The 57,671-nt window shown below is 33.9% G+C and carries 45 protein-coding genes (1 of these 45 running past the window's edge); 39 read left to right on the top strand and 6 right to left on the bottom strand.

Annotation, left to right across the window (positions count from 1 at the left end; all coding sequences use genetic code 11):
• Window positions 1–489 carry the 5' portion of a copper homeostasis protein CutC gene (locus B5D12_RS07785; RefSeq protein ID WP_078756289.1) on the bottom strand. 249 nt of this gene lie to the left of the window's left edge, so 489 of the gene's 738 nt are visible here — the first part of the coding sequence; the start codon lies at window positions 487–489; its stop codon lies beyond the left edge, outside the window.
• 565 nt (window positions 490–1,054) lie between these two features.
• Here B5D12_RS07785 and B5D12_RS07780 point away from each other — a divergent pair.
• From B5D12_RS07780 to B5D12_RS07645, 28 genes are all read left to right on the top strand, one after another.
• Window positions 1,055–1,915 (top strand): MurR/RpiR family transcriptional regulator, encoded by an 861-nt coding sequence (locus tag B5D12_RS07780; RefSeq protein ID WP_159443897.1) that lies wholly within the window; start codon window positions 1,055–1,057, stop codon window positions 1,913–1,915.
• 4 nt (window positions 1,916–1,919) lie between these two features.
• Window positions 1,920–2,837, top strand: coding sequence for an N-acetylmuramic acid 6-phosphate etherase (gene murQ / locus B5D12_RS07775; RefSeq protein WP_234982944.1), 918 nt, complete (start codon window positions 1,920–1,922; stop codon window positions 2,835–2,837).
• Window positions 2,821–4,257, top strand: a complete 1,437-nt coding sequence (locus tag B5D12_RS07770; RefSeq protein ID WP_078756286.1) for a PTS transporter subunit EIIC — start codon at window positions 2,821–2,823, stop codon at window positions 4,255–4,257. Before murQ ends, B5D12_RS07770 begins: the two co-directional genes overlap by 17 nt.
• Window positions 4,250–5,311, top strand: coding sequence for a MupG family TIM beta-alpha barrel fold protein (locus tag B5D12_RS07765; RefSeq protein WP_078756285.1), 1,062 nt, complete (start codon window positions 4,250–4,252; stop codon window positions 5,309–5,311). The genes B5D12_RS07770 and B5D12_RS07765 overlap by 8 nt, the downstream gene beginning before the upstream one ends.
• Before the next feature lie 500 nt (window positions 5,312–5,811).
• Window positions 5,812–7,545, top strand: coding sequence for a cache domain-containing sensor histidine kinase (locus tag B5D12_RS07760; RefSeq protein ID WP_078756284.1), 1,734 nt, complete (start codon window positions 5,812–5,814; stop codon window positions 7,543–7,545).
• Entirely contained in the window at window positions 7,542–8,225 is a 684-nt protein-coding gene (locus B5D12_RS07755; RefSeq protein ID WP_078756283.1) for a DUF624 domain-containing protein, read from the top strand. Before B5D12_RS07760 ends, B5D12_RS07755 begins: the two co-directional genes overlap by 4 nt.
• A gap of 79 nt (window positions 8,226–8,304) precedes the next feature.
• Window positions 8,305–9,516 carry a hypothetical protein gene (locus B5D12_RS07750; RefSeq protein ID WP_143412068.1) on the top strand — a complete coding sequence of 404 codons (1,212 nt, stop codon included), beginning with the start codon at window positions 8,305–8,307 and terminating at the stop codon, window positions 9,514–9,516.
• 180 nt (window positions 9,517–9,696) lie between these two features.
• Entirely contained in the window at window positions 9,697–10,662 is a 966-nt protein-coding gene (locus tag B5D12_RS07745; protein WP_078756281.1) for an ABC transporter permease, read from the top strand.
• A gap of 11 nt (window positions 10,663–10,673) precedes the next feature.
• Window positions 10,674–11,588, top strand: coding sequence for a carbohydrate ABC transporter permease (locus B5D12_RS07740; RefSeq protein ID WP_078756280.1), 915 nt, complete (start codon window positions 10,674–10,676; stop codon window positions 11,586–11,588).
• A 14-nt stretch (window positions 11,589–11,602) separates the two neighbouring features.
• Window positions 11,603–13,255: an ABC transporter substrate-binding protein gene (locus tag B5D12_RS07735; RefSeq protein WP_078756279.1), complete on the top strand. Its 1,653-nt coding sequence runs from the start codon at window positions 11,603–11,605 to the stop codon at window positions 13,253–13,255.
• 91 nt (window positions 13,256–13,346) lie between these two features.
• The gene (gene yicI / locus B5D12_RS07730) at window positions 13,347–15,617 is read left to right on the top strand and encodes an alpha-xylosidase (RefSeq protein WP_078756278.1); all 2,271 of its coding nucleotides are present in this window, start codon (window positions 13,347–13,349) and stop codon (window positions 15,615–15,617) included.
• Between the two features lie 9 nt (window positions 15,618–15,626).
• Window positions 15,627–17,639 carry a beta-galactosidase gene (locus tag B5D12_RS07725; RefSeq protein ID WP_078756277.1) on the top strand — a complete coding sequence of 671 codons (2,013 nt, stop codon included), beginning with the start codon at window positions 15,627–15,629 and terminating at the stop codon, window positions 17,637–17,639.
• Window positions 17,640–17,657: 18 nt separating this feature from the next.
• A complete protein-coding gene (locus tag B5D12_RS07720) occupies window positions 17,658–20,321 on the top strand; it encodes a beta-glucosidase (RefSeq protein ID WP_078756276.1) in 2,664 nt (887 codons plus the stop codon).
• Window positions 20,322–21,764 (top strand): alpha-L-fucosidase, encoded by a 1,443-nt coding sequence (locus B5D12_RS07715; protein WP_078756275.1) that lies wholly within the window; start codon window positions 20,322–20,324, stop codon window positions 21,762–21,764.
• A 10-nt stretch (window positions 21,765–21,774) separates the two neighbouring features.
• Complete coding sequence (locus B5D12_RS07710) at window positions 21,775–22,581, top strand: alpha/beta hydrolase (RefSeq protein ID WP_078756274.1); 807 nt, start codon at window positions 21,775–21,777, stop codon at window positions 22,579–22,581.
• A gap of 23 nt (window positions 22,582–22,604) precedes the next feature.
• Window positions 22,605–24,026: a response regulator transcription factor gene (locus tag B5D12_RS07705; protein ID WP_159443896.1), complete on the top strand. Its 1,422-nt coding sequence runs from the start codon at window positions 22,605–22,607 to the stop codon at window positions 24,024–24,026.
• Window positions 24,023–26,404, top strand: a complete 2,382-nt coding sequence (locus tag B5D12_RS07700; protein ID WP_078756272.1) for a beta-glucosidase — start codon at window positions 24,023–24,025, stop codon at window positions 26,402–26,404. Before B5D12_RS07705 ends, B5D12_RS07700 begins: the two co-directional genes overlap by 4 nt.
• A gap of 542 nt (window positions 26,405–26,946) precedes the next feature.
• Window positions 26,947–27,879: a glycoside hydrolase family 113 gene (locus B5D12_RS07695; RefSeq protein ID WP_078756271.1), complete on the top strand. Its 933-nt coding sequence runs from the start codon at window positions 26,947–26,949 to the stop codon at window positions 27,877–27,879.
• Window positions 27,880–27,938: 59 nt separating this feature from the next.
• Complete coding sequence (locus B5D12_RS07690) at window positions 27,939–29,189, top strand: ABC transporter substrate-binding protein (protein WP_143412070.1); 1,251 nt, start codon at window positions 27,939–27,941, stop codon at window positions 29,187–29,189.
• Window positions 29,190–29,396: 207 nt separating this feature from the next.
• Window positions 29,397–30,269 carry a carbohydrate ABC transporter permease gene (locus B5D12_RS07685; protein ID WP_078756269.1) on the top strand — a complete coding sequence of 291 codons (873 nt, stop codon included), beginning with the start codon at window positions 29,397–29,399 and terminating at the stop codon, window positions 30,267–30,269.
• Between the two features lie 6 nt (window positions 30,270–30,275).
• Window positions 30,276–31,100, top strand: coding sequence for a carbohydrate ABC transporter permease (locus B5D12_RS07680; protein ID WP_078756268.1), 825 nt, complete (start codon window positions 30,276–30,278; stop codon window positions 31,098–31,100).
• A gap of 91 nt (window positions 31,101–31,191) precedes the next feature.
• Window positions 31,192–31,770, top strand: coding sequence for a hypothetical protein (locus tag B5D12_RS07675; protein ID WP_078756267.1), 579 nt, complete (start codon window positions 31,192–31,194; stop codon window positions 31,768–31,770).
• Entirely contained in the window at window positions 31,767–33,989 is a 2,223-nt protein-coding gene (locus B5D12_RS07670; RefSeq protein WP_078756266.1) for an alpha-galactosidase, read from the top strand. The genes B5D12_RS07675 and B5D12_RS07670 overlap by 4 nt, the downstream gene beginning before the upstream one ends.
• 15 nt (window positions 33,990–34,004) lie before the next feature.
• Window positions 34,005–34,718 (top strand): GntR family transcriptional regulator, encoded by a 714-nt coding sequence (locus B5D12_RS07665; protein WP_078756265.1) that lies wholly within the window; start codon window positions 34,005–34,007, stop codon window positions 34,716–34,718.
• A gap of 9 nt (window positions 34,719–34,727) precedes the next feature.
• Complete coding sequence (locus B5D12_RS07660; protein ID WP_078756264.1) at window positions 34,728–35,570, top strand: ROK family protein; 843 nt, start codon at window positions 34,728–34,730, stop codon at window positions 35,568–35,570.
• 11 nt (window positions 35,571–35,581) lie between these two features.
• Complete coding sequence (locus B5D12_RS07655; RefSeq protein ID WP_078756263.1) at window positions 35,582–36,544, top strand: acetylxylan esterase; 963 nt, start codon at window positions 35,582–35,584, stop codon at window positions 36,542–36,544.
• Between the two features lie 10 nt (window positions 36,545–36,554).
• Entirely contained in the window at window positions 36,555–37,943 is a 1,389-nt protein-coding gene (locus tag B5D12_RS07650) for a glycoside hydrolase family 1 protein (RefSeq protein WP_078756293.1), read from the top strand.
• A gap of 95 nt (window positions 37,944–38,038) precedes the next feature.
• Entirely contained in the window at window positions 38,039–41,200 is a 3,162-nt protein-coding gene (locus tag B5D12_RS07645) for a glycosyl hydrolase (RefSeq protein ID WP_078756262.1), read from the top strand.
• Window positions 41,201–41,353: 153 nt separating this feature from the next.
• Here the strand turns inward: B5D12_RS07645 and B5D12_RS07640 are convergent, their stop codons facing one another.
• Both B5D12_RS07640 and B5D12_RS07635 read right to left on the bottom strand, forming a co-directional pair.
• On the bottom strand, window positions 41,354–42,436 hold the full coding sequence (locus tag B5D12_RS07640) for a GDP-mannose 4,6-dehydratase (RefSeq protein WP_078756261.1): 1,083 nt from the start codon (window positions 42,434–42,436) through the stop codon (window positions 41,354–41,356).
• 12 nt (window positions 42,437–42,448) lie between these two features.
• Complete coding sequence (locus tag B5D12_RS07635; protein WP_078756260.1) at window positions 42,449–43,918, bottom strand: nucleotide sugar dehydrogenase; 1,470 nt, start codon at window positions 43,916–43,918, stop codon at window positions 42,449–42,451.
• Window positions 43,919–44,105: 187 nt separating this feature from the next.
• Here B5D12_RS07635 and galU point away from each other — a divergent pair, with 187 nt between their 5' ends.
• The 3 genes from galU (at window position 44,106) to B5D12_RS07620 (ending at window position 49,021) form a co-directional block, all read left to right on the top strand.
• Complete coding sequence (galU, locus tag B5D12_RS07630; protein ID WP_078756259.1) at window positions 44,106–44,978, top strand: UTP--glucose-1-phosphate uridylyltransferase GalU; 873 nt, start codon at window positions 44,106–44,108, stop codon at window positions 44,976–44,978.
• A gap of 288 nt (window positions 44,979–45,266) precedes the next feature.
• On the top strand, window positions 45,267–48,611 hold the full coding sequence (locus tag B5D12_RS07625; RefSeq protein WP_078756258.1) for a G5 domain-containing protein: 3,345 nt from the start codon (window positions 45,267–45,269) through the stop codon (window positions 48,609–48,611).
• A 212-nt stretch (window positions 48,612–48,823) separates the two neighbouring features.
• Entirely contained in the window at window positions 48,824–49,021 is a 198-nt protein-coding gene (locus B5D12_RS07620; RefSeq protein WP_327077593.1) for a DUF4411 family protein, read from the top strand.
• A 515-nt stretch (window positions 49,022–49,536) separates the two neighbouring features.
• Here the strand turns inward: B5D12_RS07620 and ald are convergent.
• A complete protein-coding gene (gene ald / locus B5D12_RS07615; protein WP_078756256.1) occupies window positions 49,537–50,643 on the bottom strand; it encodes an alanine dehydrogenase in 1,107 nt (368 codons plus the stop codon).
• A 653-nt stretch (window positions 50,644–51,296) separates the two neighbouring features.
• On the opposite strand from ald, the gene B5D12_RS07610 reads away from it, so the two are divergent.
• From B5D12_RS07610 to B5D12_RS10465, 7 genes are all read left to right on the top strand, one after another.
• The gene (locus B5D12_RS07610) at window positions 51,297–51,521 is read left to right on the top strand and encodes a helix-turn-helix domain-containing protein (RefSeq protein WP_078756255.1); all 225 of its coding nucleotides are present in this window, start codon (window positions 51,297–51,299) and stop codon (window positions 51,519–51,521) included.
• Window positions 51,522–51,534: 13 nt separating this feature from the next.
• Window positions 51,535–52,014, top strand: a complete 480-nt coding sequence (locus tag B5D12_RS07605) for a sigma-70 family RNA polymerase sigma factor (protein WP_078756254.1) — start codon at window positions 51,535–51,537, stop codon at window positions 52,012–52,014.
• Between the two features lie 536 nt (window positions 52,015–52,550).
• Window positions 52,551–52,751, top strand: coding sequence for a DUF1659 domain-containing protein (locus tag B5D12_RS07600; RefSeq protein ID WP_078756253.1), 201 nt, complete (start codon window positions 52,551–52,553; stop codon window positions 52,749–52,751).
• 13 nt (window positions 52,752–52,764) lie between these two features.
• Complete coding sequence (locus B5D12_RS07595) at window positions 52,765–53,016, top strand: DUF2922 domain-containing protein (protein WP_066124583.1); 252 nt, start codon at window positions 52,765–52,767, stop codon at window positions 53,014–53,016.
• A 65-nt stretch (window positions 53,017–53,081) separates the two neighbouring features.
• Window positions 53,082–53,324, top strand: a complete 243-nt coding sequence (locus B5D12_RS07590; protein WP_078756252.1) for a hypothetical protein — start codon at window positions 53,082–53,084, stop codon at window positions 53,322–53,324.
• Complete coding sequence (locus tag B5D12_RS07585; RefSeq protein WP_078756251.1) at window positions 53,314–53,550, top strand: phage holin; 237 nt, start codon at window positions 53,314–53,316, stop codon at window positions 53,548–53,550. Before B5D12_RS07590 ends, B5D12_RS07585 begins: the two co-directional genes overlap by 11 nt.
• Window positions 53,525–54,157: a CHAP domain-containing protein gene (locus tag B5D12_RS10465; RefSeq protein WP_078756250.1), complete on the top strand. Its 633-nt coding sequence runs from the start codon at window positions 53,525–53,527 to the stop codon at window positions 54,155–54,157. Before B5D12_RS07585 ends, B5D12_RS10465 begins: the two co-directional genes overlap by 26 nt.
• Window positions 54,158–54,360: 203 nt before the next feature.
• Here B5D12_RS10465 and rpsT read toward each other — a convergent pair whose 3' ends face one another.
• Window positions 54,361–54,612 carry a 30S ribosomal protein S20 gene (gene rpsT, locus B5D12_RS07575; protein WP_078756249.1) on the bottom strand — a complete coding sequence of 84 codons (252 nt, stop codon included), beginning with the start codon at window positions 54,610–54,612 and terminating at the stop codon, window positions 54,361–54,363.
• A 274-nt stretch (window positions 54,613–54,886) separates the two neighbouring features.
• Here rpsT and uvrB point away from each other — a divergent pair, with 274 nt between their 5' ends.
• Complete coding sequence (uvrB, locus tag B5D12_RS07570) at window positions 54,887–56,887, top strand: excinuclease ABC subunit UvrB (RefSeq protein WP_078756248.1); 2,001 nt, start codon at window positions 54,887–54,889, stop codon at window positions 56,885–56,887.
• A 451-nt stretch (window positions 56,888–57,338) separates the two neighbouring features.
• On the opposite strand, the gene tnpA is transcribed toward uvrB, so the two are convergent.
• A partial coding sequence (gene tnpA, locus B5D12_RS07565; protein ID WP_078756247.1) for an IS200/IS605 family transposase occupies window positions 57,339–57,671 on the bottom strand: 333 nt, incomplete at its 5' end.

The raw sequence follows: 57,671 nt of genomic DNA, 5'->3' as shown, positions 1-57,671 counted from the left end.
CGATGCGAGTCGTTCAACTGCTTGCGGCGCTTTTTCCTTTTGACCACTCGTTAAGATGCGGTCGATATTAAGCTTAATTAAGGTTTCTATACTGGTTTCATAATCATTGACCACATCAATCGCCCGATGAAAGACCGCTTCTTTTTTATACTGATGAATAAGATTAATCATCTTTTGAGCGCGAATTGTATCAATAGTCAGATCTGAATTTAGAAAGCCAAAGGCAATACCGTCAGCACCATTTTCAAGCAATAATTGACAATCAGCCATCATCACTTCAAATTCTTTCTCGCTGTAACAAAAGCCACCACCTCGAGGGCGCACCATACAAATCACTTTTAAATCAGTATGACGTTTGGTTAGAGTTAAGCTAGCTAAACTTGGGGTCAGACCACCGAGTGCCAGAGCAGCATTCAACTCAATTTGTTTGGCCCCACCATTATAGGCGGCTAAAGCATCTTCATAACTACCACAACAGATTTCGAGCATGATTATTCTCCTTTATTCTTTCTATAAGTATTCAACCAATGTTTACTGGCACCAATTGGATGATTGCCGAACTATCTTATTAACTTTCTATAGGTTTCATTTGAACATAAAACTTGTAAGTGATTTTTGAAATTATTAAGTAGACAAAACAATATGATTATTTCTTTCCATTCAACACCAGTGAAGCGATGTTTACTATACTTTCGTATACTGTTAATATCGCTTAATGACTGTAATTTTCAGGACTTAAAATTTTACTTATGTCTGTTGAACACGCGCCTAATTTTTCATAGGTAGCATTTATCATTATTAACAAATGTCATATCCTTCCTGATTATCTTCATTATATCAAAGGTTCATAATAGGGAAAATAATTCCTTTATGGCACATTTAAGATTTAAAGGAGAGTATCTAGTTATAAGACCGAATATATTGTGGTACTCAATTTAAATTAACTATTTTCATCCTTTTCATTTACCCAAATAATACAATTTATGGTACAATGTACCATGATTGAAGCGCTTAATTGTAATAAAATTCCACGAGTCTTATAATGGAGGTAAGAATGAGTAATACATTGACAAAATTGAGAGTTTATCGACCAACAGCCAGTCAAACAGAGCGGTCGATTATCGACTATGTTTTAAAGAATCCATTGAAAGTAGGAAACATGAGTATTCATCAATTAGCTGAAGCGACTTTTTCATCCCCGACTTCGATTATCCGATTATGCAAAAAAGTTGGATATGACGGGTATAAATCTTTTAATAAGGAATTGCTTTATGAACAAGCGGTGCGAGAAAATGTCTTTGAACTAGATAATCATGTCTTTAGTCTGAATGATAATTCAAGTGAATTGATTCAAAGTGTGATTTTGAATAACTTATCAATATTAAGAGAGCTAACTTTTTTAATTTCGGATTCTTTAATCGACCAATGTGTGAGTGAAATTGAAAAAGCGGATAAAATAGTTTTCTTTGGCATCGGCGCTTCGTTAATCGTCGCAAAAGACGCTCAGATGAAGTTTGCTAGAATTAATAAGATGGTTCACGTATCTGAAGATTGGCATACGCAACTATTAATGGCACGGAATATGAATGCTAATGATTTAGCTGTTGCGATCTCTTACTCAGGTGAAACAGATGAAGTCATTAAATGTGCACAAGAAGCTAAAAATTTTGGGGCTAAGATTATCACCATGACGAAAGAAGGCAACTCACGATTAAGTCAATTATCTACTTATCCTTTATTTGTTCCTAATAGTGAAATAGGAATGAGAAGTGCAGCCATGTCATCGAGAATTGCTCAAATGACTTTAATTGATGTGATCTTTTCTAGTTATTTACATAATATTTATGATGAGGGCATCTTGATGATTGAACGGACGAGAATTTTGAAAGGAGATGAAACACTTGATCACTCTTGAGGGAATGAGTACAGAAACTAGAAATCCTAATACGATGCATTTGGATGAAATGTCAATTCATGAAATATTAACCATAATGAATGAAGAAGACCAAAAAGTGCCTCTAGCTATTAGAAAAGTACTACCACAAATTGAACAAGCCGTTACCGTAATCGATCAAGCATTTAAGAAAGGAGGACGATTAATTTATATAGGTGCTGGAACCAGTGGGCGACTCGGTGTGTTAGATGCAGCAGAATGTGTGCCAACATTTGGGACATCGCCAGAAATGGTTCAAGGCTTAATTGCCGGTGGTCAAAAGGCGATGATGTTTGCGGTAGAAGGAGCAGAAGATAGTCAAGAAATGGCGCAAGCTGATTTGACGGCTATCGATTTAAGTGCAGACGATGTAGTAGTAGGGATTGCTGCTAGTGGCCGAACCCCTTATGTAATTGGCGGATTGAATTATGCTAATCAGGTAGGAGCACATACGGTGTCGATTGCTTGTAACGCGGATAGTGAAATAGGAAAAGTTGCTAAAATCGTGATCGAAGCGGTGCCAGGACCAGAAGTCTTGACCGGTTCAACCCGTTTAAAAGCAGGAACGGTTCAAAAATTAATTTTAAATATGTTATCCACTGTTTCAATGGTAAAACAAGGTAAAGTTTATCAAAACTTGATGGTTGATGTTCAAGCCACGAATGAAAAACTGGTTCGCCGTTCACAAAAAATTGTTTGTGAAGCAACAGGAGTTAGTCTTGAAGTTGCTAAACAAACATTAACCGAAAGCAAAGGCGATGTTAAGACAGCCATTCTAATGATTATATTAGAGGTTGACTTTGAAACAGCCACGACATTGTTGGAAAAATCAGAAGGACATATTAGAGAAGCAATTCGTTTAAACAATACGAATGGAGGAAATGAAAATGGCAAGAAATGCTGAATTAATTAGACAAATAATAGAAAAAATAGGTGGCGAATCCAATATTGCCTCCGTTACTAACTGTATGACTCGTTTAAGAATCACACCTAAAAATCGTGACTTAATCGATTTTGAAGGCTTAAAAAATATTGAAGACGTAATGGGCGTTGTCGATGCGGACACCGTACAAGTAGTAGTAGGACCAGGAAAAGCACGTAAAGTAGCCGATGAAATGATTGAAACCTACAAATTTAAAGCAAGTCCTGAATTAAATATTGATGAATCAAATGAAGATTGGAAATTAAACAAACAATCCGTTAAATCAAAACAACATAAAAGTAAATTAAAACAAGCATTAGAACTTATTGCTAATATCTTTATTCCATTAATTCCAGCCATTATTGCAGCTGGTATTTTCCAAGGCTTTGGTAGTTTACTTGGACAATTGATTACTCAAGGAACTTTAAGTGGCGATTTCTGGGAAGGTACTAGAATTATCTTCTCATTAATCGGGACCAGCTTCCTAGGATACTTTGCTATCTATACTGGTATTAATTCAGCGAAACAATTCGGAGCAACTGAAGCGCTAGGTGGAATGGTTGGGGCAATGTCGATTGCGGCTCCAATCGTAGAATTCTCAACGTTGCTTGGTTTATATGATGCGGAAACACCATTAAACTCAATCTTAACGACCGGTAAAGGGGGAATTATTGGGGTAATCTTAGGTGTTTATATCTTATCACGTATTGAAAAAGCAATGCGTAAAGTGGTTCCAGATGTATTAGACTTAATCGTGACACCTGTTGTGAGCTTATTATTGACTGCTATTATTATGGCATTATTAGTAATGCCAGTGTCAGGTTTCTTATCTGATTGGTTAGTTAAATTCTTAAATATCTTTATTGCATCGAATAACCCAATCATTAGCGTACTATCAGGTTATATTTTATCAGCTGTATTCTTACCAATGGTATTATTAGGATTACACCATGGATTGATTCCAATCTATGCGATTCAATTAGAACAAATGGGCGGTGTATCACTATTCCCAGTATTAGCGATGGCCGGTGCTGGACAAGTAGGAGCAGCTATTGCGATTTACCTAAAAGCAAGACAAACGAAGGATGAAAGACTACAAAAAGTCATTGCCGGTGCCTTACCAGCAGGATTTTTAGGAATTGGTGAACCCTTAATTTATGGGGTTACTTTACCATTAGGTAAACCATTCATCACAGCAGGATTAGGTGCAGGATTTGGTGGTGCGTATGCAATGTTGATGGGCGTTAGAGCGACTGCGTGGGGACCATCCGGTTTAGTAGCCTTACCATTAATGATTCCAAGTACCATGATTCATTATTTCATCGGTTTAGTTATCGCTTATATTGGTGGCTTTGTGGTAACAAGCATTATGATTAAACCAGAGGACTTAACGAATGCATAAGCCACTTGGCTTTTCCATCTACGCTAGCCATTTTGAAGAGCAAAAGCAATGGTTAACCCAATTAGCGATCAAGGAACGAAGAGTATTTACCTCCTTGCATATCCCCGAAGAGGTATCCAGTAACTATGCTTCAAAAATTAAAACAATGCTAGCGTGGTTGAAAAGCGAACAATTTTATGTCATTGCCGATGTCAGTCACCATACACTAAAGTTTTTAAACGTGAAAAATTTAACTGAACTCGTTGAAGCATACCCGATTGATAACTTAAGAATTGATTTTGGAATTAGTTATGAGGAACTTGCAACATTACCACGGCATATCGATTTAACCATCAATGCCTCAACCCAGCAAAAACAAAGGGAAGAAATTTTACGTCTAAAAGATCAATTAGGTCATAAAATAATGGTCATGCATAATTTTTATCCTCGTCCCGAAACAGGACTCGATATCGAGCAGTTTGTAGCCATCAATCAAACTTTCAAAAAGGATGGTTTTGAAGTGTTAGCCTTTATCGCTGGCGATACAGCAAAACGTGGACCGCTTGCTTTAGGACTACCAACAGTAGAAGTCACACGTCATTTACCACCAGTTTTGGCCTATCGACAACTCCTTGAATGGGGTGCGGACGCGGTATTTCTAGGAGATCTTGCATTATCAACGCAACAACTTGAAGCAATTGATAATTATGTCAATCAAGATGTGATGGATTTACCAGTGAACCTTGAAGAATCTTATACATGGCTATATGACCGAGTACTAACCATTCGCTTGGATTCACCCAAAATGTTGTTGAGAGTATCCGATTTAAGAGAAAACTTGGTTGCCAATACCTATCAGCCAGATAAAAATTCTCAAAAACGGGACAAAGGAAGCATCACTATCGATAATTGTAAATATGGACGCTATGAAGGGGAATTACAAATACTAGGCAGAAATTTACCAGCCGACGACAAAATCAATGTCATTGGGCATCTTACCAGTGGCTATCACGCTATTTTTGATTTAGATAATAGTGGCCAGAAAATAAGGTTTAGAAGAGTATCAGATATTTGACTGTTGAATGAGGCGGGTCCAAAACTAGATAAATTCAGTGAAGTTATTGTACGTTAATAATCAAGCACGGTAGTTGAGCGGTATTGATTGGTGGATTAACGACGCTGAGCAAAAACTTGATAAAATCAATCAAATTATTGTTCGTTAATTATCAGCGCAGTGGTTGAATGGTATCATACTGCGTCTTAATGGGTTGGTTGATATATATTCAATTGGTTGCGGCTGTGTATATTTAGTTAAGCTATCATGTATATTTTGATGACTGAGAAGGCATCGGAGTACATGGTGGCTTTTTAGTATACAAAAATGATGTTGTTGTTTTTTCTGTGGTAAAAATTTTAGAATGATCAGTATTCTTAAGAAAAAAGAGTATAATATAATTTGTGACAACAATGATATAAATTGAAACCCAATAGAAAATGTTTAGGTGAAAAAATATATTGTATTTTGCAAAATAAATGTTAGGATAAAAGTAAGCGCTTTTTATTTTGGAGGATATTATGAAAATAAATAAATTACTTAATTCGGTAGAACGTAAACTATACTTAATTTATTTTATCATTGCTATTCCTATCTTTGTAATTATTTTTGTTCTAAGTATCTTTGTTAGAAACGATCAAATAGAGAACAAAATAAGTGAGATTAATAATGTAACAGCCCAAGTTGCGAGAAATATTTCGGACCTTACTCAAAAAGGAACGGAACTTTCGAATTTGTTATACTATGACACTGAGTTAAGTGATTTAGCTTTACACAATTATCAAACAAATTTTGAAGTTTATGAAAAGTATAAAAATTACACCATTACTTCGGAATATATAAAATACTATCCTGAAATCAGGAAAATTAAGCTATATGTTGAGAATCAGACAGCGTTAAGTGGTAATACCATTATCCCGGTTACAAAGGAAATTAGAGATACGATTTGGTATCGAAATTCTGTTAAGAGAAAAACGCGGGAATTATGGGCAGTCTATAAAGATGAAACCAGCACTCATAAAAATCTTACTTTGAATCGCTCAATCTATTTAGAAGATGGCCAGTTAGTAGGTGTATTAGCAATTAGTTTTTTTACTGATAATCTAATTAGTAATTTAAATCAGTCTGATATCCCTATGGCATTAGTTTTAAATGGGCAAGTAATATTTAGTAATTCCTTGTTTGATCAATATAAATACCCACCGAATGGAGAAGACTTAATTGATGCCATTGAAGATGAAAATAATATTTATTCCAAAAATGTAATAGTTGAAAATCCTGATTCTAAACTTTATATCTATGCAACAATTCCTAAAAAGGTGATAAATGAAGAGGTTAATCGTTATTTAATTTATGCTTATTTGGGCATTTTGACTTCTTTTTTATTTTCTTATTTGCTATTGATTTTATTTGTAAAAAACTTTGGTATACGAGTTACAAAGTTAAAGAAAAATATGGATAAAGTTGCAAATGGTTATTTTAATATACCTAGTAAAATCGAAGGAAATGATGAAATTGCTGAAATTTATAGTAAATTATATATGACTATGCAATCTCAAAGAAAATTAATATACGATCGATATAAATATGAAATAGACAATAAAAATCAAGAGTTAATGTTAAAAGAAGCTGAGTTTAGTTTTCTTGCTAGTCAAATTAACCCACATTTTTTGTATAACGCTCTAGAGAATATTCGAATGCAAGCCGTTTTAAACAACGACCGTCAAGTAGCTAATGCCATAAAAATTTTAAGTCGCTTATTGAGACGTGCCTTAGAAACACCACACAAAAAAATTATTGATATTGAAGACGAGTTAAAATTTGTCGACGATTATATGAAAATTCAAAAAATGCGTTTTGAGGAAAGAATTGAATATGCGTTATCCAATAATTTGAATAATGAACACCCTATTTTACCACTAATTATCCAACCTTTAGTTGAAAATGCGGTAGTTCATGGTATGGAAAATATATCACGAAAGGTTACTGTTTCAGTTAAAATTATGGAATTTAATCATGAGATTTTGATTAAGGTTCATGACAATGGGTCTGGAATTGAAGTGAGTGAACTAATTGCTATTAAAGAAAAAATAAATTCAATGAATATGTCTTCTAAAAATATTGGTTTAGTTAATGTTAATAAACGTATTAAACTTTATTATGGAGAACAGTATGGCCTAGAGATTGAAAGTGTTGAAAATGTTTATACCTGTGTCACCTTAAAAATACCTAAGATTGTAGAGGATTTAAAATGAAATTTATCAATGGTGGCTATGATAGCCAGTTTTATAAAATTATTAAATATTTATCGGATTTTCTATTTATAAATCTGTTGTTTTTAGTTGGAAATATGTTATTTTTTATTTGTTTCATTTATTTTGAACCAAGTTTTTCTAACCTAATATTTTATATTCTTAGTTTAGTACCACTGCCGATGGCTACTACTGCTTTATTTTATACGGCAAGTAAAATTGTCGAAGATCGCAATACCAATGTTATAAAAAGTTATTTAAGAGGTTATAGAGAGAATTTTGTAATTTCATTAAAATTTGGTTTGATGCAAATACTAATTTCAAGTATTTTTGCTATCGATAGTTTATATTTTATAGAGAAGAAACAAATCATCATTGCTTTTATTTTTGGTTTTTTGGCTTTATTATCAATTATATTTAGTTTAATAGGATTAAGTTTGTTGTCGATGATTCACTTGGATTTAAAAAATCTGTATAAGGCGATAGTCGTCTTTATGTTTAATTATTTTTCTTCAATTTTGAAAGTGGTACTATATTTTATATCATTTTCAATTATTTTCTACGCTTATCCAAGTATCATGATGTTATTTGTATTTGCATTATTTGCGTACTTTATGATGCGAGAATTGAAACCAAGGATACTTGATTTTGGAATTAAATTTGGGGGTTGGAAAGATGTTTAAATGGGTTAAAAATATTGTTTTCTTACTACTAATAACTTTTCAGATGCTAAATGTTACTATGATAGATGCAAAGAATACCATGAAAATACGTGAACTTGGACTTGGACAACCTCTTGAATGGACCATAATTGAGGATGAACCAACTATATCTTATACTTTTACTAAAAATAATGAACAAGTTTGGGAATCTGACTCTATTGCAAAAGTTTTATCTAGTAATGTTGAAAAATTTTTAGAGCTATTACAAGAAACAACGATTGAAGAAGTATCAGAATTGAATGTCGATGAACTGGTAAAAGAATATGAACTAATCATTAATAATTCAAATGACACTTTACTATTTGCACATAAGGAAGATCAATCGTATTTAATTTTTAGAGATAAAACTTATAAACTATTAAATGCCGTTCCTATAATCGAAGATAATTTTGTTGGTTACTTTACAGAACCACTTTCTAATAGTATGGAAGAAATTTCTGAATTTATTTTGCATAATGATTTTGGACAATTGACTTTTAATCAGCAACATCCATATACCAAAATTGAAACAGCTCCATTTATCAGTCAGTGGTATGTTCATACGAATTTGGATACCGTTCTATCTGTTGAATATAAAATAATGGAAAAGATAAAATCTACTTTGATAAATTTGTATAGTGTACAATTAGAAGAACCTATTCAAACGATAAATCAGTCAACTATCCAAATAGATATCAAAGGTAAAGATACACACTCATGGCTAATTTCAACTATTAATGATGAATTTAGTCAACTTTTAGATCAAAAAAATAATATCTATTACTTAGTAAGAAATAAAGATATTGATGTTTTTAATTTGCCATTATTAAATTATTCAGATAATTTTATTTGTCTTTTACCACTGGATGCTGTCAATACTATTACAATGGAGAGCCAGAACAATAAATATCGATGGGATTTAACCCATAATTTACATCAAGATGACACTCAAATCAAAGCGAATCATACCTTCGAAATTAATGGTAAAGAGATAGAAGAGGAAACGGCACGTAAATTATATCAATATCTTGCTTTACTTAATTATCAAAGAGTAGCAACTGAAAGTGAGTTAAACTCTATTAAAACAACAAAACCTGTCGCTCATATCCAATATGTCTTTAGTTCAGATAAACGGACACATGAACGCAATATTTCATTTTATGATTTAAATGAGTCAGAGTTTGTAGTAAAAAAAGATGACATTATGGAATTCGTTGCCAAGAAAGAGAGTTTCGTCACTTTATTTGAACAAATGAAGCTAGTACTACAGTAAAAATCAAGGAGTAATTTTGCTCTGTTTAACATCTACTATATATAATAGTGGATGTTAAATAGGGCTATTTTGATTTTTATAATTAAAAGTCACATTTTTTTAGTAAATAGTCACATAATTTCATTACATAAGCAAGCGTTTACAATTAAAATAAGTATATACTTATTAGGAGGGATTGAAATGGAAATAGTTGGTAATACTCCAATCGTAAAAAGTAAAAAAAAGCAAATCAAATCAAAGAAAATTACTTGGAAAAATATTAAAGAGCAAAGAGTTTTAATTTTAATGGCATTACCTTTTGTCATTTGGTTGCTAGTCTTTTCGTATTCGCCATTGATTGGATGGGTCATCGCCTTTCAAAATTATAAACCACAAAATGGTTTCTTTGGTTCAGATTGGGTTGCTTTTAAACATTTTGCTGATTTATTTAAAGAACCACTTTTCTATAAAGCTCTAAAAAATACTTTAGGTATGGGAATTCTAGGATTAGTTTTCGGTACAATCTCATCTATTTCGTTTGCACTAATATTAAATGAAATTCGTTTTACCAAATTTAAAAAATTTACGCAGACAGTTTCTTATTTACCACACTTTGTTTCATGGGTAGTTGTTGCTAATATTGTGTCTCAAACTTTGGCTCCAAGTGGAATTTTTAATCAAATACTTCAGTCTTTACATTTGATTGATAGACCGATTAATTTTTTGGCGGTACCTAAATATTTTTGGGGAATAGTTACATTATCTGATGTTTGGAAAGAAACAGGATGGAATGCCATTATTTATTTAGCAGCAATGACTAGTATTGATCAGGAGATGTATGAGGCGGCTCAAGTTGATGGTGCCAGTCGTTGGGAACAAATGAAAAGTATTACCTTACCTTCTATTCGTCCCATTATTATTGTTTTGTTAATTATGAGTATTGGTAATCTGATTAATATCGGGTTTGAAAAACAAATGCTTTTAGGAAATAATATCGTAGCTGATGAAGCATTGGTAATTGAAAAATACGCATTAGATTACGGTATCGGCATGTTCAGATACTCATTTGGTACCGCAATAGGAATTTTTAAATCAGTGGTCAGTATCTTGTTAATAGTTATTTTTAATAATATTGCGAAACGTACTGGTCAAGGTCAATTAATGTAGGAGGATTAAAGATGCAAAGAAAAAGCAAGAAGCCTTTATTAAAAAGACCAACTATGCTGGATTATATACTAGGAGTTTTCTTATTATTAGTTGTGGTAGTCACTTTATATCCGTTCTTAAATGTGTTAGCAATATCGTTAAATAATGCGACAGATACGGCACGGGGAGGACTTCATATTATTCCACGAGATTTTACATTACAAAACTATAAAGAAGTTTTTAGTTCTAACAATAATTTGTTGTTAGCCTTTAGAAATTCTGTATTAAGAACAGTAATAGGAACTATTTGCTCAACTTTTTCCTGTGCGGTTCTAGCTTATGTTGTTAGTCGCAAAAAATTTATTTTTAGAAAACAATTAAATGTTTTACTTACTCTAACAATGTATATCAGCGGTGGTTTGATTCCTTATTATTTATTAATTAAGCAACTAGGGTTAATTAATTCATTTTGGGTTTATATTATTCCGGGGTTAATCAGTGCATTTAATGTAATTGTTATTCGCTCATTTATTGAAGATTTACCTGATGCTTTGGAAGAATCAGCAAAAATAGATGGTGCTTCAGATTGGGTTGTGTTTACAAGAATCATTTTACCGCTCTGTATGCCAGTACTAGCTACCATAGCACTTTTTGTTGCCGTTGGACAATGGAACAGTTGGTTTGATACTTATTTATACGCAAGAGCAGACAAAAATTTAACGACTTTACAGTTTGAATTGATGAAAATCATGGATAATGCGAATTCGTTATCAGCGCAGGATGTCAATAGTTTAAATCAGAGAGGAGGCCAACAAGGGGTTAGAACGACACCTGAGTCAATAAAAATGGCTATTACAATCGTTGCAACCGTTCCAATTTTAGTTGTTTATCCGTTTTTACAAAAGTATTTTGTTTCAGGTTTAACATTGGGAGCAGTTAAAAGTTAAAAGGAGAAATTTTTATGAAAACAAAACTTATCAAAAAATCTGTATTATCTTTGGGAACGTTAGCTTTATCATTAGGTGGCTTTATAAATATCGGTCAAGTTTCAGCTGAAGAGCCGTTAACCTTAACTTTCTTTAGTGCTGATTTAACGACTGATGATCCATTTACTAATCCGGTAGCTCAAGAAATTACCAAACGTACAGGAGTAAAATTAGAATTAAGTCATCCTGTAGGCGGAGATGAACAAGCAATTCCTTTGATGATTGCCTCTGGAGATTACCCTGATATGATTTTTGCTAAAGGTGATTTAAATAAAATGATTGATGCAGGGGCTATTTTACCTCTTGATGATTTAATTGAAGAGAAAGGTGAAAATATTAAGGCAATGTATGGCGATCAAATCGATCGTTTGAGAAATAGTTTAGAAGATCCACAAATATATCATTTAGGAACTGCTGGAGTAAAAAATCAAATTTTAAAAACAGGTGGTACTGTTCAATTACAAATTGAAGTTTTAAAAGAATTAGGTTATCCAGAAATTAAAACTTTAGAAGATTTCGAGAATGCTTTAATAACCTACAAAGAAAAATATCCAGAAATTGATGGACAAGAAACGATTGGATTAAGTTTATTAGGTAGTGATTGGCGTTGGTTAATTACGGTTGGTAATCCTGCCGGCTTTGCTGCAGGATTTCAAGATGATGGACAATGGTATGTTGATGAAGAAACAGGAGAAACTCATTATAAATTTATGATGCCAGAGTTTAAAGAGTACTTTAAATGGTTAAATCATATGAACGATATTGGATTATTAGACCCAGAATCATTCACTCAAACATATGATACCTATATTTCAAAATTATCGACTGGTCGTGTTTTAGGGATTGCTGACCAAGAATGGGACTACAATCAAGCATTAGCTGTTTTAAAACAAGATGGAAAAAATAATCGTATTTGGGCACCATTACCAGTAACGTTAAATGAAGATTTAATTTCAATGAGTACTAGAGATAGTGGTTACACTGGTACAACGGGGATTTCAATTACCACGACTTCAGAACATCAAGAAGAAGCATTTGAATTTTTAGATTGGATGGCATCTGAAGAGGCTCAAATTCTTGTGAACTGGGGTGTTGAAGATATCAACTATGAAATTAAAGATGGCAAAAGAGTTCAGTTAGAAGAAGATCGTAAAAATGCAGAAACAAATCCAAACTATTCCATTGAATCAGGGATTGGAGCCTATATTTGGCCGTTCCCACAACTTGGTGCTGGACATATTGATTCAACAGGACAAACAATTGGCCGTGACAGCAAGGAGTTAATTGTTGAAAATTATTCTGATGCTGAAAAAGAAGCTTTGGAAGCTTATAATGCTGAATTATGGGTTGATACTTTCCCTAAGACTGAGGATCTAGGGGTTTCAAAACATGGTAGAGCCTATGAATACGTGATTCCTGCAAGTAGTGATGCAGCTATTATCCAACAAAAAGCAGATGATTTAACAACTCAAAAAGTCACCCAAGCTATTTTAGCAAAACCGGAAGAATTTGATGCGATTTGGGATGGCATGATTGAAGAATTAATAGCAATTGGTATCGAAGACGCTGAAAAAGAAATGACTCAATTAACACTCGATCGTATGGAATTATGGGGAACAAAAGAGTAGTATAGCAAAACATTAAAATAATAATAAAACGGGATATTTAATAGAACCTTTGGGACTTTTAAGTATCCCTTTTATATGAAGGAGGAAAATTATGAAATATTCAGACGGTGGTTGGTTAGTAAAAGAAGGATTTGAAGTAAGTTATCCTGCACATGTTTACACAACAAGACAGACAAAGGAAAAGTTGACGCTATTTGCACCTTTCCGCTATACATCCCATAAGGGATATTCTTTAGATGGTGGAATGATGACGATTGAAATCTCAGCTCCAGCACCAAATATTATTGGAGTGAAGGCATATCATCATAAAGGTGTAGTCGATCGATTTCCGAAGTTCGAATTAAATACAGAAACCGTTGATGTTGAAATAAGTGAAACAGAAGAGCACTATATTTTTACCAATGGAAAAATGTCACTTGAAGTCGCAAAAGGTGAACAGTTTCATTTAGTATTTAAATATGAAGGCAGAATATTAACGGAAAGTAAACCAAGAGGGCAAGCTTATATTATAGATAATTTCGGCAAGCCTCATATTAGTGAACAGTTAACAATCGGGGTTGGAGAGTCTATTTACGGATTGGGAGAAAGATTTACTTCTTTTGTAAAAAATGGACAAACTGTTGACATGTGGAATGCAGATGGTGGCACTGGTACTGAGCAATCATATAAGAATATTCCATTTTATGTTAGTAATAATCGATATGGTATATTTGTAAATTCTTCCAATAAAGTTAGTTTTGAAGTCGGAAGTGAAAAAGTATCAAGAGTACAATTTTCAAATCCAGGTGAATCTCTTGAATATTTTGTAGTAGGCGGTCAGACAATAAAGGATGTACTAAAAAATTATACTAATTTAGTTGGGAAACCAGGTTTACCTCCTACTTGGTCTTATGGACTTTGGTTAAGTACTTCATTTTTAACTGATTATGATGAAGAAACAGTCAATCAATTTGTCGATGGAATGGTTGAACGAGACATCCCGTTGGAAGTCTTTCACTTTGATTGTTTATGGATGGAAGAGTTCGAGTGGGTCAACTTTACATGGGATCCTAGAATGTTCCCAGATCCTGAAGGAATGTTAAGTCGATTGAAAGCCAAAGGTTTAAAAATATGTGTTTGGATTAATCCTTATGTTGCACAAAAATCGATTATGTTTGATGAAGGAATGGAAAAAGGTTATTTCTTAAAACGAGAAAATGGTGATGTATGGCAATGGGATAAATGGCAAGCTGGTCAAGCAATTGTGGATTTTACTAATCCAGAAGCCACTAAATGGTATGTTGACAAATTAGAAGCATTAATTGATATGGGTGTGGACAGTTTCAAGACAGATTTTGGTGAAAGAATTCCGACAGACTGTGTGTATTTTGATGGTTCAGACCCCGATTATATGCATAATTATTATACACAAATCTATAATGAGGTTGTATATCAATTATTGGAACGAAAACTTGGAAAAAATGAAGCAGTATTATTTGCACGCTCAGCAACAGTAGGTGGGCAAAAATTCCCAGTACATTGGGGAGGAGATAACACAGCTGACTATCCCTCAATGGCTGAATCACTACGCGCGGGATTATCCTTTGGTTTAAGTGGCTTTGGTTATTGGAGTCATGATATTGGAGGATTTGAGTCAGGATGCCAACCAGATATTTATAAACGCTGGACCCAATTTGGCTTGTTATCCTCTCATAGCCGTTATCATGGTAGTTGGGAATACAAAGTTCCATGGTTATTTGGAGAAGAGGCAGTTGAAGTCACTCGAAAATTTACCAAGTTAAAATTGAGCTTAATGCCTTATTTAATTGCGGAATCCAATTATACTCATGAAACTGGTGTTCCAATGATGCGTGCTATGATTATTGATTTTGAACAAGATTTAAATACTCATACTCTTGATCGACAATACATGTTAGGTAGTAATTTGTTGGTCGCTCCTATCTTTAATGAAGAAGGAATTGTACAGTTTTACGTTCCAAACGGAGGCACTTGGACAAATTATTTAACAGGTGAATTATATCTAGGAGGAAAATGGTATACTCAAAAATACGACTATTTTGGATTACCACTATTAGCACGTCCTAATTCAATTATTATTGAAGGAAATGTCAATTCACACGCTGTGTATGATTTTAATAAAGGATTTACAGCTCATTGGTTTGAACCTTCAGAAAACATTGCAAGTGAGGCTAGTATATATAATCAAGAATCAGAATTAGTTGCAACATTAAAAGCTATCAATACTGGAGGAAAATTCCAAGTCGATCTATCAGGTGATGCTGAAGGTAAGTTAATGATTCATATCAAAAATAAAGTGAAGACATTTGAATTGACAAATGGAAGTCAGACATTCGAAATATAGGAGGATAAAATGAGTTTATCTAAATTGTTTTACGGAGGAGATTATAATCCTGAGCAATGGCCATCTTCAATTTGGGAAGAAGATATGCGTTTATTTAAATTAGCAAATATCAATTCAGCAAGTATCAATATTTTTTCTTGGGCTAAACTGCAACCTAATGAGACTACTTATGACTTTTCTGAATTGGATGAAATAGTTAAATTATTAAAAGAAAATAATATTAATATGGTTATGGCTACCTCAACCGCTGCTTTACCTGCTTGGATGACACGAGAATTTCCGGATGTTAATCGAGTGGATTTTGAAGGAAGACAACATCGTTTTAGTCATCGCCACAATCATTGCCCGAATAGTCCGAGTTTTAAACGCTTTGCTAGCGAATTAGTAAAACAAATTGCTGAACGTTACGGAAAAGAAGAGCACCTTATATTATGGCATGTATCAAATGAATATAATGGTGAGTGCTATTGTGAAAATTGTGAAAGAGCCTTTAGAAAATGGGTTGAAAATAAATATAAAACAATTGAACAAGTTAATGAAGCATGGAACTTTCATTTTTGGGGTCATACATTACATTCGTTTGAAGATATCGTTGTTCCTAATTTTCTGGGAGATGGTGTAAATGATCGCCAAACAGCATTTGCGGGTATCTCAGTAGATTATAGGCGATTTATGTCTGAGAGCTTATTAAATAATTTCAAAATGGAGCGTGATATCATACGCTCAATGGGGTCTAATGCTCCAATTACTACTAATTTAATGGGAGCTTTCAAAGGAATAAATGCTTTTGAATGGGCGAAAGAAATGGATATTATTTCTTGGGATAATTATCCGCATTATATCCCAGACTGGGCATTTGTGTCTTTTAACCACGACTTAATGCGTGGTGTAAAAAGTGGAAAAAACTTTTTAATAATGGAACAAAGTCCAAGTCAACAAAATTGGCAACCTTATAATTTATTAAAACGTCCGGGAGAATTGCACTCGCAAAGTTTCCACGCCATTGCTCATGGTGCTGAAGCGATAAATTATTTCCAATTAAGACAGTCTATTGGAGGGAATGAAAAATGGCATGGAGCTGTAATTGGACATGAAGGTCATGAAAACACTCGGGTTTTTAAAGAAGTTACTCAAATTGGAGAAGATTTGAAAAGAATCGGAGATGAGTTACTAGATGCAACGACTCATGCTAAGGTAGCAATTTTATTTGATTGGGAGAGTTATTGGGCACTAGAATACAGTAGTGGTCCCAATAAAGATATCTATTATGTAGACCAAGTATTTAAATATTATAAAGAACTTTATAAACGAAATATTGCAGTCGATATTATTGGTTATGAAGAAGATTTATCTAAATATAAATTAATATTAGCTCCCTTTATGTATATGGTTAAGGGAGATATTGTGGAAAAGCTCGAGCAATTTGTTTCAGATGGTGGACATTTTGTAACAACTACTATGAGCGGACTCGTTGATGAAAATGATAATGTGATATTGGGTGGCTATCCTGGTGCATTTAAAGAGTTATTGGGTATTTGGGTGGAAGAGTTTGATGGAATTGCGCCTGAAATGTCCAATAGCATTCATTGGAAAGATCATCGTCCATCTGAAAATGAAAAAGCAACGATGGTCTGTGATATTATTCATCTGCAAAATGCTAAAGCATTAGCTTATTATTCCGAAGATTTTTACGCAGATTTTCCCGTTTTTGTTCAGAATCAATATGGTAAGGGAAAAACTTGGTATGTTGGAACGGTACCAAACCCTGAATTTTTAGAACAAATTATCGAGAGTATTTTAGAACAATTGACCATTGAGCAATTTGAGCGTGTCCCATCCAATATTGAAATTGTTCGTCGAGAAAAAGATGATTTCAGTTTAATTTTCATCATGAATCATTCAAATAAACTAATAGAATTTGATTGGAAATTACCCGGAATTGATCTTCTTTCTGGAAAATCAATTGAGAACGCTATCTCAATCGCGCCATATGGAACCATTATTTTAAAAATATCGGAATAGATAGAGGGAGGGGTAAATATGCAAGAAATTAAGGATTTGGTCCAAGATTTTGTTAAGCAAATGACAATTCTAGAGAAAATTTCATTATTATCAACTCACCAATCTGCTATCTCTCGACTGGGTATTCAGGAATACCATGTAGGAGGGGAAGCAGCGCATGGAGTCGTGGATCGAACTGGGGAGTCGACTACCCTTTTTCCTTTACCAATTGGAATGGCGCAAACATGGAATCCAGAATTAATTCATGAGATGGGTTTTGCGATAGGGAATGAGGCTAGAATTAAGTATTATCAATCTGGTAAATCTAGTTGGCTTACACTTTGGGCTCCTACGATTGATTTAGTTCGGGATAGTCGTTGGGGAAGAAATGAAGAAGGTTATGGTGAGGATCCGTATTTAACTTCAACGATTTCTACTGCATTTATTAAAGGAATGCAAACAGAAAAAGATAACCGCATTTTAATGTCAGCGGCACCTAAACATTTTTTTTGCAATAATAATGAGATGGGGCGAGAAAACACATCTAATTTTATTCCTTTGAGAGTAGAAAGAGAATATTACTTACTTCCTTTTAAGTCAGCTATCGAAAAGGGTGCTGCGACCTCGATGATGACGGCTTATAATGGCATTAACGGTATTCCGGGAATGCAATTACCAGAATTACAAAAGATTGTTCGAGATGAATGGCAGATGGAAGGATTTATTGTATGTGATGGTGGCGCATTGTCTGTCAACGTTGAACAATATCATTATTATGACTCATATGAGGAAGCATTAGCGGATTCTATAAAAAAAGGTGTTGATTGTTTTGTAGATGATAAAGAATTGGTTGAAAATGCAGTAAAACTTGCACTTGAAAAAGGATTAATCAATGAAAATGATATCAATCGTGCTATCACTCGTTCATTAACGGTAAGAGCTAAATTAGGTCATTTTGACCGTCAGGATCCCTTTAGTGATAGTGAAGAAAATTTGCTGAATTCAGAACAACATAGCCTTTTAAGTAGCCGTGTAATGGAAGAACAAGTAGTCTTGTTGAAAAATGAAGCTAATCAACTTCCTATAAAAGAATCGGATAAGATTTTGGTAGTAGGTCCACTTATTGACACTTTTATGAGGGATTGGTATCAAGGTTATCATCATTCTGAAATTACGATAAAACAAGGATTTACTGAACTATTTGGGGAAAATGTTTCTTTCGACAATGGACATCAATTGATTCAATTAAAACATGGAGATCGTTATTTAGGAATAGTGAATCAGACTCTTACAAAGGTTACAGAACCCTATCTATTCCAAAAAGAACAATGGGATAAGGAATCATTTGTATTAAAAGATATTAAAACTCAACAATATTTAGTCTTCGATGATGAAACAAAAGCTATTATTCTGAATAAATCGGAGATTTTTGATTGGTTTGTAAAAGAACGATTCGTACTTAAAGAAAATCAATTGATCAACTGGCAGGGGGAAACTGTGAACTTCATTGGTTCGGATTCATTTAGCAATGACAAACGGAAAACTGCTAAAATTGAAATTGAAGTTATTTCGTCATTTGAGGATCGGTTAGATTTTAGTCAAATTAATCAAGTGATTGTTTGCTTAGGGAACCATCCGATGTTTAATGCAAAAGAAACACTCGATCGTGATTCTTTTGATTTGTTTCCATTACAAGAGAAGTTATTAAAATATGCAGTGAAACATCATTCGAATGTCACTTTAGTATTAAGTAGTGGCTATCCTTTTAATTTAGAATGGGCGAAAGAAAATGTACCGAGCATTTTGTATACTGCAACGGGATGTCAAAATTTTGGTAGTGTCTTAGCTGAGGTCATCGTTGGTAAAAGAATGCCAAGTGGTAAACTTGCTCAAAGTTGGTTTAAAGATACTAAAAATCTACCTCTCATCACTAATTATGACCTTATTAATTATCCTAGAACGTATCACTATTTATTAGAAGGCATTGTATATCCTTTTGGTTATGGGTTGAGTTATCAATCATTTGAAATTGAGACGTTTAGTTTATTGCAAGAGACAAGTCATGAAATAACATTTGCTGTTACCATCTATAATCCGAGTCAGCAGTTAGCGGTAGATACGGTTCAATTATATTTAAGAGTTAATGACAATTCACGATTATTGACTCGATTGATAGCCTTTAAAAAGGTGTTTTTATCACCAAATGAATCCAAAAAAATTATTTTAACTGTTGATAAGAATCAGTTAACTTATTTTGATGTTCGCACAGAAAAATATGTTGAATTTCAATCGCCTCATGAAATCGTAGTAGGATTTAATTCACAGGATATAATTAAAACAATTCAATTGAATAGCAATAATACCAATGTTGAATCTTCAATTCGTAATGTGAAGCATGAATTAAATATTTTTTCTTTTGATCATTATTTAAATATCGATATCCAAGCACCGGAAAGAAATGTTCGTGAATTAGTCTTATTAAATAATGGATGGGTTGAATATTTGCAAAACTCTTTTGCATTTGAAAAGTATGAATTAACTTTACGTGTTTTTGAAAACACCTTTGTGAAGGTCAATGACAGGGAGTATGAACTAGAGCCGGGGATACAAAAATTAGATATTTTCGTAGAACCAACCGCTAATTTGAGAATTTCAACCAACTATCAAATCAATGTTCTCAATTTTATGTCGGGAGGGATGTAAATGTTATCTTTTAAAGAAATTCAAGAGATTGCACATAAAGGCCCGTTTCAACCTAATTGGGATTCATTATCAAAGCATCAAGTACCAACTTGGTTTAAAGAATTAAAATTTGGTATTTTTATTCATTGGGGCTTATATAGCATCCCGGCTTTTAATAATGAATGGTATTCAAGAAATATGTATATCCAGGGATCACCAGAATTTGAACATCACATTAGTACATATGGACCTCATAAAAATTTTGGGTATAAAGATTTCATTCCTTTATTTAAAGCAACTAAATTTGATGCGAAAGAGTGGGTGAGATTATTTAAAAAAGCTGGTGCAAAATATATATTCCCAGTTGCTGAGCATCACGATGGCTTTCAAATGTATAAGAGTCAATTATCGAAATTTAATGTTTTTGATATGGGACCTAAGCGTGACGTGTTAATGGAATTAAAAATCGCAAGCGAAAAAGAGAATCTAGTTTTTTGTGCGTCTTCCCATAGAGCAGAACACTTCTTTTTCTTTGGTCATGGAAATGATTTTGATTCAGATGTACAAAGTAATAAAGAAAGAGACCAGTTTTATTGGCCAGCAAAAGTTGAACAAAATCACTTTGACAAATTTAGCAAACCTTATCCAGATGATGAATTCTTATTAGATTGGTTAATGAGAACAGTAGAGTTAGTTGAAAACTATCAACCTAAAATTATTTATTTTGATTGGTGGATTCAACATGAAGCGTTCAAGCCTTACCTTAAATTATTCGCTGCTTATTATTATAATCGAGCACAAGAATGGGGTTTTGATGCTTCTATTGCATATAAGCATGATGCGATGGTTTATGGAAGTGGTATAATAGATGTAGAAAAGGGGAAATTTTCTGTTCCACCAATACAATATTGGCAAGGTGATACTTCTGTAGCTCATAATTCTTGGTGTTATACTCATAATTTAGAGTATAAACAACCTCGTGATATTATTTATGATTTAATTGAAGTAGTGTCAAGAAATGGAAATTTATTACTTAATATAGGACCAACTGGGGATGGAAGTATACCGAAACAAGATCAAAAAATTCTTTTGGAAATTGGTAAATGGTTAGAGCTTAATGGAGAAGCTATTTTTTCAACTCAACCTTGGAAAAAATGCCAAGAAGGACCAACAAAAATAAAAGAAGGTAAATTTAATGAGGAAATAAATACTTATTCTTCCGAAGATATTCGTTTTACCGCTAAAGGAGACGCTATCTATGCATTTATTATGCAACCCAATACATCAACGATTAAAATAAAAAGTTTCCGTGAATATGGAGTTTTTGAAGGTATCATTCGTAATGTTGAAATTTTAGGGCAAGAACAGGAAATCTCTTGGAACATTAATATAGAAGCATTAATAATTGAAAATCCAATTGTAGGCAATGAGTATCCAATTGTCGTAAAAATTAACATAGATTAGAGGGAATATCATGTTTCATCAAAAAATTTTAATTGAAGGCAAAGAGAAAAAGGCATTCCTTACAACTTATATATTAGATAATTACGATGAATTTAGTAAAAATCGTATACGACCTATCGTGGTAATTTGTCCTGGTGGTGGATATGCTATGACTTCGGATAGAGAAGCTGAAGCAGTTGCCATTCGAATGAATAATTTTGGATATCATGCAGCTGTTTTAAAGTATTCAGTAGCACCCTCCCGTTACCCGGAATCTTTAATCCAGTTAGCTAAATCATTAAAATTATTAAGAGAATCAGCTGTAGAATGGAATATTGATTCACAAAAAATAATCATAGCTGGATTTTCTGCTGGCGGACATTTAGCTGCAAGTTTAGGTGTATCATGGCATAATGAAGCAATTTATCGCCCGTATGGATTATCCAGTCATCAAATTCAACCAAATGGATTGTTACTTTCTTATCCTGTAATATCTTCTAAAACTTATGGACATAAGGATTCTTTTCTAAATTTATTAGGAGAAAATTATGAGGCAGAGCATCATTTACATTCTCTAGAAGATCTAGTTACTGGACATACCCCTAAATCGTTTATATGGCATACAGATGAAGATGACTTAGTGGTTGCAGAAAATAGTTTGAATTTTGTACTTAATCTAAGAAAAGCAAAAGTCCCAGTTGAATTTCATTTATTTACTCAAGGAGGTCATGGATTATCACTTGCGAATTATGAAACAAATATTGGAGGGTACGGAATTGTTGAGGGGGCAGCAGTGTGGCCTGAACTATTCAGGACATGGGTTGAAAATAATCTCTAGATAAGAAAGAAATGAGGCTCATGATGAAAACAATTTTGATTGTTGATGATGAAAAAATTACCAGAGAAGGTATTAGCCAACTTATTGATTGGCAACAATATGGTTTTAAAGTAATCGGTCTAGCTGAAAATGGAAAAGTTGGACTTGAAATGACTAGAAAATTGTTACCAGATTTAATTATTACAGATATAAAAATGCCTGAAATGACTGGTTTAGAAATGATTGAGATATTACGGCAGGAAAATATCAGATCAGAATTTATCATTTTATCTGGCTATTCAGATTTTGAATATGCAAAAAAAGCAATCAAAACAGGTGTCATTTCGTATATATTAAAGCCGATTGATGAAGATGAATTAATTGAAAGTTTAAAAAAATATAATGAAAGATTTCAACATACAAATATCAATTTAAAAACACTACTTATCAATAAACTGTTTGGTCCTGATGATACAGGTTTAGAACAATATTCTCAAATAAATTTTTGTTGGGTAATTGAAGGTGATAGCAACGATATCAAACAACGTTTAGACAATTTACAGATTGAATATATAGAGTTGGAATATTTGAAAAAAGTACTTTTTGTTCTACTAGCAAAAGAAATGACCGATGATTTTTCAAGTTTATTTATCAATATTTTTACGGGCGATGGTTCGGTAATTAGTACAGGTTGGCAACCTGCAGAAACTTCGTTAAATGATGTTCTGCCAAAATTGATGGATCTTAATAAACAACGGTATCTTTTTGATAATAGTTTAATTTGGCCAGAAGGGCTAAAGCGCTTTAGAAATTCTGTCGATGCAAAGGAAGATAGTATTGATGACTATATTGATGAGATTTTAAATCCACCATTTGCAGATAAAACAAATATTAAATATTCTAATCGTATAAAGAGTTTAGCTTTTAATAAAGACGAAGCTATAAATTTCATTTTATTTGATTTTCATCAAATTAGAACTCAAATACAACAAACACTTAATATCGGATTAATTGATTACCATTTTGAAATGAAAAATGAATTATATGAAACAAAGGAATTGAGCGAAGCTGTTAAAATTTTGAATATATATATGAAGAAATATCAAGACCAAATTGCTCGTGAATTTGGAAGTAAAAGTGCAATTCATCAAATCATTCAATATATTGATACTAATTATGCGGATGAAATGACTTTAAAAAGCATAGCTGAACAGTTCGGATATAATCGCTCCTATTTAGGAAAGAAGATTAAAGAGGAAACAAAGAAAAGTTTTAATCGCTACCTTGAAGATAAAAGAATGGAACAAGCTATTAAATTATTGATAGCTACTAACTTACCTATATATGAGATAAGCAATCAAATTGGATACAAAAATGAAGAGTACTTCTATAAAATTTTTAAAGAGCATTTTTTTGTATCACCAACTGAATATCGAAAAAATAGAATACAAGGAGGAAACCAATGACAGATAAAAAACTAATAGTCGAGAATGAATTGGCACAGCATCTTAACATCAGAGATGTTAAAGGAGAAAAAATAATTAATACTAAAATGTCTCAATTATGCTGTCAATTAGCTGAAGAAGGCATCGTTCTATTAGAAAACAATGGAGTTTTACCTTTACAGAAGGAAGATAATATTGCTTTATTTGGGAGAAGTCAATTTGATTATTTCTATGTTGGATACGGTTCAGGAGGAGAAGTGAATCCACCTTATAAAATTAATTTAGTTGATGGTTTAAAAGCCGAAAATGTAATGTTAAATGAACTTTTGTTAGATAAATATCAAAAATTTATTGAAAACCATCCAATCCAAGATAGCTTATGGGGACAATGGCCACGCCATTTAGATGAATTTGAATTAGAAGATGGATTGTTAAAAACAGTTAGTCAGCAGTCTAATGTAGCAGTGGTGGTTATAGGAAGGGCCGCAGGTGAGGACCGTGAAAACGAACTTGAACCTGGAAGTTATTATTTAACAGAAACTGAAAGAAGTAATTTGGATAGAATCACAAATTTTTTTGAAAATATAATTATCATTATCAATAGTGGAAATATTATTGATTTATCTTGGTTGAATAATTATAAAGATAAAATATCAGCCTTATTACTTGCATGGCAAGGAGGCATGGAAAGTGGCAGAGCGCTTGCTAATATTTTAGTGGGAAATGCTAATCCATCAGGAAAATTACCTGATACTATTGCTCAAAAATATGATTATTACCCAAGTTCTAATAATTTCGGACAACCTGAAATAACGGAATATGTTGAAGATATTTATGTGGGATATCGATATTTTGAAACATTTCACCCTGAACAAGTACTTTACCCGTTTGGTTATGGATTAAGTTATTCTCAATTTACCGTGAATTCCAATGCGTCTATACAAGATGACTCTATTTTAATTAAGGTTCAAGTTGAAAATGTTGGAAAAGTTGCTGGGAAAGAGGTCGTGCAAGTTTATTACAATCCGCCTCAAGGTAAACTAGGTAAATCATTAAGAAATTTAATTAGATTTGATAAGACAGTTGAGTTAAAACCAAAAGAATCAGAAGAGCTGGAATTTAGAATTAATATTTCAGAAATGGCGTCTTATGATGACTCGGGTGCTACAGGTAATCCTTATTGTTATGTATTAGAACCTGGTCAATACGATATTTTAGTGGGAACTAGCTTATTAGATTTAAAATTGGTTTGTACATATGACTTAAAAAAAATAAGAGTTACTGAAAAATTAAGCCAAAAAGCACCCGCGGAATATGAATTTAACCGAATGTTTCCAAAAAGAGTTGGAAACGACCTAGAAGTAGCTTTTCAAAAAGTACCTGTTAGAATCGAAAATTTAAAAGAAAAAATTATTCAAAATTTACCCCCAAAAATAACTATTCCAAATAAAGATAACCTTTATTTATCAACCAGTAAAACTATTGAAGAATTAATTTTATCTTTGACACCAACCGAATTAGATTCACTTACACGTGGTGAGGGAAAAATGGATAGTCCTTTGGGGCCTAAAGGTAATGCTGGAATATTAGGTGGTACAACAGATTCCCTCAGAGAGAAAGGGATTCCACCAATTACTACAACGGATGGGCCAGCGGGTATTAGATTGAATTATTATACTGCTTTATTACCATGTGGTACAGCGTTAGCTAGCAGCTGGAATACCGCGTTAGTGGAGGAAATGGGTAAAGTTTTTGGAGCTGAAATGAAGGCTTTAAAGACTCAAGTTATATTAGCGCCAGGGATGAATATTCATCGTAATCCTTTAGGTGGACGAAATTTCGAATATTTTTCAGAAGATCCTTATCTTTCTGGAAAAATGGGGGCTCATTATGTTTTAGGAGTACAGTCGAATAAAGTGGCCGCATGTCCAAAACATTTTGTCTGTAATAATCAAGAAACTAATAGAAATAAAAACGATTCGAGAGTTTCAGAAAGAGCATTGAGAGAAATTTATTTAAAAGGATTTGAAATTTGTATTAAGGAAGCAAAACCTTATTCTATCATGACGTCCTACAATAAAATAAATGGGGTATGGGCACATTATCATTATGATTTAGTTACGGATATTCTCAGAAATGAATGGAAATATGATGGTTGTGTGATGACAGACTGGTGGATGCAATTAGCACAAGATCCAAACTTTGAACACTTAACTAATAATGCATATCGACTACGTGCGCAAGTCGATATATTAATGCCAGGTGGCTTAAGTTTTACAGTTAAAGAAAATGATAATAGTTTAATTGAATCTCTTGAAAAGGATGATGGAATTACTATTGAAGAAGTTCGACGTTCGGCTGCCAACATATTAAGATTTATTGAAAAGATTTATGCATAAAAATTGAAATTAGGAATAGCTTGAAACGGCACTTTCTTAATAGAATTTGTTATGCTTACTTAATCTCCACATAATCAAAATATTAAAATGATGGACTGAAATTATATTGTTTCCTTTTATATTAGTACCTTATGTGGTAAATACATATATTTATAATGAAGATTAAATAAAACAAACCAGAGTAGGTTGAGAGTGGTTGAAATATGAAAATTTCGCTACTTTCCCTACTTTTTTAGTTGATACACAAAATTTTTGATACTTAAGAATAATTAGCATTGCACGCTATGAAATATTATTTTATCATTTAAAATCACAATTTTGCTCACGAACATAAAGATTATCTTTCTAGAAAATAATTTTTTTAATTTCTTCCATTGCTTTAGCTTATGATGGTTTGATTGCTTAATAAATTGACGGAATAAAATAAATTAATAAAAATAAAAAAAACACTTTACATTTGAGTGAAAGCGTTATATAATTGATTTAAGTTAAAAGTATATACTTTTAAACTATAAAGTTAAAACTTATAACAGGAGGGTGATATGGAATTTATAAAAGCTGTCACTTTTGGCTATATGAGTAGAAGAGGAGAATTGAATACACTTGATGCAGAACAGTCTTTATTAGCTTTAAAAAATCGTTGTGCTATTAATACGATTATTTTACCAATTGTAGTTGAACAAGACACAATCCACTCAACTATAATCAATTGGCGTTCTAAAGATGTCTTATCAGATAAAGAAGTAGAGAATACAATTTTGAAAGCACATCAATTGGGTTTAAAAGTCTTCTTAAAGCCAATGGTTAATGTCTCAGATGGAACTTGGCGTGCACATATAAACTTTTTTGACCACGATGCTGTTTGCGAACCGAAATGGTCCGATTGGTTTAAATCTTATAATGAATTTATTGTTCATTATGCAGAAATTGCAGAAAGAACTCAATGTGAAATGTTTGTTATTGGTTGTGAGTTAGTAAATGCAATGCGACGGGAACAAGAATGGCGTGAATTAGTTAAATTAGTTAGAGAAAAATATACAGGATTAATCACTTATAATTGTGATAAGTATCAAGAGGAAGCAGTTAAATGGTGGGATGCAGTAGATGTCATTTCATCATCTGGTTACTACCCGATTGATAAATGGGAACAAGAGTTACAACGAATCAAAAGAACCGTTGAGAACTACAACAAACCATTTTTCTTTTGTGAAGCTGGCTGTCCAAGTCGAGTAGGAAGTGAATACTTACCTAATGATTGGAAGTTTGGTCAAGAAGTGGATGTGGAAGTTCAGGCTAACTGGTATCGAGCAATGTTTGAAGCTTGTGATTCTCATGATTGGATGAAAGGATATGGTCTTTGGGATTGGAAGGCAACTTTATATCCATTAGAAAATGCTTATCAAGATCGGGATTATGCTTTATACGGAAAACCTGCTGAAAAAGTCGTTAAAGAATATTTTGAAACAAAAAACTAAAGGAGTATATCATGAAAAAAACACTATTAAAATTTGTTAGTTTATTATCAGTTGGTGCGATGGCAATGCCGTTACATGTAATGCCCATTGCTCATGCTGAAGACCAAGTTGAAATTACTTTTATTAATCATAAAACTGACTGGGCAGGAGACGGTACATGGGATCGTTACCTAGAAGAATTTAATGCTGTTCATCCAAACATAAAAGTTAATATTGAAACAATTACCGATTATGCAGGTCAAGTAAAGACTCGAATGAATTCAGATCAATATGGTGATGTTTTAATGATTCCAGGCGATATTTCACCAGTAGATTATGCAACATTTTTCGAACCGTTAGGTGATAAGGAAGAGTTGTCGAAGAAGTATATTGGATTAAATGATCGTTCTTTTGAAGGAGTTCAATATGGTTTACCAAGTCAAATGAACGCAACCGGTATGGTTGTTAATATGCAAGTCTTTCGTGATGCAGGGATTGAAACATTCCCAACCACACCTGAAGATTTTATTGCAGCATTAAAAACAATTAAAGAAAAAAATCCTGAAGTATCACCTTTATATACCAATTATGCTGCAGGGTGGACTTTATCAAATTGGGATTTTGTCCGCGCAGGAGCTTCAGGTAATTATGATTTTACCAATGAAATGACAACCGATAAAGAACCATTTGCTGATGGTAAAACAATGAATAAAATTTATAAATTATTGTATGATGTCGCAAAAGAAGGGCTTATCGAAGCAGATCCAACTACAACAGATTGGGAACAATCAAAAGTTGATTTAGCAAATGGTAAAATTGGGGTTATGGTTTTAGGAAGTTGGGCAATACCACAGATGCAAGCGGCTAATCCAGATAATGCAGAAAATATCGAATTTCATCCTTTCCCAATGGTAGCCGAAGATGGTAAGCAATATTTACCTGTTGGAGGTGACTATAACTATGGTATTAGTGTACATAGTGAGCACAAAGAGGAAGCACGAATCTTCATTGATTGGATGGTAAATGAATCGCCATATGCAGAAGATAATGGTGGATTACCTGCTTTAATTGATGGAGAATATCCAGCCGCTTTAAAATCAATTCAAGAAGCCGGCATAACCTTATTGGAAGAAAATCCAGCTCCAGAAGGAAAAGAGTCATTATTCAGTGATATTAACAATGAATCAGAATTAGGTATTGGATCAACTGATATTGAAAAACAACGTATTATCGATGCAGCAGTTGGAAATACTTCAGAAACATTTGAAGATATGATGGCCGAATTTAATCAACGTTGGGCAGACGCAATCGAGGTTGTTTCAGGAAACTAAGATTTGCTATTGGAGATATGACCGATGCTATAATTGCTTTCAGTCTCTAAACGTGTTAAAAATGCCCAGTGGGTTTGTAGCTTTAAACAACATCTATTTAGATTTGTTTAAAATTTACTCAATTATATAGGGGTGGGCATGTGAAGTAGAAATAATTTGTTTTTCTACTTCTTGTCTACTCCTTTTATTATTTGAAAGGAGAAACAAATGAAAAAAATCTCAAATTCTCTGGAAAAAAAGTTGTTAATCTTTAGTTTTACCGTGATACCAGTCGTGTTGTTATTAACCTTTTCTTACTATCCTTTAGTTAAAATGGTTCAATATAGTTTGACAGATTGGAACGGCTATCGCCCAACAAGTAATTTTGTTGGTTTAAAAAACTATAAAACGATCTTGACTAATCCGAAATATTTCACTGTTTTTAAGACCAGTTTTTATTATTTTATTGCATCATTTTTTCAATTAGGGTTTGCGTTATTATTTGCTACAATTTTATCATTTAAAGTTAAATTTGCTAATTTTTGGAAGGGGATTTTATTTTTCCCTTATCTACTGAACGGAGTCGCAATTGGATTTATCTTTTTATATTTCTATAAAGGTGGCGGTACCCTTGATACAGTGTTGGGTGCATTTGGTCTAGATAATCAAATCCGTTTATGGTTAGGTGATCGTTCAATTAATAATATATCCCTTGCTTTTACATCAGTCTGGCGATATACGGGATTTAATTTTCTTATATTTTTAGGAGCAATTCAATCCGTTAATCCAGAAATTTATGAAGCTGCTGAGATTGATGGTGCGAATCGATGGGATCAGTTTAAATATATTATTATTCCTAGCATTCGAAAAATTGTTTTTTTAAATATCATTTTGAGTGTTAGTGGTTCATTAAGTGTTTTCGATATTCCATATATTATGACGGGTGGTTCAAATGGAACGACAACTTTTGTTATCGAAACTATTAATACCGCATTTAAATATAATAAAGTAGGACTTGCTTCCGCAATGGCAGTTATCTTATTGTTAATTGTCTTGGTGGTAACATTGATGCAAAGAGTCCTTATTCGTGAGAAGGAGTAAACTATAATGAAACAAAAAGTTACCTTTGGAACTATTTTGAAGTATTTTATTTTGGTTGTAGGAGCAATCGTAGCGCTATTACCATTACTCGTTGTATTTATTGGGTCGTTTAAAAGCAATGAAGAATTCTTATCAACAGGGGTGCTTTCATTACCCAAACAATTTGATTTAACTAACTATAAGACGGCTTTTATTAATGGACAAATGTTGCTTGGATTTAAAAATACTTTGTTTATTTTTATTGTGAGTATGCTTGGTAAATTGACATTAGGTTCCATGTTTGCTTATGCTGTAAATCGTTTTGATTTTAAATTCAAGAAATTAATTATGACATTATTTATGGTAGCAATGTTAATTCCAGGTATTACTTCGCAAGTTGCGACATTTCAGGTGATTGAAGGATTAGGATTATTTAATTCGATTTGGTCAGTAATTATTTTAAATTTAGGTACCGATGTTGTTTCGCTTTATATCTTTATGCAGTATTTAGATGAAATTCCGGTATCATTGGATGAATCTGCTTATTTAGATGGAGCAGGCTATTTCAAAATTTTTTGGAAAATTATTCTACCAAATTTAAAAGCACCAATTGTTACCATGCTGATTATTAGTGGAGTGGGTGTTTATAATGACTTTTATAATCCATTCTTATATATGCCATCGGCTAATTTAAAAGTGATTTCTACAGCGTTATTTGCTTTTAAAGGTCCTTATGGTACTAACTGGCCAGTTATTTTAGCAGGTGTTATTATTGTTATTATGCCTATTTTGGTAGTATTTGTTACATTACAAAAATACATCTATAATGGAGTGGCTGGTTCTGTGAAGTAAGCATAAGATTGTTCGGTAAATCAAGAGAAACAGAGATGATCAGGAGGGTGTGAAATGACCTTCTAAATATATATTACGAGAGGTGAGGAAAATGAAAACAAATCGAGTGGTAAAAGTTGTTGATTTTTTTTACACCTTGGTAAAGTCCTCGCTAATATTTTGGCGAGCAATGCTAAAAAATGGCATCATTTTTGGTTTAGTAGAGGCGATGATTGAAATGCTAAACTATATCGATCAAAAGGGATTGGGAAAAAATATCCTAAAGTTAGAGAAAACGACAGATAATAAAGTGAGTTATGTTTTATCTTTACTATTCATGTTCTTTACGATGGCCACATTTATTGGTGTAAGCACAATTGCAGTGGAATATCAGCAATTGATTGGTATGGCGATATTGATTTGTAGTGCAGAAGCTTTGATTGTGTTACTGGTTAGTCTACACTATACAATAGTAAAAGACAGAATCAGCTTAAAGCGGTTATATAATGCCATAAAAAATATAATTAAAGATTGGTCTTTAACACTACTTTTTATCGGTTGCATTTTTTTTGGATTAATTATCGTATACTTTAGTCCCATCTTAGCATTTTTCGTTTATCCAGGCCTAATGGGAAATGTAATATGTCTATATTTAATTAAAATTTATTCTAAAAAGGAAGTTTCATTATGATAGAAATTACAGATAAAAAAGAATTTCATCTTTCAAATCAACATGTCAGTTATATATTTCGCGTAATGGAGAAGACCCATATTTTGGAACATTTATATTTTGGTCCTCGAATTAATTCTTATGATAATTATGATTTTTTAATTGAACGTGATGTTAGAACTGGTAATAATTTTATAATGGGAGACCATACGAGCTCGTTTGAACATATAAAACAAGAGGTGCCAGTTTACGGTACAACAGACTTTAGATATCCTAGTATAGAGCTCGAATATTCTGATGGGGATAGGATTTCTCATTTTGAGTATTTTGATTATCGTTTGTCGAAAGGTAAAACAAGAGAAAAGGGACAACCTAGAAGTTTCGCTTCGGAGCAAGAGGCTGAAGTTTTAACGGTAATCCTAAAAAACCGTTATTCAGACATTTTTTTAGAATTGGATTATGGTCTTTATAAAGATTTGCCGATTATTACGCGTCAGCAAAGATTAATCAATAAAAGTCGTGAGAATATTTCGATTGAACAGTTTATGAGTCTAAATTTAGATATTCCGAATGAGAATTACGAATGGGTTCATTTAGATGGAGCATGGGCAAGAGAGCGTCATGTTAAAAGGCAAGAAGTTCAACCGGGGGTACAACATATTTCCAGTACACGAGGTGCGAGCAGTCATGTTTATAATCCTTTCTTTGCGTTAGTATCAGCCCAAACTACTGAAAATAAAGGAAATGCTATCGGTATAGCATTAATCTATAGTGGGAATTTTTTAGCTCAAATTGAACGAGACAATTTTGAAGTATTACGTCTTCAAATTGGAATAAATCCCTATCAGTTTAAGTGGTTATTGAAGCCTAATGAGATGTTTCAAACGCCAGAAGCTGTCGTTTGTTATTCAGATTCCGGTTTAAATGGAATGTCACAAACGTTTCATGACTTTTTCAATTTTCATGTCATAAATAATAAATGGCAAAAAGATCCTCGTCCAGTTTTAATTAATAGTTGGGAGGCCACCTATTTTGATTTTAACGAGGAGAAATTACTTGAAATAGCTCAAACGGCTAAAAGAATTGGAATTGATTTATTTGTCTTAGATGACGGCTGGTTTGGAACACGAGATAGTGATGAGGGTTCATTAGGAAATTGGAAAATCGATTATCGAAAGTTGCCTAATGGCATTAAAGGATTATCGGAAAAAATACATAGTATGGGTTTAAAATTTGGTTTGTGGATAGAACCCGAAATGATTTCTATGGATACACCATTGTATAAAAAACATCCTGAATGGGTTATTGGACATCCGCAAAAAAACATCTCTCATGGTCGTAATCAATATGTATTAAATTTTGCAATCCCTGAAGTGGTAGAAAATATTTACCATCAATTAGAATCAATATTAAATGAGTCCAAGATTGACTATATTAAATGGGATATGAATCGTTATATTTCAGAAGCTTATTCAGTTTTATTGCCACGCCAACAGCAGGGAGAACTGTTTCATCGATATATACTAGGTGTTTACCAATTATATGAAATGTTGATCGATAATTTTCCAGATATTATGATTGAATCTTGTGCGGGTGGAGGCGGACGTTTTGATGCTGCTATGCTTTATTATGCACCACAAGCATGGACTAGTGATAATACGGATGCAATTGAACGGTTAAAAATACAATATGGAACAAGTTTTGTTTATCCATTGTCAACCATTGGAGCCCATATTTCAGAAGTACCCAATCATCAAGTAGGTAGAACGACTCCATTAACAACCAGATCTGAAGTAGCCATGTTCGGAACCTTCGGATTTGAATTAGATATCACTAAATTAAATGAGGACGAACTTTTATTATTATCGAATGAAATAAGCAAGTATAAATTATACCAATCATTAATAACACAAGGAAAATTTTATAGATTATTGAGTCCATTTGACTCAGATATTACTGCTTGGATGGTGGTAGCTAAGGACCAATCTGAAGCCTTGGTAGGAATTTATCAACCATTAGACAAACCAAATGATCATTATCATCGATTAAAATTACCAGGACTTAATCCAAAATTACGTTATCATTACATGATACATGGAAAGAATGTTATACGATTTGGTGATGATTTAGAAAAAATAGGCTTAATTTTAGCAGATAATTATACCGATAGAGTTGGAGAGTTTTGGAGTAGAGAAAAACAAGGAGATTTTTATTCAAAACTGATTTATTTAAAAACATAAAAGGGGTTGTATTCTTTGGAAAAATATATTTATATCGCTAATGATATGCGAAATAGAATTTTAAAAGGTGAATTTGCTAGTAATGACCAATTACCTTTTGAAAAAGATCTAATAGAAGAGTACAGCGCAAGTAAAATGACAGTAAAAAAAGCGCTTGATATTTTAGTAAATGAAGGTCTTATTATAAAAAGAAGAGGTTCAGGTACATTTGTTAAATCTCTATCTGAATCTGAATTGAAAAAGAGAGTGGTGTCAAATCAATTTAGAGGGACCACAGCTTTAAATATTGGAAAAACAGTTGAAAGTAAAGTGCTAGAATTTAGTGTCATTGAAGCAAATAAAGAGGTTAGTGAGAAATTGCATATAGAAAAAGGTAGCTTTGTCTATGATATTTATCGTGCACGTTACATTGATAAAGAACCATTAGTTATGGAACAAATGTATATGCCTATCGATTTGATTGTAGGTTTAAAAAAAGAAAATGTAAAGGGATCGATTTATGAATTTATTGAAGAAGAATTGAAATTAAAAATTAAGAGCTCGCATAGAACAATATATGTTAGAGGTGCTAATGAAACGGAGGCCAAGTACCTTGAAATAGAAGAAGGAAGTCCGGTTGCCGTTGCGGAACAGATTGCCTTTTTAGATACAGGTGAAGCATTTGAGTTTTCTACTTCAGTGCATCGTTCTGATAAATTCTCTATAGAAGTCATCTTAAGTAAAGATTAGGTGATAAAAATGAAAATTTTATGTTTTGATATGGGTGGAACATCGGTTAAATATGGATTATGGGAAAATGAAACCATTACACAAACTAATTCCTTTCCGACACCTTCATCTTGGCAAGAGATGAAAGAATTACTTAAAAATACCGCAGATCAATTCAAAGGAATTGATGGAATTGGCTTTAGTTCACCAGGGTCTGTCGATTCAAAAGCAGGTGTTATTAAAGGTATTAGTGCAATTCCTTATATTCACAATTTTGAGATTGTAAAGGAATTAGAAATGTTATTTGGCCAGCGGATAACCATTGAAAATGATGCTAATGCTGCAGCATTAGCTGAATTATATTATGGTAAAGCGAAAGACTTTCAAAATGTAGTGTTCTTCATTATTGGTTCTGGTATTGGAGGAGCTATCAGTATTAATAAGCAAATCGTAAAAGGAGCAAACTTATTTGGGGGTGAAATCGGTTATATGCTATTAGACCAGGATAATACAGTTAGTCAACTTGCCAGTCCTGTCCAAGTAGCAGAACGTTTTGGTCACTTGACTGGAAAGGAATTGTTTGAACTTTCCGATCAAGGTGATAAAAATGCACGTGAAGCCGTTGAGGGAATCTATGATGCACTCGCTAGAAGTATGTATAATATTTGTTTGTTAGTTGATCCAGAACTCATTTTGATAGGTGGTGGCATTTCTCAACGCGAAGATTTAATTGAGCCAATTCAAGAAAAATTAAATAACTATTTAAAACTAAATGGCGCTAAAGATTTAAAAATAACGGTTGATAAGTGTGAATTTAAACAAGATGCTAACTTAATAGGAGCAGCTGTTAATTTTCAAAATACTTTTGTATGAGGAGTTAAAGTATGTACATAAAAGATTTAATGGACGACTGGGGGAGTTATCAAGGTAGTCAAAAAAGACCTTTAGATTTCGATCAGTTTTGGAAAGAGAGCAAATTAGAAGTTGATCAATTAGGACTTAGCTATCGACTAGAAAGGCATGAATTATATTCTAATGTTGCTGAAGCCTTTGATTTGATTTTTTGGGGGGTTGATGGAGCAGAAGTTCATGCTCAATTCGTAAAACCAATTAAGGTTGATGGAAAAATACCCATGATTTTACAATTTCATGGTTATCATACGAATTCGGGGGATTGGACTGATAAAATAGGATATGCTGCGGAAGGTTATGCAAGCTTATCATTAGATGTACGTGGACAAGGAGGGTTATCGCAAGATAATACCCAAACTAAAGGCGGAACTTTAAAAGGGCATATCATTCGTGGCGTTGATGAAGGAAAAGAAAACTTATTATTTAGAAAAGTATTTCAAGATATTTATCAACTAACTCAAATAGCTTTTTCGATGGAATTTATTGATACTGAAAAAATATATGCAACAGGAGCTTCCCAAGGCGGTGCACAAGCAATTGTTTGTGCTGCATTAAAACCTGAAATTAAAAAAGTATTTGTATGTTATCCTTTTTTATCTGATTATCGTGAAGCTTATCGCTTAGATGTTAATAATTCAGCCTATGAGGAGATTGCTTATTGGTTCAGATTCCGAGATCCACTACACGAAAAAGAAGAAAAATTATTTTCTGTTTTAGATTATATTGATATTCAATATTTCGCTAGTCTAATTGAAGCGGAAGTTATTTGGGCCATGGGATTAGAAGATAGAGTTTGTCATCCAAAAACACAATTTGCTACTTATAATCAAATTAATAGTCAAAAAGAACTTATTATTTTACCTGAATACGGTCATGAGTACCTACCTAAATTTGGGGAAATAATCAGAAAGAAATTATATGAAGATAGGGGTTAGAGTGAATAAAATGAAGAAATTTCCAGAAAATTTTTGGTGGGGTGCAGCAACATCTGGACCGCAATCAGAAGGACGATTTAATAAAAAACATGCTAACATGTTTGACTATTGGTATGAAATAGAACCAGAAGCATTTTATAATCAAGTGGGACCTGAGACGGCCTCAAATTTTTATAATAGTTATAAAGAAGATATAGATTTAATGAAAGAAATCAATTTAAATTCAGTCCGCACCTCTATCCAATGGTCGCGTTTAATTGATGATTTAGAGAAAAATACGGTCAATGAAGATGGTGTTAGATTTTACAACCAAGTTATTGATGAATTTATAAAACAAGGTATTCGACCGGTTTTTAACTTGCATCATTTTGATTTACCAGTCGAACTTTATCATAAGTATGGTGGTTGGGAATCAAAACATGTCGTTGAACTTTTTGCCGGATTTGCCAAAAAATGTTTTGAACTGTTTGGCGATCGAGTTAAAGATTGGGTTACTCATAATGAACCAATGGTTGTAGTTGATGGGGAATATTTATACCAATTTCATTATCCTAAATTGGTAGATGGAAAAAAAGCTGTGCAAGTAATGTATAACTTAAATTTAGCTTCAGCAAAAGTAATCGAAGTGTTCAAAGAATTAAAAATGAATGAAAAAGGCGCTCGAATTGGAACAGTGCTTAATTTGACGCCAACCTATCCAGCCAGTGATAAAGAGGAAGATTTAAGAGCTGCTCATATTGCTGAACTTTGGAATAATAGTAGTTTTTTAGACCCAGCTATTAAAGGAGAATTTCCGAAAGAATTAGTAGAAATACTAGAAAAAGATGGCGTTTTATGGGAAAGCACACTTGATGAATTGAAAATAATTAAAGAAAACACAATAGAATTTTTAGGTGTTAATTTTTATCATCCTAATCGCGTAAAAGCACCTGATATTGCACCTGATTCTGTCGGTGATTGGATGCCTAATCGCTATTTTGATAACTATGATATGCCTGGACGAAGAATGAATATTGATAAGGGATGGGAAATATATCCTAAAGCACTGTATGATATTGCGCTTAATGTCCGAGATAATTATGGAAATATTCCATGGTTTGTTTCTGAAAATGGAATGGGTGTATCTCGCGAGGAGCGATTTATGAATCATGATGGTGTCATTGAAGATAACTATCGTATTGATTTTATCCAAGAACATTTAGAATGGTTACACAAAGGTATTGAAGAAGGCTCAAACTGTTTCGGCTATCATTTATGGACCCCGATTGATTGTTGGTCTTGGATGAATGCTTATCGAAACCGTTATGGTTTTATTTCAAACAATATTCATACACAAGTGAAAACCATTAAAAAATCGGGCTATTGGATTAAAGAAGTAATTGACCGAAACGGAATTTAATAGAATTTTTTTAAAATTAGCTGTTGATTTTTCAACAGTTAATTATTTACAACTAAATGTAAGCGCACGCAGAAAAAAGAGGAGAGAAAAATCATATGAAGAAAATGATTTATACAAGTTTATTTGCAACAATGATTTTAACAAATGTATCACTTTCTCAAAATATACCGATGATTTACGCTCAAGAAGAATCTATCACAAATGTTGAAAATTCCGAGGAAACAGAAATAGAAAGTACTGATAACTCTCAGGTACTTATAGAAGAAGTTTCTCAAACTCCAAATTTATTAGGTGTTGAACTGTCAGGGGAACAAATTATTAATCAAGAGATTACGGAAACAGAAGATATTACTACATTGGAAGAGGCTGTTGTGGATGAAACTTTAGATGTAGTTGATGATAAAAGTGAAAACATAGTAGAAATTAATAATTTAGTAATTAATGAAGAACCGCAAAATATAAATCAAATCACAGAAGAAAAAAGTGGTGAAATACCAGACCTCACAGCGACAGCTACAACTGATAATTCAGCAATGGAAACAACTGAAACTGCTGAGGCGATAGGCTTAGTTGATGATCGCGCAAGTAGAGAGACCCAAGAGCTATTTATCTATCTAAAAGAAAAAATGGCATCTAAAGATGTGCTTTTTGGTCAACAGCATGCGACGGATGAAGGAGCAACTTTACTAGAAGATAGTAGTAGAGCTGGCTCGACTGATTCAGAAGTTAAAAATGCGGTAGGAGATTATCCTGCTGTTTTCGGATGGGATACATTATCAATTGATGGTTATGAGCGCCCCGGTGTTGAAGGAGACATTGAAGCGAGTGTTCGTAATACGGTAACTTCCATGAAAACGGCTCATGATTTAGGATCCATCATTGTTTTAAGTATGCATCCCCATAATTTCGTAACAGGGGGTACATTTAATGATATTTCTGGAGACGTCGTTAATAATATCCTACCGGGTGGGGAATATAATGATAAGTTCAATAATTGGTTAGACAATATAGCAAATGTTGCGGATCAATTGAAAGATGATGAAGGAAACTCAATTCCAATCATTTTCAGACCGTTCCATGAACAAAATGGTAGTTGGTTTTGGTGGGGTTCGAGTACTACTAATACTGAACAATACACTGCATTATATCGATATACCGTTGAATATCTGAGAGATAATAAAGAAGTAAACAATATTTTATACGCTTATTCTCCTAACAGTTCAATACAAGGAGATAAAGAATCTTATTTAAAAACCTATCCAGGTGATAATTATGTAGATATTTTAGGTATCGATACCTATGATAATAAGCAAAATGCAGGTTCTGAAACATTCTTAAATGGAATGATAAAAGATTTAGACATGATTGTTTCACTAGCTCAAGAAAAAAACAAAATCGCTGCCTTAACTGAATTTGGATACAGTCCACAGGGGATTAACGAAACAGGCAATACTTTAGATTGGTATACTAAAATTTTCGATACGATTCAAAGTAATGAACAAGCATCAAAGATTGCGTATATGTTAACATGGGCGAACTTTGGTTTACCAGATAATATGTTCGTACCGTATCGAGATGTGAATGGAGATTTGGGCGGAGATCATGAATTACTACCTGACTTTGAAAATTTCTATAATAATGATAAAACGGTATTTAGAAATGAAGTAGGTAAAATTTATCAAACTAATCAGGATATAGAATTAATTCCAAACACGAATTCAAGATATGTTATAAGACCTTCAGAAAGACAAATCATTACGACAGATAAAGGGAATATTACCATTAAAGGTCTAGAAAGTGATAATAAAGTTAGTTATCAGTTTGATGGTGAACAAGAAATTTTTCTTGATGCCAATGAACAGTTATTTAGTGGAGAATTAAATTTACCTGAAAATGTTGATTTAGTAACTACTAATTTAACTATTAGATATTATAATGTTAAAGATGAGTTAGTTTCTTCTAATCCGATTAAGGTCTATATTAAACTAGCGGAAAATGAAAAACCAGAGAATCCTTTAATCGTCGATCAATTTGATAATTATTTAGGTGATACTGAATTATTAAATCAAAATTATGCGAATAATGGTGACCCTGTTTCGATTGAACTTGTAAAAAATAGTTCTGAAGATGGCTATGGGATGGCAGTCCACTACACATTAGCCGATAATGGCTATTCAGGAAGACAATTATCTTTTAATAAGGATTGGTCTGGTACAAATGCCGTTTCGTTTGATTTAACGACGAATGAAAGCTTGCCTCATGATTTAACCGTTCAAATAAGAATCGGCGATGTAAGTTTTGAAAGTTTTGTTAAATTAGACAGTGTTAAAAATGGAAAAATCGTTATTCCTTTTTCGGACTTCAAACCAGCACATTGGGAATCAAATCAAAACGCAATTGTGGATTTGGATAGAATTAATAATGTTAGTCAATTTGCATTGTATTTTGGAGGACCAAAAGGAGGAGGAACAATCTACATAGATTCTATCGAGGCTGTTATGGATGAAACATTACCACCAGTTCCAGCAAGAATAGAAATTGATGATAGCTATCAACCAATTAATTTTGAGTTTGATGAAGTTGATGAAACATGGATAAAGAATTCTGAAATGATTGAAAATGGAGTCTTAACATTAAGTACTACTCTAGAAGAAGGGTCAAAAAAAGAAATTAGTTATCAAAGCGGTATAGATTTATCAAATCATAATTGGTATGTTGCTAAAATTAAAACTTCTAGTACAGCAAATGCAAAATTGTATGTTAAAGTAGGGGATGCATGGCAATGGTTTGAGGCAGAAACGATGGAAGTTGGAACTGACTATTCATTATTATCTTTTGATTTATCGAGTATAGAAGATAAAGCTAATATTAAAGAGGTAGGTATTGAATTAACAGGGCTAAGCGAGACTAAGCAACCATTAGATGTAACTGTAGATTATGTTCGTTTTGTAGAATCATTAGATGAAATTGATGAGACAGTTAGTAACAATCCAGATCAAGATACAGAAGATTCAGAAAAGGATACGGAAAATACTGATAAAAATTCAGAACAGGAAGAGAGTGAAGATACAGAAAATCAAACTTCTGAAAAAATTGAAACAACTGTAGTTGAATCAGAAATAATTAAAGATGAGGTTAAGATGGCAATACTTCCTGCTACCGGAGAAACAAATAGTAAGAATCATTTACTGGCTTCTATAATTGCTATAATTGGTGGGCTATTTATAATCGGTAGAAGAAAAGAAATAGAAGAGTAAATTAATGTGAGCCTGAGAAATAAAATAATAAGAAGTCAAATTGTTTTATAGAAATGTTTCAAATAAAAGTAAAGAGGATGTCAAACACCGAATGGTTGCTTGATATCCTCTATGTATTTTCGAAAGAAAAGTTATAACTTTATAATTGGATTATTATAAATAAAATTCTTTATACCATTGAGCGAATTTTCTAATTCCTTCTCTTAATGAAGTATTAGGTTTAAAGCCAAAATCCTTCTCTAAAGAAGTTGTATCTGCATAGGTAATTGGTACATCACCTGGTTGCATTGCTACTAGTTCTTTTTTGCTTTCAAAGTCAAAATCTCTTGGCAATACTTCAGCATCTACTAATTCTTGTTGTAAAATATCAACAAAATCCAATAGATTTTCTGGTTGATTATTCCCAATATTATAGATAGAGTAAGGGGGGATAGGTAAACCGTCTTCACCTGTTTCTTTACTAGGAGCACCAGTCATAACTCGTTTTACACCCTCAACAATATCGTCGATATAGGTAAAATCACGTTTACAATTACCATAATTAAAGATTTGAATTTTCTCACCATTAATCAGTTTGTTTGTGAATCCAAAATACGCCATATCTGGTCTTCCCGCAGGTCCATAAACAGTAAAGAACCGTAAGCCAGTTGTTGGAATATTATATAATTTGCTATAGGAGTGTGCCATTAATTCATTACTCTTTTTAGTAGCTGCATATAATGAAACGGGATTATCGACTTTATCTTCAACACTATAAGGAACTTTTTTATTAGAACCATATACAGAAGAGGAAGAAGCATAGACGAGATGCTCCACACCTTTTGCGCCATTGTCGTATGAATGACGACATGCTTCTAAAATATTGTAAAATCCAATCATATTAGAAGACATATAAGCTTCAGGATTTGAAATAGAGTATCTAACGCCAGCTTGCGCCGCCAAATTTACGACGATATCTGGTTTTTCAGTTTTAAAAATATCATTGATTGTATCGCTATCTGCGATATCGCCTTTAATAAATTTAAAAGTTGACTCTGGATGATTGCTTAATTCTAAAGCAATTTGTTCTTGACGCCAATCTTTTAAGCGAATATCATAATACTCATTTAAATTATCAATCCCAACAATATGAACAGGAGATACAGTTTTTAGTAATTCTAAAACTAAATTTGCACCCACAAAACCGGCTGACCCCGTAACTAAAATCTTTTTGTTTTCTAAATTTATTTTATTCATTTTATCCTCACTTTAATCTCTTTGGAAAATGTCGCGTGTGAATACTTTATCTTTTACATCATCTAATTGGCTATCATAACGGTTCACGATAATCGCTTGAGATAATTGTTTGAATTCATCTAAGTCGCCGATTACTTCACTGCCAAAGAACGTAGACCCTGCTTCTAAGGTTGGTTCATAAATGACCACTTTAGCACCTTTCGCTTTGATTCGTTTCATAACGCCTTGAATCGCTGATTGACGGAAGTTATCAGAATTACTCTTCATTGTTAAGCGGTAAACGCCAATAACGGTTTCTTTTTCTCTCGTCTCATCCCATGAACTATTGGCTGTATATGTACCTGAAAGGTCTAATACCCGATCAGCGATATAATCCTTACGAGTACGGTTAGATTCTACAATCGCTGTAATCATATTTTGTGGAACATCATCAAAGTTAGCTAATAATTGTTTCGTATCTTTCGGTAAGCAGTAACCACCATAACCAAATGAAGGGTTATTGTAATGTGTCCCAATACGTGGGTCTAAACCAACACCATCGATAATGTCTTTCGTATTTAAGCCTTTGGTATCGGCATAAGTATCTAATTCATTGAAATAGGAAACACGTAAGGCTAAGTAGGTATTGGCGAATAATTTAACAGCTTCAGCTTCAGTGAATCCCATAAATAATGTTGGAATATCTTCGCTTAGAGCACCTTCTTGTAATAATTCTGCGAAGATTTCTGCTTTTTCACGAGAGTCTTCATCACAAGAAACGATAATTCGTGAAGGATATAAGTTATCATATAATGCTTTTGATTCACGTAAGAATTCTGGACTGAATAAAATGTTTTGCGTATTGTATTTTTTACGAACAGATTCAGTATATCCAACGGGAATGGTTGATTTAATAATCATCGTCGCATTAGGATTAGCTTTTAATACTAACTCAATCACGGTCTCAACCGCTGAAGTATCAAAGAAATTCAATTTACTATCATAATTAGTTGGGGCAGCGATAATGACATAATCCGCATCAGCATAAGCTTTTTCGCCATCTAAAGTAGCCGTTAAATTTAACTCTTTTTCTGCCAAATATTGTTCGATATAGTCATCTTGAATAGGTGACTTTTTATTGTTAATCATGTCGACTTTTTCTTGCACGATATCAACCGCTGTTACTTGATTGTGTTGCGCTAATAATACCGCTAAAGATAATCCAACATAACCTGTTCCAGCAACCGCAATTTGATATGATTTTGGTGCTGCTTTTTGAGTTTCAGCTTTTTCTTCGGCGAATAATTCGGTCACGTCAAAATCCAATGCTTCTGCTAAACTTTCTAATTGATTGATCATCGGTAAGTAGTCTAAGTTTTCAATACGTCCGATTAAAGAACGGTTGATGCCGGTCAATTCTGATAATTGGGCTTGCGTTAAATCTTTGGCTTTACGTTTATTAGTAACTGTTTCAGCTAATAATTGAACAGATAATTTTTTCATAATGGACTCCTTTGTTATTTAAAGTAACATTTTTATTTAGTAACAAGCCAAATTATACCGATAATTGGGTAAAAAAGCAAATTTTTATTATCTATTGATATTTTAAATAACAAAACGCTAGCGTAATGCGTAAAATTAGTGTACAATGAAGTCAATTATTAAATATTGAATAGAAAGAGGTATATATATGTCTAAAGTTAGAAAAGCTGTGATTCCAGCAGCAGGACTTGGAACACGCTTTTTACCAGCTACCAAAGCAATTGCCAAGGAAATGATTCCAATTGTTGATAAACCATCGATTCAATTTATTGTAGAAGAAGCATTAGCTTCAGGAATTGAAGAGATTTTAATCGTAACTGGAAAAAGTAAACGTGCGATTGAAGACCACTTTGACTCTAACATTGAATTAGAATCTAACCTTGAAATTAAAGGTAAACAAGAGTTATTAGATATCGTTCGTGAAACAACTGGTATTAGAATGTTCTTTGTGCGCCAACCCTATCCAAAAGGATTAGGTGATGCGGTATTACAAGCTAAAAGCTTTATCGGTGACGAACCCTTTGTGGTGATGTTAGGTGATGACATCATGCGTGACGAAGTGCCTCTAACTAAACAATTAATCGACGCTTATGAACAAAATCATGCCTCAAACATTGCAGTCATGAAAATGCCGATGGAAGACATTAGTAAATATGGGGTCATCGACATCGAAAGCCAATTGGAAGAAGGCTTATATAATGTTAAGAAATTCGTTGAAAAACCAAAAATGGAAGACGCACCCAGTGATTTAGCGATTATTGGTCGTTACTTATTAACGCCAGAAATCTTTGATTTATTAGAAAAACAAGAAGTCGGTGCGGGTGGCGAAGTTCAATTAACCGATGCGATTGATACCTTAAACAAAACCCAACGCGTCTTTGCTAAAGAATTTAATGGCCAACGTTTTGACGTCGGAAATAAATTAGAATTCATGAAGTCTAGTATCTTAGTGGGCTTAGAACACCAAGAAATTGGCGACGAACTAAAAGACTTCGTTAAGAAGATTGCAGAGACATTATAATTAGTAGTTAAATAAAATGAATCGGCGGACGGAAGCTCGCCGAATTTTTTTATAAGAAGGGCATTGCTAAATTTTTAACGCAGATTAAAGATAGAAAGCCATACTTGAAAATAATTTTAACGTCATTATCCTTCGGCTAACAGCGTATCAATGAAGAGGGAGTGGGCAAGAAGTAAAATATATTTAATATACAAAATTATATTGTTGTATTGCAAAAAGAGATTAATCTGATAATATTGATATTAATGATAAGCTTTGCGTTAAAATAAATATTGGGGGAGTTATCTTATGGAGAGAAAAAATCGGTATGCATTAAGAAAAACCAATAACGGCTTAGTAAGTTGCATTGTTGGTGTTTTTATGTCGGCAACTATGGTCAACGGATTAATTGTACCTGTTCAAGCACAAACAACTGAAGAAGAAACTACAGTGACAAGTGAGGTACAAGTTGAAGAAGTATCTTTAGAGGAGACAAGTAGTATAGATGAAACAACTGTTGAGGAAACTACATTTGAAGAAACAACAGATCAAACGACAGTTGAAGACACAACTACGGAAGAAACAACAGTTGCAGAGACTACAATTGATCAAGCTATCGAATTAGTTGAAACAACTAGTGAGGAGACTGTAGTTGAAGAAACAACTGAAAGAACGTGGAGATTAGGACCAGACACATCAAAACCGGAATTAATCGATATTTCAATTGATAAGAACTCATATCAGGCTGGTGAAACGGTAAAGATCCAGTTGAATGTAAAGGAAAAAAACGAATTAACACGCGCCCACGTTCTCTTTACCAACCAGACTTATCCGGGAATGAGCATTTTAAAGCAGGAATTAAGTGACAATTTTGAAGAAAATGGAGATGGAACTTATACCGTTAATTTTGAAATCAAAATACCAGAAAAAACACCAACAGCTGAATACAAATTAGCACAAATTACAGTTGAAGATGAATGGGGTAATGATTTGTACTTAGAAGATGGTTATAATGAATTCCCAGAACTAAAACTGAATGTTGCATCAATTTTAGAGGAAGATTTAGTGAAACCGGAGTTCATTGATATTTCAATTGATAAGAATTCATATCAGGCTGGTGAAACGGTAAAGGTCCAGTTGAATGTAAAGGAAAAAAACGAATTAAGATCCGCCTCCGTTTCCTTTACCAACGAGACTCATCCGCAAGTGAATAGGTTAACGCAGGAATTAAGTGACAATTTTGAAGAAAATGGAGATGGAACTTATACCGTTAATTTTGAAATCAAAATACCAGAAATAACACCATCATCTGAATACAAATTAGAACAAATTACAGTTGAAGATGAATGGGGAAATGAATTGTACTTATTAGATTATTATAATGAAGTCCCACAGCTAAAACTGAATGTTGCATCAATTTTAGAGGAAGATTTTGTGAAACCGGAGTTCATTGATATTTCAATTGATAAGAATTCATATCAGCCTGGTGAAACGATAAAGGTCCAGTTGAATGTAAAGGAAAAAAATGGATTAAGATCCGCCTTCGTTTTATTTACCAACGATTATCCGGCATGGAGTTGGTTCAGGCCGGAATTACGTGACAATTTTGAAGAAAATGGAGATGGAACTTATACCGTTAATTTTGAAATCAAAATACCAGGAATAACACCATCAACTGAATACAAATTATCAGAAATTGGTGTTGTTGATGAATTGGGTAATGTTTTGGACTTATCAGAGCATTATAATGGAGTCCCAGAGCTAAAACTGGATGTTATGTTTGAACCAATAGTTCAAACAGAAGTTGAATACGAAGTTATACCATATAAGACTACATATCGTGATAATAATGACATGGCTGAGGGAGAAGAAAAAGTAGTACAAGAAGGTGTTAATGGCGAACAAAAGATTACCACTACTACCCCAATGTTAAATAATAAACCTTATGGTGAAGCAACCGTTTCAAAAGAAATAACGAAAGCACCAGTAAATAAAGTTGTATTGGTCGGTACAGGTAAGATTGAACAAGTCGTTACAACAAGTACTAAACCAATTCCATTTACTACCGAATTTGTAGAAAATCCTGATTTATTAAAAGGTGAAGAAAAAGTTATTCAAGAAGGTGTTGATGGTGTTTTAACAACAACAACAACTACCCCAATGTTGAATGGTAAACAATATGGTGAAGAAACTTCTGTTAAAGAAACAACCAAAGAAGCTGTACCACAAATTATCGAAATTGGAACAGGTGTAGTGACGGAGCAAGTCGAAGTGACAACTGAAGCTATTCCGTTTAAAACAGAAAGAATTGAAACTACTGAACTTCCAGAAGGTGAAGAAAAAATTCAAACTGTTGGTGTTAATGGTGAACAAAAGATTACCACTACTACACCAATGTTAAATAATAAACCTTATGGTGAAGCAACGGTTTCAAAAGAAACAACGAAAGCACCAGTAAATCAAGTTGTGTTAGTAGGAACTGGAAAGATTGAACAAGTGGTAACGACTGCTACTAAACCAATTAAATTTACGACTAAATTGGTAGAAAATGCTGATTTATTAAAAGGTCAACAAAAAGTGGTTCAAGAAGGCAAGGATGGCGTCTTAACCATTACGACCACCACTCCAACTTGGAAAGGCAAAACTTATGGTGAGGCAACTTCGACTGAAAAAGTAACCACTGCACCCGTTGAAGAAATCATCGAAGTGGGAGTAGGAACCATTGAAGTGAAAGAAGAAGTTGTCACTAAAGACATCGATTTTGAAACGGAAGTTGTAGAAAATCCAGATATGTTAGAAGGTACCGAGAAAGTTACTCAAGCTGGTGTAAAAGGGGAATTAACAATCACGACTACGACTCAATATTTGAATGGCAAAGTTTATGGTGAACCCGTTGTAACAGAACAACGCACTAAAGAACCTGTTAAAGAAATTATTCAAAAAGGCACCGGAGTCTTAGAAGAAAAAACTGAAGTGATTGAAACGGAAATCCCATTTGAAACGCAATACGAATTAAATGTTGAGTTAGATGATATGGCTAAAGAAACTAAGCAGGCCGGTATTAATGGAAAATCCATTCGCACGGTTGTGACGCAATATTTAAATGGTAAAGTTTATGGCAAACCAGTCATTACCGAAACGATTACTGAAAAACCAGTTGCGGAGATTGTAGAAGTTGGGAAAGGCTTTGTGGAGACAGATGTTCAAGAAGTGACAGAAGCAATTGATTTTGAAACAGAAATAGTGGAAAATTCAGAACTTGATAAAGGGGTTAAAAACATTAAACAAGCCGGAGTCAAAGGTGAGTTAACCCGTACAATCACGACCTATTTTATCTTCGGACAACAATATGGTGAACCAGAAGTTAAAGAAGTCATCACCGTTGAACCTGTGAAAGAAATTGTAGAAGTTGGGACAAAACCAGTAGAAGCCGAAAAACCAACTGAATCTGAAACCGAAAATGAATCTAAAGGAAATGCTGAAACTAGCGCGAAAGAAATTGAAAAAGAATCAGTTAAAACCACCCAAGCAGCTACCTTACCTAACACAGGTGAGATTGACTACCGTCAAGTATTTACTCCAGCAGCATTAACAATTTTAGCAGGCTTAGGCTTAATTGTAACTGATAAAAAGCGTAAACCTGAAGAAGAATAACTGATTTTGAAAGAGCTCTGATTGGGGCTCTTTTTTATAGCTTTATCCACGTTGATATTGCAGTAACAGAACAAGTAGAAGAAGGTTATTTAGTATTACCATACGTCGTTTTTGGACAAATTTATGCCTTATTTAGTTCGATAGCTGTGGATAATACACCTGATACACCGTCGAAAACCGGTGCGGTTAATTGAGTAGTAAAAGGCGTTACGATTCATCCGTTTGAAAGATGGCTCATTGCAATCGATATGAAGGAGAACTATACAATTGTAACGGAGGAAAATAGAGTGATTAATCTCAATAAAATTAATCCGAGTAAGGCCGCTAAAATCCCCGATGTCAGCGATCAGTTAGGGATTCGATGCATTAATATGAATCAGTTCTTTGAAGAAATACAATTTAAGTTATAAACTTTTTCTTAAGTATGTTTGGAAATAATAAGTAAGAGACTAGGAAAAAACTTTTTAAATTCTTTTCAGGCATATCTAGTTAATTCAGAGCGCAGTGGTTGAGTGGTCTCAAACTACGTCTTAAGATAGCTGAGTATAATCTTGGAAAATTCAATCACGTTATTGTGCGTTAATTAAAAGCGCAGTGGTTGAGTGGCATCAAACTGCGTCTTAAGGACTTGTTTGATACCTACTCAACTGTGCGGGGGTAGGCCGACGAAGCGAAAATTATTCAATTTTCTACTTCTGGTCTACTCCCAACTGTGCGGGGGTGGGCAGACGAAGCGAAAATCAGCTGATTTTCTACTTCTTGCCCACTCCCTATTTGCTTTGTATTGAATTAATTAATGTATCTAGTGCTATAAATTCAAGTAAGTTGCGTAGTGAAGACGCGTTTAGCATATTGAACTAAATGAATGTAACTAGTGCTATAAATCCAAGTAACATACGTAATAGATCGCGTTTAGCTTCCTGATTTAAATGAAAGTTTCTAAGGCAACGAATTCGCGGTCTTGTGATTCTGATACAGCTAAATTGGTTATATGGCCTTGATAAGTATTAATGCCTGTTAAGATGGTGTGATTATCTTTGGCAGCTTGGATGATGCCTTTATTGGCGATTTCTTTTGTATAGAATAATGATGCATTGGTTAAGGCAATGGTAGCTGTTTGTGGTACCGCTCCTGGAATATTGCTAACGGCGTAGTGCGTTACGCCGTGTATAACATAGGTTGGTTCTGAATGAGTGGTTTCATGGGTTGTTTCAAAATTCCCTCCTTGATCGACTGCCACATCAATTAGGACAGAACCAGACTTCATTTGTTGAATGGTGTCTTCCTTAACTAAGATCGGTGTACGACGTCCCGCCACTAAGACTGAACCAATGACTAAGTCCGAATTTACTACCGATTCATGAATGTTTGCTTCATTTGATATGAGTGTTTGTACCGGGCAGCCTAAAGTATGTTCAATCTTGGCTAAACGCTGTGGATTGAGGTCGATAATCGTCACATTGGCACCTAAGCCACAGGCTAACTTGGCACTATTAAAACCGACAACGCCACCCCCAATAATCGTAACATTCGCCCGTTTTACACCAGGGACACCCCCTAATAAAATGCAAGGTCCACCATGATTTTTCTCTAATAGATGAGCGCCAATTTGTACCGCCATACGTCCGGCTACTTCGGACATGGGCTTCAGTAATGGAAGGGTGCCTTTGTCAACCATTGTTTCATAAGCGATACACGTGACTTCATTGTCTAATAAAGCTTGGGCTAAGTCAGAATCGGCTGCTAAATGTAAATAAGTAAATAGGATTAGGCCCTTGTGGAAGTATGCATATTCTTCTTTCAAGGGCTTTTTTACTTTGACAACCATCTCTGCAGCCCAAACTTTGGCGACTTCTTCAACTAAAGTGGCTCCGGCTGCTTGATAAGCTTCATCATTAAATCCAGATTTTAAACCGGCTTGATGTTCAACGATAACTTGGTGGCCGTCATTGATTAATTCTTTAACATTGTCGGGGGTTAATCCCACACGATTTTCATTGATTTCTTGTTCTCTTGGTAAACCAATAATCATGGTCATGACTCCTTCAAAATGATGTTTTATTTGATAATTATATCACAAAATAAAGGAAATGAAACATCCTTAGAAAAGCGCTTTTATAAGGATATCAAACGATTAGCTAGGTTTGGAGTATTGAGTATTTAAATCAGCATTCTTAGCGACTTTATTTCGTTAACTGTAGGAAACTCATCTAGTTTTCATCTTTTTCATAGTAAAAACGCAAAAGACATTTTGTTTTATTATTTTCATAGAAGCAAGTTATTACTAAAATTTATTCACAAAGATTAGATGATATTTCACAAAGTTATTTTTACGAGACTTATTGTGACCGACTTTGTTTGTAATTTTCATAAAAAATGTTTTCATTGTGATTACACTGTTTACTAGTGATTTTTCAAATTGTTAGACTTATCATTTTCAAAGCTATTTTACATTATAAAAACGCTTGCAACACAAATTGAACCTAAGCTATAATTCAGTCAATGTACCAAATTTAGAATTTTTATCGATATATTTATTAAATAATATTGAGAGAGGGGGACTCGGTATCTAGGTTTTTTTAGATGAATCTCTTAAGAAAAAATGTTATCGATGCACTATTATACGAGGGAGTACAAGCAAGAAATTTAATATTTATTAATAGTGAAAAGAGGAGGTGAAGGGGCGTGGATCAACCTTATGAGATTAATCGTTATGCTTTAGAAAAAGCCATCAATCAACGACGTTTAAAAGCTTGTCAGGTTGCAGACCAAGTTGGTATTTCCCGCAACACGATGTCACGTACGCTTCAAGGGCATACGATTCCCAGTCTAGAAGTAGTTAACTTAATTAGTCGCTTTCTGAAATTAACAGACCGTGAGATTATTCGCATTTTTCATCCGAAATTTTAAAGGAGGTTATTCGATGAAGATAGAGTGTTTATTGGAAGAATATGAATTATTGATCCATCAAGTTTTGAAAGAGTACCAGATTTATCCAAACCGTCATGACTATGAAGATTTTGCTCAGGAATTACGCCTTCATTTATTTGAGGAATTAAAACGCTTGTTAACATCAAAACACCAAGTGGAAAATATGGAAGCTTACTTACGGCACGCGATGCGTTGGCGGTTGTTTAAATTGTTACGCCAACAAAAGCGTCATCAATGGGTACCAGTAGAAGAAACCTTTATAATTAATCAAACCCAAGAAGATGCTAATTTAGTCTTTAAAGAATTTGTCTTGTCTCTACCCAATACGTTAACACCACGAGAACAGGAATTCTTGCAGTATTTGTATGAAGGCTATCATTTAACGCAGTTAGCCGAGATTTATCACCGTGAATATCGCACGATTCGTCGTTGGCGCGATCGTCTGATTGAAAAGTTGAAGCGCGAAGATTGACTAGGTGAAAATGAAAAGTCTAGATTCGAAGAGTAATTAATTGAAAGACTGTGTGATAAACGAAATGTTTAGGTCTGATGAGCGACTAAGTAAAATTTAAACTTTAGAGCAGAAGATTGACTAGGTGAAAATGAAAAGTCTAGATTCGATGAGTAATTAATTGAAAGACAGTGTAATAAGTGAAAAGTTGAAGCGCAAAGAGTGATTGTGTGATAAACGAAAAGTTTAGGTCTGATGAGCGACTAAGTGAAATTTAAACGATAGAGCAGAATATTGACTAATTGATGAAAGAAAGGAGTACGCAAAAGGGTTCAGGTACTCATCGAACAGTTAGAGCGTAGAGGCATTTTTGTCATCATTGATGAGGTTGGGTTACTGTTACTTGGTTCTATGTACGTGTTAAAACTTTGTCACTTCAATATTCACTAGTCAATAAATCATCATTGATGTGTATTTTTGTCCGAAAAACGTGCTTTTGGGGTACTTATTAGGTGTAGCATCCGGAACTACAACAAAATTTTAAGGAGGTTGCCCCGATGGCAAAAACATTTAAGAGTGGAAAATTAACAATGAAACTAGTAGGTGAGGATAAAAAAGCAGTTCGTACGATGAATCTTAATAATTTGATGAATGATGCACCCGAGGAAGAGATTATAAAAGTTCGCAGTGCAATTGAAACATTAGTAGATGAACCGTTTAATAAAACCAACGTAACTGAAAATTACGAAATTGACTAGGAGGAATTAAGTTATGGCAGAAGTAACAACAACGAATTTAGAATTACAAATTAAAAATGCTGCAGGGAAAGCAAAAGTAGTGCGTGTTCCGGAACCAAGTTTAGGTTTAGACCGTGTGACGACTGAAAAGGCGGCTCAAGATTTAATCGAAGCCAATATCTTTGTAGATGACTCAGGGGATCCTTATGTAACCAATGTCGGGGCTCGTTACGTGAAACGTACGGTAGACGAAATCTACAATGTGGAAAACGAACCGGCTGTTTAAGGGTAAGTGAAGGAGTGGGTGCATTGAACACCCACTCCCTTTTATTAAAGAAAGGAGGAATTGAAATGAGTCTGATTGAATTAGGTGCTTTAGCTAGTGCGTTAGTCGCCGTCATTACCTTAATTACGAAACTCTATAATTTAATCGCCGCTATTCAACAATTAATTGTCCGCTTAGACTTTTTGCAGTCTGAGATTAATCACCATCATTTGATTCAAAAGCAATTAATTAAACTGTATGATCATCATGAACAACGCTTGAATCGGGTAGAACAAATACAGAAAAGAGGGAATCAGGATGCAGCTTAGTAATCGGTCTTATGATTTTCTAAAGTGGGTAGCATTGGTCTTTTTACCAGCATTTTCAGTATTAATTGGGGGATTAGGTCCGATATTTAATTGGTCAATGACCGAAAAGTGGGTAACACTGGTTAATTTATTAGCAGTGTTTTTAGGGAGTTTATTACAGTTATCATCCAATAATTATCACAATCAAGGAGGGGGACATTATGCCGTCCAAACAAATTTTGTTTAATGAATTACAACAATATATTGGGATGGTTCAACATTCATCTAAACATCAAGCGATGGTCGACGCTTATAACCGAGTCGAACCTTTACCAGTAGGCTATCGGGTCAAATATAGTGATGACTGGTGTGACTTATTCGTGACCTATATTGCGGATAAGATTGGTTTATCCACTCAAATTGGACGTGAGTGTGGCGTTAACCGTCATCGTGACATAATGCGTCAGAAAGGCATTTGGTTAGGAAAGGTAAGTCCACAAGTGGGAGATATTATCTTTTTTGATTGGGATGGCAATGGTTTTTGTGATCATATAGGATTTGTCATTCAAGTAGGGAATGATTTTGTGATTACAATAGAAGGGAATTCATTGCGCCAAGTTCGTAAGGTTTATTATCAAAAACAAGATTGGCGGATTGCTGGTTATGCTAGACCTGTTTATCAAGAAGCAACGGTCAAAGCACCAGCAAAATCAGTTTCAGAGTTAGCATTGGAAGTTATCCGAGGGTTATGGGGCAATGGTGCTGAACGTGTTAGACGCCTTACCCAAGCAGGGTATGATGCGGTGGTAGTCCAGAAGCTGGTGAATCAAAAACTTTTAGGCCTAAAGAATTGAATAGTAACGAAAGGATCGCTGTACCAAGTTGGTAATGGCGATTTTTTTGGTTTAAAATTTGGCAATTTTGTAGCGGTGTTAGCACCTTTTCCGATTTTGATACTGCGGTTTAGCTAGATAAAAATGTTTGTTTAGCCTTATTCTCAACATCAAAATCAAGCAAACAAAAAAAACCACCCTATAAAAGGATGGTTGAAAATTCATTATTTTACTAATTTTGCTAAACGTGACTTATCACGAGCTGCTTTATTTTTGTGGATTAAACCTTTAGTAGCTGCGCTATCAATTTCTTTAGCCGCTAATTTGAATAATTCTTCTACATTACCTTCGCCAGATTCTACAGCTGCACGGAATCTTTTGATTGCTGTACGCATACCTGATACGTGAGCAGTGTTACGAGCAGTTACAGATTTTGTTTGACGGATACGTTTGATTGCTGATGGAGTATTTGCCATGTCTCGGTCACCTCTTTCTTCTCTTATTGGTGTGTAAGCCAATTATGACTTAGTCAACTTCCTTATTATACATGATAACTATTATACCTTGCAACTATATAATCAAAAAATCTTTAATTTAACTGTAAATTTTTTTGTGAAATGGGGGTGATTTACATGAAAAGTATTTTATGACTTTCATTTTCAAGCTAATTTATTTAGAATCATTCAATTTGCCACACCTTATGAATAAAGGTACAATAGAAGCGAATTGAAAGGATTAGAGGTGTCCAAAATGGATCAATTTAAATTAGTATCTCAATACCAGCCGAGTGGTGATCAACCGACGGCAATTAAACAATTAGTAGAAGGCTTGAATGAAGGCAAACGCGACCAAGTGCTCTTAGGGGCTACTGGTACCGGAAAAACATTTACGATTGCGAATGTGATTAAAGAGGTCAACCGTCCTACTTTAGTGTTGGCTCACAATAAAACGCTAGCCGGCCAATTATATTCTGAATTATTGGATTTTTTCCCTGAAAATTCAGTGGAATATTTTGTATCTTACTATGATTATTATCAACCAGAGGCCTATGTACCTGCTTCTGATACTTATATTGAGAAAGAGTCGAGCGTCAATGATGAAATTGACCGTTTACGTCACTCAGCTTCTTCAGCGTTATTAGAAGGTCGTGATGTGATTGTGGTCGCCTCTGTTTCTTGTATTTACGGATTAGTCGATCCTAAAAACTATCGTGAACATGTATTGTCGATTCGTCAAGGTCAAGAAATCAGTCGCAATGCCATCTTAAATCGTCTAGTCGAAATGCAGTTTGTCCGAAATGATATTGATTTTCAGCGGGGAACCTTTCGTGTACGCGGTGATGTACTGGAAATTTTTATGGCCTCGCGTGAATCAGAAGTCATCCGAGTGGAATTTTTTGGCGATGAAATTGATCGTATTCGTGAAGTGGATGTTTTAACCGGTGAAATTCGTCGAGACTTAGAACACTATCCTATCTATCCGGCAACTCACTTTGTGGCTAATGAAGATCAAGTAACCCGGGCAGTCGAAAGCATTCGTCAGGAATTAGAGGAACGTTTAGAAGAATTACGCAGTGAGCATAAATTATTAGAAGCGCAACGTTTAGAACAACGAACGAATTATGATATCGAGATGTTATTAGAAATGGGTTATTGTAGTGGGATTGAGAATTATTCACGTCATATGGACGGTCGAGCACCCGGTCAAGCACCGTATACTTTATTAGATTTTTTCCCAGATGATTATTTAGTGGTAGTCGATGAGTCTCATATTACGATGTCGCAATTAAGAGGGATGTATAATGGAGACCGTGCACGTAAACAACAATTAGTCGACTATGGTTTCCGTCTGCCAAGTGCCATTGATAACCGGCCATTACGCTTAGAAGAATTTGAAGAGCGAGTTAATCAAATCATCTACGTTTCAGCCACTCCAGGCCCTTATGAATTAGAACATACTAATGGTGAATATGCTGAGCAAATTATTCGTCCGACTGGCTTACTGGACCCAATAGTTGAAGTTCGTCCGATTAAGGGTCAAATTGATGATTTAGTGGGCGAAATAAATAAACGTGTTGAGAAAAATGAACGAGTGTTTATTACGACATTAACGAAAAAAATGTCCGAAGACTTAACCGATTATTTAAAAGAACTTGATATCAAGGTCAAGTATTTACATAGTGACATTGTCACCTTGGAGCGGGCAGAAATTATTCGTGACTTACGATTAGGTGTCTTTGATGTTTTAGTCGGGATTAACTTGTTACGTGAAGGTTTAGACGTTCCGGAAGTATCTCTTGTTGCGATATTAGATGCAGATAAAGAAGGGTTCCTGCGTAGTGAACGCTCGCTAGTCCAAACGATTGGTCGAGCTGCTCGTAATGAGAACGGTCAAGTAATAATGTATGCGGATGTGATCACTCAATCGATGAAAAATGCGATTGATGAAACCAACCGTCGTCGTGGGATTCAAATGGCTTATAATGAAGAACACGGTATTGTTCCAAAAACGATTAAGAAAGAAGTACGCGACTTAATTCGTATTACACATGATGTCCAAGGTGAAGAACGTGAAGAAAACTTATTGGTACAGTTTAAAAACCTTTCAAAAATGCAACGCGAAGAAGAGTTGGAGCGCCTAACGATGGAAATGAAAGAACATGCCAAAAATATGAATTTCGAAGCAGCAGCCGAGTTGCGTGATATTATTATGGAATTAAAAGCCGCTTATGGGCATAAGTTAAATAAATAAAAGTCAGTGAACCAATAAAAAAGACAGAAAGTTGTAGCCTGCGAGTGCCTTTTATTTTAAAGCGTGTATGCTCTAGTCATAACAAGACAGACTATTATGTTGCGGATGGTATCAGGTAGTTGAGTAGTGCCGGAATGGATTAGCATCAGTGCCAATCGTTGTATTCTGCCTAAAGAAACGAAAAGTGTTAAACATATATATCGCCGGCGACAGGCAAGTAGTTGTATGTTGGTTGAAATTACGAAAATTGTTAAGGATTCATATATCTTCGAAGGTCCAATACGTATATGTTGGCTGAAGTCACGAAAACGTGTCAGAGTGATATAAAGTTAGCGTTAAAACATCAGCTTTTAAAATAATATTATCTGTCAAAAAAGTAAGCATCTTTAGAAAATAAAATTTATTTAAAGTCGTCCCTTGAGAAAACCGTGTAATTCATTACATGGATGAATCAAGTTCTAGGGCGACCGTTATTGTATTCTGTTAATTGATTTTCAATATATTTTTTAACAGTTTCTTTAGACATACTACCTACTGTTGACATGAAATAACTAGGTGTCCATAAATGGCCACCCCATAACATTGCCTTTGTTTCTGGATAAGCTTTGAACCATAGACGGGCAGATTTCCCTTTAAGTGTCTTGACGATATTACTTGCGGCATGTTTAGGGTTGAACGAAATCAACATATGGATATGGTCAGGCATAATTTGCAGCGATTGGATGACAATATCGTGTTCATCACAAATGTGGGTCAACATATCTTGCATGGCGTTTTGTTTTTC

The organism is Globicatella sulfidifaciens DSM 15739, assembly GCF_900167405.1.
In the GTDB taxonomy this organism is placed as follows: domain Bacteria; phylum Bacillota; class Bacilli; order Lactobacillales; family Aerococcaceae; genus Globicatella; species Globicatella sulfidifaciens.
The sequence above is the reverse complement of the archived record's forward strand: the minus strand, read 5'-3'. Positions and strand labels throughout refer to the sequence as shown.

Bases quoted from the DNA above. Each gene is read 5' to 3' on its own strand.
- B5D12_RS07780 (WP_159443897.1), top strand. From the start codon at position 1,055: ATGAGTAATACATTGACAAAATTGAGAGTTTATCGACCAACAGCCAGT.
- murQ (WP_234982944.1), top strand. From the start codon at position 1,920: ATGAGTACAGAAACTAGAAATCCTAATACGATGCATTTGGATGAAATG.
- B5D12_RS07770 (WP_078756286.1), top strand. From the start codon at position 2,821: ATGGCAAGAAATGCTGAATTAATTAGACAAATAATAGAAAAAATAGGT.
- B5D12_RS07765 (WP_078756285.1), top strand. From the start codon at position 4,250: ATGCATAAGCCACTTGGCTTTTCCATCTACGCTAGCCATTTTGAAGAG.
- B5D12_RS07760 (WP_078756284.1), top strand. From the start codon at position 5,812: ATGAAAATAAATAAATTACTTAATTCGGTAGAACGTAAACTATACTTA.
- B5D12_RS07755 (WP_078756283.1), top strand. From the start codon at position 7,542: ATGAAATTTATCAATGGTGGCTATGATAGCCAGTTTTATAAAATTATT.
- B5D12_RS07750 (WP_143412068.1), top strand. From the start codon at position 8,305: ATGAAAATACGTGAACTTGGACTTGGACAACCTCTTGAATGGACCATA.
- B5D12_RS07745 (WP_078756281.1), top strand. From the start codon at position 9,697: ATGGAAATAGTTGGTAATACTCCAATCGTAAAAAGTAAAAAAAAGCAA.
- B5D12_RS07740 (WP_078756280.1), top strand. From the start codon at position 10,674: ATGCAAAGAAAAAGCAAGAAGCCTTTATTAAAAAGACCAACTATGCTG.
- B5D12_RS07735 (WP_078756279.1), top strand. From the start codon at position 11,603: ATGAAAACAAAACTTATCAAAAAATCTGTATTATCTTTGGGAACGTTA.
- yicI (WP_078756278.1), top strand. From the start codon at position 13,347: ATGAAATATTCAGACGGTGGTTGGTTAGTAAAAGAAGGATTTGAAGTA.
- B5D12_RS07725 (WP_078756277.1), top strand. From the start codon at position 15,627: ATGAGTTTATCTAAATTGTTTTACGGAGGAGATTATAATCCTGAGCAA.
- B5D12_RS07720 (WP_078756276.1), top strand. From the start codon at position 17,658: ATGCAAGAAATTAAGGATTTGGTCCAAGATTTTGTTAAGCAAATGACA.
- B5D12_RS07715 (WP_078756275.1), top strand. From the start codon at position 20,322: ATGTTATCTTTTAAAGAAATTCAAGAGATTGCACATAAAGGCCCGTTT.
- B5D12_RS07710 (WP_078756274.1), top strand. From the start codon at position 21,775: ATGTTTCATCAAAAAATTTTAATTGAAGGCAAAGAGAAAAAGGCATTC.
- B5D12_RS07705 (WP_159443896.1), top strand. From the start codon at position 22,605: ATGAAAACAATTTTGATTGTTGATGATGAAAAAATTACCAGAGAAGGT.
- B5D12_RS07700 (WP_078756272.1), top strand. From the start codon at position 24,023: ATGACAGATAAAAAACTAATAGTCGAGAATGAATTGGCACAGCATCTT.
- B5D12_RS07695 (WP_078756271.1), top strand. From the start codon at position 26,947: ATGGAATTTATAAAAGCTGTCACTTTTGGCTATATGAGTAGAAGAGGA.
- B5D12_RS07690 (WP_143412070.1), top strand. From the start codon at position 27,939: ATGGCAATGCCGTTACATGTAATGCCCATTGCTCATGCTGAAGACCAA.
- B5D12_RS07685 (WP_078756269.1), top strand. From the start codon at position 29,397: ATGAAAAAAATCTCAAATTCTCTGGAAAAAAAGTTGTTAATCTTTAGT.
- B5D12_RS07680 (WP_078756268.1), top strand. From the start codon at position 30,276: ATGAAACAAAAAGTTACCTTTGGAACTATTTTGAAGTATTTTATTTTG.
- B5D12_RS07675 (WP_078756267.1), top strand. From the start codon at position 31,192: ATGAAAACAAATCGAGTGGTAAAAGTTGTTGATTTTTTTTACACCTTG.
- B5D12_RS07670 (WP_078756266.1), top strand. From the start codon at position 31,767: ATGATAGAAATTACAGATAAAAAAGAATTTCATCTTTCAAATCAACAT.
- B5D12_RS07660 (WP_078756264.1), top strand. From the start codon at position 34,728: ATGAAAATTTTATGTTTTGATATGGGTGGAACATCGGTTAAATATGGA.
- B5D12_RS07655 (WP_078756263.1), top strand. From the start codon at position 35,582: ATGTACATAAAAGATTTAATGGACGACTGGGGGAGTTATCAAGGTAGT.
- B5D12_RS07650 (WP_078756293.1), top strand. From the start codon at position 36,555: ATGAAGAAATTTCCAGAAAATTTTTGGTGGGGTGCAGCAACATCTGGA.
- B5D12_RS07645 (WP_078756262.1), top strand. From the start codon at position 38,039: ATGAAGAAAATGATTTATACAAGTTTATTTGCAACAATGATTTTAACA.
- B5D12_RS07640 (WP_078756261.1), bottom strand. From the start codon at position 42,436: ATGAATAAAATAAATTTAGAAAACAAAAAGATTTTAGTTACGGGGTCA.
- B5D12_RS07635 (WP_078756260.1), bottom strand. From the start codon at position 43,918: ATGAAAAAATTATCTGTTCAATTATTAGCTGAAACAGTTACTAATAAA.
- galU (WP_078756259.1), top strand. From the start codon at position 44,106: ATGTCTAAAGTTAGAAAAGCTGTGATTCCAGCAGCAGGACTTGGAACA.
- B5D12_RS07625 (WP_078756258.1), top strand. From the start codon at position 45,267: ATGGAGAGAAAAAATCGGTATGCATTAAGAAAAACCAATAACGGCTTA.
- ald (WP_078756256.1), bottom strand. From the start codon at position 50,643: ATGATTATTGGTTTACCAAGAGAACAAGAAATCAATGAAAATCGTGTG.
- B5D12_RS07605 (WP_078756254.1), top strand. From the start codon at position 51,535: ATGAAGATAGAGTGTTTATTGGAAGAATATGAATTATTGATCCATCAA.
- B5D12_RS07600 (WP_078756253.1), top strand. From the start codon at position 52,551: ATGGCAAAAACATTTAAGAGTGGAAAATTAACAATGAAACTAGTAGGT.
- B5D12_RS07595 (WP_066124583.1), top strand. From the start codon at position 52,765: ATGGCAGAAGTAACAACAACGAATTTAGAATTACAAATTAAAAATGCT.
- B5D12_RS07590 (WP_078756252.1), top strand. From the start codon at position 53,082: ATGAGTCTGATTGAATTAGGTGCTTTAGCTAGTGCGTTAGTCGCCGTC.
- B5D12_RS07585 (WP_078756251.1), top strand. From the start codon at position 53,314: ATGCAGCTTAGTAATCGGTCTTATGATTTTCTAAAGTGGGTAGCATTG.
- B5D12_RS10465 (WP_078756250.1), top strand. From the start codon at position 53,525: ATGCCGTCCAAACAAATTTTGTTTAATGAATTACAACAATATATTGGG.
- rpsT (WP_078756249.1), bottom strand. From the start codon at position 54,612: ATGGCAAATACTCCATCAGCAATCAAACGTATCCGTCAAACAAAATCT.
- uvrB (WP_078756248.1), top strand. From the start codon at position 54,887: ATGGATCAATTTAAATTAGTATCTCAATACCAGCCGAGTGGTGATCAA.